Annotated in this window: 53 protein-coding genes (2 of these 53 running past the window's edge); 32 read left to right on the top strand and 21 right to left on the bottom strand. The window is 66.0% G+C overall.

The annotated features are described in order from the left end of the window. Together ACT53K_RS15615 and rsmI are read right to left on the bottom strand one after the other, a co-directional pair. On the bottom strand, positions 1–59 hold the 5' portion of the coding sequence (locus ACT53K_RS15615; RefSeq protein ID WP_476229634.1) for a YraN family protein. It extends 295 nt beyond the left edge of the window; the window shows 59 of its 354 coding nt (coding positions 1–59); its start codon is at positions 57–59; its stop codon lies off the left edge, out of view. Further along, positions 56–889, bottom strand: a complete 834-nt coding sequence (gene rsmI, locus ACT53K_RS15610; protein WP_476229633.1) for a 16S rRNA (cytidine(1402)-2'-O)-methyltransferase — start codon at positions 887–889, stop codon at positions 56–58. The genes ACT53K_RS15615 and rsmI overlap by 4 nt, the downstream gene beginning before the upstream one ends. Positions 890–900: 11 nt before the next feature. On the opposite strand from rsmI, the gene ACT53K_RS15605 reads away from it, so the two are divergent. After that, positions 901–2,103 carry a penicillin-binding protein activator gene (locus ACT53K_RS15605; protein ID WP_476229632.1) on the top strand — a complete coding sequence of 401 codons (1,203 nt, stop codon included), beginning with the start codon at positions 901–903 and terminating at the stop codon, positions 2,101–2,103. A 6-nt stretch (positions 2,104–2,109) separates the two neighbouring features. Here the strand turns inward: ACT53K_RS15605 and hemW are convergent, their stop codons facing one another. Both hemW and ACT53K_RS15595 read right to left on the bottom strand, forming a co-directional pair. Beyond that, a complete protein-coding gene (gene hemW, locus ACT53K_RS15600; protein ID WP_476229631.1) occupies positions 2,110–3,249 on the bottom strand; it encodes a radical SAM family heme chaperone HemW in 1,140 nt (379 codons plus the stop codon). A gap of 68 nt (positions 3,250–3,317) precedes the next feature. Further along, positions 3,318–4,187, bottom strand: coding sequence for a glycosyltransferase family 2 protein (locus ACT53K_RS15595; protein WP_476229630.1), 870 nt, complete (start codon positions 4,185–4,187; stop codon positions 3,318–3,320). A 520-nt stretch (positions 4,188–4,707) separates the two neighbouring features. Here ACT53K_RS15595 and ACT53K_RS15590 point away from each other — a divergent pair. From ACT53K_RS15590 to ACT53K_RS15565, 6 genes are all read left to right on the top strand, one after another. Next, positions 4,708–5,631, top strand: coding sequence for an endonuclease/exonuclease/phosphatase family protein (locus ACT53K_RS15590; protein WP_476229629.1), 924 nt, complete (start codon positions 4,708–4,710; stop codon positions 5,629–5,631). 67 nt (positions 5,632–5,698) lie between these two features. Beyond that, a complete protein-coding gene (locus tag ACT53K_RS15585) occupies positions 5,699–6,274 on the top strand; it encodes a polysaccharide biosynthesis/export family protein (RefSeq protein ID WP_476229628.1) in 576 nt (191 codons plus the stop codon). Between the two features lie 62 nt (positions 6,275–6,336). Then, positions 6,337–6,828 (top strand): hypothetical protein, encoded by a 492-nt coding sequence (locus tag ACT53K_RS15580; protein WP_476229627.1) that lies wholly within the window; start codon positions 6,337–6,339, stop codon positions 6,826–6,828. Between the two features lie 36 nt (positions 6,829–6,864). After that, the gene (locus tag ACT53K_RS15575) at positions 6,865–8,163 is read left to right on the top strand and encodes an outer membrane beta-barrel protein (RefSeq protein ID WP_476229626.1); all 1,299 of its coding nucleotides are present in this window, start codon (positions 6,865–6,867) and stop codon (positions 8,161–8,163) included. A 25-nt stretch (positions 8,164–8,188) separates the two neighbouring features. Next, entirely contained in the window at positions 8,189–10,369 is a 2,181-nt protein-coding gene (locus tag ACT53K_RS15570; RefSeq protein ID WP_476229698.1) for a GumC family protein, read from the top strand. After that, on the top strand, positions 10,347–11,006 hold the full coding sequence (locus tag ACT53K_RS15565) for a hypothetical protein (RefSeq protein ID WP_476229625.1): 660 nt from the start codon (positions 10,347–10,349) through the stop codon (positions 11,004–11,006). The genes ACT53K_RS15570 and ACT53K_RS15565 overlap by 23 nt, the downstream gene beginning before the upstream one ends. A gap of 33 nt (positions 11,007–11,039) precedes the next feature. Here the strand turns inward: ACT53K_RS15565 and ACT53K_RS15560 are convergent, their stop codons facing one another. The 5 genes from ACT53K_RS15560 to ACT53K_RS15540 form a co-directional block, all read right to left on the bottom strand. Beyond that, positions 11,040–12,410: an O-antigen ligase family protein gene (locus tag ACT53K_RS15560; RefSeq protein ID WP_476229624.1), complete on the bottom strand. Its 1,371-nt coding sequence runs from the start codon at positions 12,408–12,410 to the stop codon at positions 11,040–11,042. 64 nt (positions 12,411–12,474) lie between these two features. Continuing rightward, a complete protein-coding gene (locus ACT53K_RS15555; protein WP_476229623.1) occupies positions 12,475–13,608 on the bottom strand; it encodes a glycosyltransferase in 1,134 nt (377 codons plus the stop codon). A 323-nt stretch (positions 13,609–13,931) separates the two neighbouring features. Continuing rightward, positions 13,932–14,906, bottom strand: coding sequence for a cell wall hydrolase (locus ACT53K_RS15550; RefSeq protein ID WP_476229622.1), 975 nt, complete (start codon positions 14,904–14,906; stop codon positions 13,932–13,934). 124 nt (positions 14,907–15,030) lie between these two features. Next, positions 15,031–15,918 carry a transglutaminase-like cysteine peptidase gene (locus tag ACT53K_RS15545; RefSeq protein ID WP_476229621.1) on the bottom strand — a complete coding sequence of 296 codons (888 nt, stop codon included), beginning with the start codon at positions 15,916–15,918 and terminating at the stop codon, positions 15,031–15,033. Between the two features lie 219 nt (positions 15,919–16,137). After that, on the bottom strand, positions 16,138–16,353 hold the full coding sequence (locus tag ACT53K_RS15540) for a hypothetical protein (RefSeq protein ID WP_476229620.1): 216 nt from the start codon (positions 16,351–16,353) through the stop codon (positions 16,138–16,140). A gap of 407 nt (positions 16,354–16,760) precedes the next feature. Between ACT53K_RS15540 and ACT53K_RS15535 the strand changes: the two genes are divergently transcribed. The 6 genes from ACT53K_RS15535 to ACT53K_RS15510 all read left to right on the top strand — a co-directional run bounded on the left by ACT53K_RS15535 (position 16,761) and on the right by ACT53K_RS15510 (position 23,153). Then, positions 16,761–17,357 (top strand): sugar transferase, encoded by a 597-nt coding sequence (locus tag ACT53K_RS15535; protein WP_476229697.1) that lies wholly within the window; start codon positions 16,761–16,763, stop codon positions 17,355–17,357. A gap of 126 nt (positions 17,358–17,483) precedes the next feature. Next, on the top strand, positions 17,484–18,908 hold the full coding sequence (locus ACT53K_RS15530) for a hypothetical protein (protein WP_476229619.1): 1,425 nt from the start codon (positions 17,484–17,486) through the stop codon (positions 18,906–18,908). A gap of 1 nt (position 18,909) precedes the next feature. Then, the gene (locus ACT53K_RS15525) at positions 18,910–20,004 is read left to right on the top strand and encodes a glycosyltransferase family 4 protein (RefSeq protein WP_476229618.1); all 1,095 of its coding nucleotides are present in this window, start codon (positions 18,910–18,912) and stop codon (positions 20,002–20,004) included. An 81-nt stretch (positions 20,005–20,085) separates the two neighbouring features. Beyond that, complete coding sequence (locus ACT53K_RS15520; RefSeq protein WP_476229617.1) at positions 20,086–20,976, top strand: glycosyltransferase family 2 protein; 891 nt, start codon at positions 20,086–20,088, stop codon at positions 20,974–20,976. A 225-nt stretch (positions 20,977–21,201) separates the two neighbouring features. Further along, positions 21,202–22,221 carry an MlaA family lipoprotein gene (locus ACT53K_RS15515; RefSeq protein WP_476229616.1) on the top strand — a complete coding sequence of 340 codons (1,020 nt, stop codon included), beginning with the start codon at positions 21,202–21,204 and terminating at the stop codon, positions 22,219–22,221. 107 nt (positions 22,222–22,328) lie between these two features. After that, positions 22,329–23,153 carry a glutaminyl-peptide cyclotransferase gene (locus ACT53K_RS15510; RefSeq protein WP_476229615.1) on the top strand — a complete coding sequence of 275 codons (825 nt, stop codon included), beginning with the start codon at positions 22,329–22,331 and terminating at the stop codon, positions 23,151–23,153. A gap of 3 nt (positions 23,154–23,156) precedes the next feature. On the opposite strand, the gene ACT53K_RS15505 is transcribed toward ACT53K_RS15510, so the two are convergent. Continuing rightward, positions 23,157–23,939 carry a response regulator gene (locus ACT53K_RS15505; protein ID WP_476229614.1) on the bottom strand — a complete coding sequence of 261 codons (783 nt, stop codon included), beginning with the start codon at positions 23,937–23,939 and terminating at the stop codon, positions 23,157–23,159. Next, positions 23,936–27,889 (bottom strand): GAF domain-containing protein, encoded by a 3,954-nt coding sequence (locus ACT53K_RS15500; protein ID WP_476229613.1) that lies wholly within the window; start codon positions 27,887–27,889, stop codon positions 23,936–23,938. The genes ACT53K_RS15505 and ACT53K_RS15500 overlap by 4 nt, the downstream gene beginning before the upstream one ends. 177 nt (positions 27,890–28,066) lie before the next feature. Here ACT53K_RS15500 and ACT53K_RS15495 point away from each other — a divergent pair, with 177 nt between their 5' ends. Then, the gene (locus ACT53K_RS15495; RefSeq protein ID WP_476229612.1) at positions 28,067–28,714 is read left to right on the top strand and encodes a LysR substrate-binding domain-containing protein; all 648 of its coding nucleotides are present in this window, start codon (positions 28,067–28,069) and stop codon (positions 28,712–28,714) included. A 7-nt stretch (positions 28,715–28,721) separates the two neighbouring features. Here the strand turns inward: ACT53K_RS15495 and ACT53K_RS15490 are convergent, their stop codons facing one another. From ACT53K_RS15490 to ACT53K_RS15480, 3 genes are all read right to left on the bottom strand, one after another. Further along, positions 28,722–29,219, bottom strand: a complete 498-nt coding sequence (locus ACT53K_RS15490; RefSeq protein WP_476229611.1) for a retropepsin-like aspartic protease family protein — start codon at positions 29,217–29,219, stop codon at positions 28,722–28,724. A 134-nt stretch (positions 29,220–29,353) separates the two neighbouring features. Beyond that, complete coding sequence (locus ACT53K_RS15485) at positions 29,354–30,289, bottom strand: hypothetical protein (RefSeq protein ID WP_476229610.1); 936 nt, start codon at positions 30,287–30,289, stop codon at positions 29,354–29,356. After that, positions 30,286–31,113: a PEP-CTERM sorting domain-containing protein gene (locus ACT53K_RS15480; protein ID WP_476229609.1), complete on the bottom strand. Its 828-nt coding sequence runs from the start codon at positions 31,111–31,113 to the stop codon at positions 30,286–30,288. The genes ACT53K_RS15485 and ACT53K_RS15480 overlap by 4 nt, the downstream gene beginning before the upstream one ends. Positions 31,114–31,318: 205 nt before the next feature. On the opposite strand from ACT53K_RS15480, the gene ACT53K_RS15475 reads away from it, so the two are divergent. Genes ACT53K_RS15475 through ACT53K_RS15465 form a run of 3 tightly spaced genes read left to right on the top strand, consistent with a single transcriptional unit; the run spans position 31,319 to position 34,106 of the window. Further along, positions 31,319–32,761 (top strand): amino acid permease, encoded by a 1,443-nt coding sequence (locus tag ACT53K_RS15475; RefSeq protein ID WP_476229608.1) that lies wholly within the window; start codon positions 31,319–31,321, stop codon positions 32,759–32,761. After that, positions 32,758–33,624, top strand: coding sequence for an S-methyl-5'-thioadenosine phosphorylase (locus ACT53K_RS15470; RefSeq protein WP_476229607.1), 867 nt, complete (start codon positions 32,758–32,760; stop codon positions 33,622–33,624). The genes ACT53K_RS15475 and ACT53K_RS15470 overlap by 4 nt, the downstream gene beginning before the upstream one ends. Then, entirely contained in the window at positions 33,624–34,106 is a 483-nt protein-coding gene (locus ACT53K_RS15465; protein ID WP_476229606.1) for an FKBP-type peptidyl-prolyl cis-trans isomerase, read from the top strand. The genes ACT53K_RS15470 and ACT53K_RS15465 overlap by 1 nt, the downstream gene beginning before the upstream one ends. Before the next feature lie 238 nt (positions 34,107–34,344). On the opposite strand, the gene acnA is transcribed toward ACT53K_RS15465, so the two are convergent. After that, on the bottom strand, positions 34,345–37,020 hold the full coding sequence (gene acnA, locus ACT53K_RS15460; protein WP_476229605.1) for an aconitate hydratase AcnA: 2,676 nt from the start codon (positions 37,018–37,020) through the stop codon (positions 34,345–34,347). Positions 37,021–37,336: 316 nt separating this feature from the next. Between acnA and ACT53K_RS15455 the strand changes: the two genes are divergently transcribed. After that, entirely contained in the window at positions 37,337–38,128 is a 792-nt protein-coding gene (locus tag ACT53K_RS15455) for a hypothetical protein (protein WP_476229604.1), read from the top strand. 76 nt (positions 38,129–38,204) lie between these two features. Here ACT53K_RS15455 and ACT53K_RS15450 read toward each other — a convergent pair whose 3' ends face one another. Then, a complete protein-coding gene (locus tag ACT53K_RS15450) occupies positions 38,205–38,828 on the bottom strand; it encodes a PEPxxWA-CTERM sorting domain-containing protein (RefSeq protein ID WP_476229603.1) in 624 nt (207 codons plus the stop codon). Positions 38,829–39,245: 417 nt separating this feature from the next. Between ACT53K_RS15450 and ACT53K_RS15445 the strand changes: the two genes are divergently transcribed. Both ACT53K_RS15445 and ACT53K_RS15440 read left to right on the top strand, forming a co-directional pair. Beyond that, positions 39,246–39,782: a superoxide dismutase family protein gene (locus tag ACT53K_RS15445; RefSeq protein ID WP_476229602.1), complete on the top strand. Its 537-nt coding sequence runs from the start codon at positions 39,246–39,248 to the stop codon at positions 39,780–39,782. Positions 39,783–39,847: 65 nt separating this feature from the next. Further along, positions 39,848–40,312, top strand: a complete 465-nt coding sequence (locus tag ACT53K_RS15440; RefSeq protein WP_476229601.1) for a low molecular weight protein-tyrosine-phosphatase — start codon at positions 39,848–39,850, stop codon at positions 40,310–40,312. A gap of 43 nt (positions 40,313–40,355) precedes the next feature. Here ACT53K_RS15440 and ACT53K_RS15435 read toward each other — a convergent pair whose 3' ends face one another. After that, the gene (locus ACT53K_RS15435) at positions 40,356–40,829 is read right to left on the bottom strand and encodes a monooxygenase family protein (protein WP_476229600.1); all 474 of its coding nucleotides are present in this window, start codon (positions 40,827–40,829) and stop codon (positions 40,356–40,358) included. Between the two features lie 56 nt (positions 40,830–40,885). On the opposite strand from ACT53K_RS15435, the gene ACT53K_RS15430 reads away from it, so the two are divergent. Further along, positions 40,886–41,452: a TetR/AcrR family transcriptional regulator gene (locus ACT53K_RS15430; RefSeq protein ID WP_476229599.1), complete on the top strand. Its 567-nt coding sequence runs from the start codon at positions 40,886–40,888 to the stop codon at positions 41,450–41,452. Here the strand turns inward: ACT53K_RS15430 and thpR are convergent. Beyond that, positions 41,434–41,970: an RNA 2',3'-cyclic phosphodiesterase gene (thpR, locus tag ACT53K_RS15425; RefSeq protein WP_476229598.1), complete on the bottom strand. Its 537-nt coding sequence runs from the start codon at positions 41,968–41,970 to the stop codon at positions 41,434–41,436. The two genes, ACT53K_RS15430 and thpR, sit on opposite strands and share 19 nt — an antisense overlap. Before the next feature lie 167 nt (positions 41,971–42,137). Between thpR and ACT53K_RS15420 the strand changes: the two genes are divergently transcribed. The 11 genes from ACT53K_RS15420 (at position 42,138) to ACT53K_RS15370 (ending at position 52,993) form a co-directional block, all read left to right on the top strand. Then, the gene (locus ACT53K_RS15420; protein WP_476229597.1) at positions 42,138–42,905 is read left to right on the top strand and encodes a Bax inhibitor-1/YccA family protein; all 768 of its coding nucleotides are present in this window, start codon (positions 42,138–42,140) and stop codon (positions 42,903–42,905) included. A gap of 135 nt (positions 42,906–43,040) precedes the next feature. Further along, positions 43,041–43,388 carry a hypothetical protein gene (locus ACT53K_RS15415; protein ID WP_476229596.1) on the top strand — a complete coding sequence of 116 codons (348 nt, stop codon included), beginning with the start codon at positions 43,041–43,043 and terminating at the stop codon, positions 43,386–43,388. Positions 43,389–43,399: 11 nt separating this feature from the next. Further along, on the top strand, positions 43,400–44,353 hold the full coding sequence (locus tag ACT53K_RS15410) for a cation diffusion facilitator family transporter (protein WP_476229595.1): 954 nt from the start codon (positions 43,400–43,402) through the stop codon (positions 44,351–44,353). A 318-nt stretch (positions 44,354–44,671) separates the two neighbouring features. Then, on the top strand, positions 44,672–44,875 hold the full coding sequence (locus ACT53K_RS15405; RefSeq protein WP_476229594.1) for a hypothetical protein: 204 nt from the start codon (positions 44,672–44,674) through the stop codon (positions 44,873–44,875). A 79-nt stretch (positions 44,876–44,954) separates the two neighbouring features. Next, entirely contained in the window at positions 44,955–45,818 is an 864-nt protein-coding gene (locus ACT53K_RS15400; protein ID WP_476229593.1) for a phytanoyl-CoA dioxygenase family protein, read from the top strand. 74 nt (positions 45,819–45,892) lie between these two features. Further along, positions 45,893–46,510 (top strand): CerR family C-terminal domain-containing protein, encoded by a 618-nt coding sequence (locus ACT53K_RS15395; RefSeq protein ID WP_476229592.1) that lies wholly within the window; start codon positions 45,893–45,895, stop codon positions 46,508–46,510. Then, a complete protein-coding gene (locus ACT53K_RS15390; protein ID WP_476229591.1) occupies positions 46,510–47,514 on the top strand; it encodes an HlyD family secretion protein in 1,005 nt (334 codons plus the stop codon). The genes ACT53K_RS15395 and ACT53K_RS15390 overlap by 1 nt, the downstream gene beginning before the upstream one ends. Before the next feature lie 133 nt (positions 47,515–47,647). Further along, positions 47,648–49,354: an ATP-binding cassette domain-containing protein gene (locus ACT53K_RS15385; RefSeq protein ID WP_476229590.1), complete on the top strand. Its 1,707-nt coding sequence runs from the start codon at positions 47,648–47,650 to the stop codon at positions 49,352–49,354. Then, positions 49,351–50,484, top strand: a complete 1,134-nt coding sequence (locus tag ACT53K_RS15380) for an ABC transporter permease (RefSeq protein WP_476229589.1) — start codon at positions 49,351–49,353, stop codon at positions 50,482–50,484. The genes ACT53K_RS15385 and ACT53K_RS15380 overlap by 4 nt, the downstream gene beginning before the upstream one ends. Continuing rightward, on the top strand, positions 50,484–51,587 hold the full coding sequence (locus ACT53K_RS15375; RefSeq protein ID WP_476229588.1) for an ABC transporter permease: 1,104 nt from the start codon (positions 50,484–50,486) through the stop codon (positions 51,585–51,587). Before ACT53K_RS15380 ends, ACT53K_RS15375 begins: the two co-directional genes overlap by 1 nt. Positions 51,588–51,589: 2 nt before the next feature. Continuing rightward, entirely contained in the window at positions 51,590–52,993 is a 1,404-nt protein-coding gene (locus ACT53K_RS15370) for an efflux transporter outer membrane subunit (RefSeq protein WP_476229587.1), read from the top strand. Between the two features lie 192 nt (positions 52,994–53,185). Here the strand turns inward: ACT53K_RS15370 and ACT53K_RS15365 are convergent, their stop codons facing one another. The 3 genes from ACT53K_RS15365 to ACT53K_RS15355 form a co-directional block, all read right to left on the bottom strand. Next, a complete protein-coding gene (locus ACT53K_RS15365; protein ID WP_476229586.1) occupies positions 53,186–54,217 on the bottom strand; it encodes an aldo/keto reductase in 1,032 nt (343 codons plus the stop codon). Between the two features lie 78 nt (positions 54,218–54,295). Continuing rightward, positions 54,296–54,676: a response regulator gene (locus tag ACT53K_RS15360; protein WP_476229585.1), complete on the bottom strand. Its 381-nt coding sequence runs from the start codon at positions 54,674–54,676 to the stop codon at positions 54,296–54,298. Positions 54,677–54,758: 82 nt separating this feature from the next. After that, positions 54,759–54,984, bottom strand: the 3' portion of a protein-coding gene (locus ACT53K_RS15355; protein WP_476229584.1) for a response regulator transcription factor. It continues 404 nt past the right edge of the window; 226 of the gene's 630 nt are visible here — the last part of the coding sequence; its start codon lies beyond the right edge, outside the window — the gene reads right to left on this strand; the stop codon is at positions 54,759–54,761.

Here is a 54,984-nt window from a genome sequence, read left to right as displayed (position 1 = left end):
CAGGCGGCGCGGCGCTCGCCGTCGCGGCCGCGTGCTTCGGCGGCGCGGCGGTCCCTCACCCCTTCATCTCCATCGCCCGGGCGTAGAGCGCCTTGCGGTCGAGCCCCAGCCGCTTCGCCACTTCACCCGCCGCCTTGGACGCGGGCAGGCGGGTGAGCGCTTCGGCCAGCGCGGCATCGGCGTCCTCGGCCGTGGCGGGTGCGGCCTCGCCGGGCGGGCCGACGACGATGACGATCTCGCCCTTGGGCGGCGCCTCTGCATAGCGCGCGGCGAGGGTGGAGAGCGTGCCGGTCACGCATTCCTCGAACTTCTTGGTGATCTCGCGGGCGACGCCCGCCTCACGGTCGCCCAGCCCTTCGGCAAGTGCAGTCAGGCAGGCGGCAAGGCGCGGACCTGATTCGTACAGAATTAGCGTCGCCTTGATCGCTGCCACTTCGGCGATTGCCTCGGCCCGGGCATGGGCCTTGCTCGGCAGGAAGCCCAGGAAAAAGAACCGGTCCGTGGGCAATCCCGCCAGCGTCAGCGCGGCGATGGCGGCACAGGGGCCGGGAATCGTCACCACCGCATGGCCGGCGGCGCGCGCGTCGCGCACCAGCTTGTAACCGGGATCGGAGATCAGCGGCGTGCCCGCGTCAGAGACCAGCGCCACCGCCTCGCTGCCCATCCGCGCGATCAGGCCGGGTCGCACGGCATCGGCATTATGGTCGTGATAAGGGAGCATCGGCCGCTTCACGCCGATGTGCCGGAGCAGCCCCGCAGTCACACGGCTGTCTTCGACTGCAACCACATCGGCGCGTGAGAGTATCATGCTGGCGCGCGGCGACAGGTCACCGAGATTGCCGATCGGAGTGGCCACGATATAGAGGCCGGGCGCGAGAACAGGTTCCATCGGGGAGAGTCATGGCAGAGGCCAAAGGGAAATCGCAACCGGGGCTGTTCGCCCGGCTTCGCTGGGCAGTGCTCGGCGCCACTTTATTCGCGGCGGCCTGTTCGGGCGGCCCGCGCATCATTCCCGAGGCGGAAAAGCCCGCGCCGGTGGAAAAACCGGTCGAACGGCCGCGGCCGGTGATCCAGCCCGGCCTGCCGCAGGATGTCGAACGGCATCGCATTGCGCTGCTCGTGCCGCTGACCGGGCCCAACGCCGGCGTCGGCAAGTCGCTGCAGAATGCGACCCAACTCGCGATTCTCGACACCGGCACCGATGCGATTCGCATCACCAGCTATGACACGACCGGTGCCGGCGGTGCGGTCGGTGCGGCCGAGCGTGCGATTGCCGATGGCGCCAAGCTGATCCTGGGTCCGCTGCTGGCGGAGGACGCCCGCGCCGTGGCGCCGGTCGCGCGCCGCGCGCATGTGCCGGTGCTCAGCTTTTCCAACGATTCGAGCGCGGCCGGCGGCGGCGTCTATCTGCTGGGCTATTCCCCGTCGCAGTCGATCGAGCGCGTGGTCGATTATGCCAAGGCGAACGGCATCACCAGTTTTGCCGGGCTGATCCCGGCCGGCGTCTATGGCCAGCGTGCCTCGACCGCGTTTCTGCGTGCGGTGGAAGATGCCGGCGGCAAGGTGCTGGCGATGGAAACCTATGACGGTCGCCCGGGCTCGATGGCTGCGGCGATCGGCAAGCTCGGCGCGGCGCCCTATCAGGCGGTGCTGATCGCCGGCAGCGCCGGCGGCGCGACGGTGGCGGTGCCGGTGATTCGCCGGTCGGCCAGCGGCAAGGCGGCGCGGGTGCTGGGCACCGAGCTGTGGAACACCGATTCGGCCGCAGCCAGCCGCCCCGTGCTGAACGGCGCCTGGTTCGCCAGCGTGCCCAACGGCGTCTATCGCCAATATGCCGTGAAATATCGGGCGCGCTTTGGTGCGGCGCCCTATCGGCTGTCAGCGCTGGGGTATGATTCGGTGCTGCTGACGGTGCGGATCGCGCGCGACTGGCGCCCGGGCACCGACTTCCCGGCCGCCGAACTGGTTGACCATGACTTTGGCGGCGTCGACGGCGCGTTCCGCTTTAGCCGCGACGGCATCGCCCGACGCGCGCTGGAGGTGCAGGAGGTGCGCGGCGGCGCGATCGTCACGGTATCGCCGGCGCCGAACAAGGCGGAGTAAGGGGGCTTACGCCACCAGCTCGCGCAGGATTGCCTCCAGCACCGGCACCCCGGCTTCGGTAACGCGGAGCCGGTCGCCGGTCTGTTCGGCCAGTCCCTGCGCCTGCAGCCGGGCGAGCGCCGGAAGCGAAATGGGGGCGGTGCCGCCCGACAGGCTGGCGACACGTGCCAGATCCACGCCCTCGTTCAGCCGCAACCCCATCAGCAGCGCCTCGGTGCCGCGGTCGACGGGTGTGAGCGGGTCTTCGCTGGCCAGTCCATGGCCGTTGCGTGCGATGGCTGCCAGCCAGTTTTCCGGCTTTTTGTGGCGAAGCGTGGCGAGGCCGCCGCGTCGGCCATGGGCGCCCGGGCCGACCCCGGCATAATCGCCGTAACGCCAATAGGTCAGGTTATGCCGGCTTTCGGCGCCGGGCCGGGCATGGTTGGAGATTTCATAGGCCGGCAGCCCTGCCGCAGCCGTACGGGCGCGGGTCGCCTCGAACAGATCGGCGCCGGTGTCGCCATCGGGAATCGCCAGCTCGCCCTTCGCGGCCAGCGTCGCGAACCGCGTGCCGGGCTCGATGGTGAGCTGGTAGAGCGAGAGATGCTCAGTGCCGAAGCCGATCGCGCGGTCGAGTTCGGTTTCCCAATCGGCGAGCGATTGGCCGGGCCGGGCATAGATCAGGTCGAAACTGACACGGGCGAAGCTGCGCTGCGCCGTTTCCAGCGCCGCCAGCCCTTCGGTCACGTCGTGCGCACGGCCCAGAAATCGCAGCGCGGCATCGTCGAGTGCCTGCAGCCCCAGCGACACGCGGTTGACGCCCGCTGCCGCAATATCGGCGAAGCGCGCCGCCTCGACCGACGAGGGATTGGCCTCCAGCGTTATTTCGATGTTTGGTGCGAACGGCCAGGCGCTTTCCGCCGCCGCGATGATCGCCGCCACGGTTTCCGGCGGCATCAGCGACGGCGTGCCCCCGCCAAAAAAGATGGAGCCGAGCGTGCGGCCGGGCAGCAAGGCCGCTTCATGGGCAAGATCCGCAAGCAGCGCCGCGCGCCACTGCGCCTGATCCACACTTTCGCGGACGTGGCTGTTGAAGTCGCAATAGGGGCATTTCGACACGCAGAACGGCCAATGCACATAGAGCGCCAGGGGAGCGGCTGCAGTCATGGGAGCGGGGCGGTGGCAGCGGAAATGGGAACGGGCCTTTCGTCGCCCCGTAAGGCAGTGACCGCCCCTTACAAGTCCAGAATGCGCTCCGGCGCAAGTCGCCCCGCGAGCAGATCGCGAAAAGCCAGCCAATTCCCTTTTACCCGGCCCAGGCGATCTACCCAGGGTTCAGGGAAGGCTGCGCGGGCATGGTTCTTCAAGATGTTCCTGAGCATATGACGGCGAGCGACATCTGCCGCCAGCGTGCCCTTCTGGCTAAGGTACAGCGGGTTGGCGATCTGCGAATAGCCCAGGCGAATGCCCGATGTGCGCCCGCGCTTGGTGCCCTGATGTACGCCTGCAAAGGCGTTGGTCTTCACGATCCGACCCTTGCTGGCGAAGCCACTCGAGAAATCGAGGTCTTCGAGCCACGCATAGAGTGGAAGCCGTTCGTCGAATCGGCGATCGCCGATGGCGGAGCGACGAAACACCATGTTGCAGCCATAGGTGCCGCTGATGGGGGAGATATGGGTGGAGCCGGGGAGGGACTGATCGAACTGCTCGACAAGGGCGATCGCCTCTGAATAGTCGATCCCGCTCGTGTTGATGCCGTCGCGCAGGACGAGTCCTGTTGCGGCGGCGATGTCTGGATTTTCCCGGAAAAGCCATGACATGCCCTCCAGGCTGTAGCGCGAGGGCACGAAATCGTCGTCGTAAAAGGCCACGAGGTCCGTGTCCTTCGCAAGATGCGCAAGGCCCGTGTTGCGCTGGGCCGGCAGGCCCTTTGGACCGCGCACGACCTGAACGCCATCGGCTTCAAATTGCGGCGGGAGATCCTGGTCAGCCGAAATCGCGAAGATGATCTGCGCGGGCGGCTGTGTTTGCCGCTTCGCATGCTCCACCCAGCGCGCGAGTTCCGTGGGACGCCCAGAACTGGCGATGATGAGGGAAATCATCATTATATCAACGCTCACGCAAACTGGAGAGAATAGAGGACTGCGGGGGTGTACGCACAAGTCATGTTGGATTGGTTAAATGCGCTAAGGTAAAAGGAGCGATTGACACTGCTTTTGCATCTGCATTGCATGGGGGTATCGCGCATTGGGGGTGGCGGGCTCTCCGCAGTTCGGCGCGGAATGACTAACGCGCAGCGCGGGAGCCAATTACGGGGCTCGTCGCAGCCTGGTAAGCTGCGCGGCGGGCCGATGCAGTATATCGCATCAAATTTTCTCGAATCTCCGCACTGGCGTTTAATTTGGTTGCGGATGTGCTAACCAGGATTAATTTCCTTCACCATAAGGTGTCATAGAAACTGGTGCAACATAATTGATATTCAGTCATGATATTGTCATGCATCTTCGCGCAATAGGCGCAGTGCGCTGGATTGAATGATCGTGAGCAAGTGCATCTCTGGCGCTGCAATGCCATGTTGTTCTCCCGCAGGGGCTATGACCGGGTGATGCCTTTGCTATGATATTTTTGCTGGCGCTCGATGCGGTCATGCTGGCGGGGTGTCTCGCTCCGCAATGGCCGGCGGCGGATGTTCTGAACATGGCTGCACCGGCTTTGGCGCTATTGGCAGCAGTCGCGATTCTGCTTCAGTGTCGTCGGCGCCCTTTCCTGTGCTTCGGCTCGCTTGCAGTGCTGGTGTTCTATGTCGGTCTGACGATCGTGCCGGGTTGGCTCGGCGCGAGTGTCCAGCGTCCGGCGCAGCAGGGCGTGCGCATCGTCCAGTACAATGCGTGGCTGGACAATCCGGCACCCGAGCGAAGTGCGCGATGGATCCTTGCCCAAAATCCCGACCTGGTGCTGCTGGCCGAGGTGCCGCCGCAGAGCAGGCTGCTGGCGATGCTCGCGCCGCATTTCGGCTTTCGGATGAATTGTACGCAAGGCGGTATCTGCTCCACCTGGCTCTTGTCGCGACTTCCGGTGCGCGCCGCACGCGGATTGGCCCGAGGCGATTCGGAGAACCGCCAGACGCTATCGGCGGTGTGGGCGCGGATTGTAACCGGCTGCGGCGACATCGACCTTGTATCGCTGCATCTCGCGCGCCCCTGGCCTTTTGCGGGGCAGCGCCGCGATCTGGCGCAATTGCAGCGCGAAATTGCTCCGTTGCCGCGGGGGGCGCTGGTGATCGCCGGGGATTTCAACTTGCCGCCCTGGGTGCGGGAAATGCGCCGGGTCGATACGCAACTGGCGCCGCTGCAGCGCGCGAGAGGAATGTGGCCGACCTGGCCCGTGCGGTTCGGTCAGGTTCCCATGGTTCCCCTGTTGCCGCTCGACCATCTGTTTCTGGGGCCGACGCTTGCCGTTGTCGAAAGAAAAGTCGGGCCCGATCTGGGGGCTGACCATTTGCCGATAGTTACGCGCGTTAAAAAGTTAACCGGTTGCAAAAGTGCATAATATCAAAGGGTGCCGGATTGCAAAAAATCAGGTTAAAGGATATTAGAAAGGCGAGGAGATTTTATCCGTGAAGTATATCCTCTGCTGGGTCTTTCTCTTAGTCGGTTTTCTGGCGTTTACGCCGGCATCTGCGCAGGCGCCGTCGTCTGCGGCAGAGGTTGCGGCACCACAATCCGTCGGCGATCAGGATTATCATCTGGGTGTCGCCGATAAGATTCGCGTGCTTGTCTATGATGAGCCAACCCTTTCGGGCGAGTTTCTCGTTAACGCCAATGGCTCGATATCGATGACGCTGATCGGCGATGTTCGCGCCCAGGGGCGCACTGCCGGTGAAGTCGCCGAGGAGATTCGCACGCGTTTGGCAGACGGCTATCTCCGTCAGCCGCGCGTCAGCATCGATGTGCTTACCTTCCGACCTTTCTACATTCTGGGTGAAGTTAAGAAGCCGGGCCAATATCCCTATTCGAGCGGGCTGACCGTGTTCAATGCAGTCGCGACGGCGGAAGGGTTTACGTATCGCGCTGACCGTAAAGTCGTATTCATCAAGCGGGCTGGGCAGGAAAAGGAAGAAAAACTGAAGCTTGGCGTGAATATACGTGTCTATCCCGGGGATACGATCCGCATCGGAGAGCGATTCTTCTAAGCTTGGTAATCATTTAGATTACCATAGATTGTATGCGTATTCCCGTAATTAATGGAAATTAATTGATTATTGCGTTGCGGCATGGCATAGCGATTCTCGTATTGCTTAGGGAGTATTGGGCTGTGCGGTCTGTCTGTGCCCTTTTCGCCATGCTGATTCTGTCTACTTCGAATGTCGCGTTGGCGCAGGATCAGAATGCAGCCTCGACGCAGAATGCGGAGCAGGAGGCGGCCAAGGTGGATTCCCTCACCAAGGCTATCCGCGACATCATTGCCTCCAACGGCAAGGCACGCCCGGCGGATCTGGAAGGCAAGATCGCATTTGCGCTTTCCCAGTCCGGCTCCGGCTGCGGTGCATCCACCAAGGCGCTCGGGGCTGTCCTGCAGGGGCAGCAATCGGGGTCGGCGCAGGCTGCGCTCCAGAATCTGATGAAGACGGTGTCGCGTTGCCAAAATATCGGCACGGGCGCGACGGGTGCTGGTGCGACCCAGACGGCCGACCAGGGGCCGTCCGTCGGGCTCGGCGGCGGAACGTCCAATTATCGGACGCCGTAGGGCGCGACACAGCATTCGCTAAACGGGGGTATTGGCGTGCGTAACTTGACATCCAGCGCGGTAGCCGCGCTGTCCCTTTTCTATGCTCTGGATGCCCGGGCACAGAATGTCGGCCAGAGCCTTGTCTCGCCCGATCTGCCGCTGCAGTTCGATCGCGGCCGGAACGAAGGCGTACTGGATCGGGAACGGCCTGAATATGAAGCACTTGGCGTGCGGGTCGGTGGCTTCACGCTGTTTCCCGGTTTCGATTCCGAAATCGGCGCATCGGACAATGTCTATGCAGTGAGTGCACCGAAGACGGGCGACGGCTATGTCCGCTTTTCGCCGCGCGCGACCTTGTCGAGCAATGCAAGCACTTACTCGCTTAGCGTCAATGGCAGCTATTCCGGCGTTCGCTACTTCCACGAAACGAAGCGTAACCAGGACAATTGGTCGGCCGGGTTGAACGGCCGGTTCGACGCTACCTCCAGCGTTTCGCTCAGCGGACGTGCCAGCACGTCCCAGTCCACGGAGTCGCCGACCTCGGGCGCGACGCCGCTCAACGCGGCGCAGGCCGTGCAGTATCGCCAGAACCAGGTAGGCGCGACTGCGACCTTCACCGGCGGCAAGCTGCGCGGGCAGCTGGGGGTCAACTATAACGGTATCACCTTTTCGAACGTGCTGACGCTCTCGGGTACGGTGCTCGACCAGGGCAACCGCAACCGCGACGTCTATAGCGGCAGCGGTCGCGTCGAATATTCGCTGTCGCCGGACACCTCGCTGTTCGTGCAGCTTGGGTATGAAGACAGTGGCTATCGCCAGCTCCTGTCACCAGGCGTGGCAAATCGCGACTCCCAGCAGGTCCGCGCGCTTGGCGGCGCCAGCTTCGACCTCACCTCGCTGGTGCGCGGCGCCCTCGCACTCGGCTATGTCAGCCGTTCCTATCGTTCGCCCTTGTACAAGGACATTTCCGGCTGGGCCGCAGAGGGGCGGGTCGAATATTTTCCCAGCCCGCTGACCACGATCACGCTGGCGCTGCGCCGGACGGTGGAAGACGCCTCGTTCCAGAACAGCAGCGGCTATTTCGCGACATCGGCCAGCCTGCGCGCCGATCATGAATTGCTGCGCAACCTGCTACTCTACGTGCAGGGCGGGTACGAACGCGATTCCTATCAGCCGAGCAGCGCCGCGATCCCGGCGGTGAAGGTGGTCCGGCTCGGCGCGGGCGCGCGCTATTTCATCAATCGCACGGTCGGGCTGGGACTGTCGCTGTCGCACGACAATCGCAGCGCCAACGGCACGGTCGGATCCTACACGGAAAACCGCGGACTGTTGTCGATCGTGTTCCAGCGCTGAGGCTGGCCTAGTAGAATTGGACGTGATGAATAGCGTAAATCCCGGCTCGCTTGTTCGCATCGAAAGTCGCTTCGACCAGACACGACATTTCGGCCGAAAGCCCGTAACGCTGACGAGCATCGGCGATGCGCTGCGGCGACGTTTTCCGTTGCTGATCGGCGTGGTCCTGTTGTCGGTGCTCGCCGCAGCGATGCTCTCGGCAGTGCTTACGCCCAGCTATTCGTCGACGACCCGGCTGCGGATCGTCCCGCGGGGCGCCTCGCCGCTCGACTTTGAAGAGCGCACCGATACGCCGCTCGACCAGTCGATCATCGAAACTGAAGTGGCCACGATCCTCTCGCGGGACATCGCACGGTCGGTGGTGAAGCAGTTCGGGCTGCAGAACGATCCGGAATTTGTCGCACCCGACTGGAAGAATAAGCAGTTGAAGGCCGGCGCCGGCGGGGACGCGCCGGTCGTCGAACATGCTACCAGCGCCGTGCTCGGGCACCTGACCGCTGCCCGCGAGGGCAAGAGCTATGTCGTCGCGATCACCTTCAGTTCGCGCGATCCCGTCAAGGCGGCGCGGATCGCCAATGCCTTCGCATCTGCCTATATCGCGCACGGTGTCGAGACGCTGGTGGAAACTGCGTCGCAGCAATCCGCTTCGCTGGGCCAGCGCCTGAATGAGCTGGGCTCCGAGGTTCGCGACGCTGAAAGCAAGGTCGCGCAATATCGTGCCCAGACCGGCATCGTCGAAGGCGGCAACAGCGGCACGATCAGCGACCAGCAGGTTGCGCCGCTTGCCGGCCAGCTTGCGACCGCCGAAGCGCAGGCGGCAAGCGCCCGGTCCGACCTGGCCGTTGCCGAGCGCCAGACAAGTGGCGGCAGCGGCGACGCGGTCGGTGCCGTTCTGGGGTCCTCGGTGATCGCGGATCTGCGCCGGCAGCGTACCGAGGCGGAAAAGGATCGTGCGGCCGCCAATACGCGATATGGTCCCAAGCACCCGCTGGTGATCGCGGCGGGAGAGCGGGTCCAGTCGCTCGATGAGCAAATCCGCCAGGAACAGGTGCGGATCGTGGAAGGCCTGCGTGCCGCCTCGCGCGCCGCCGACGCGCGTGTCGCCAGCCTGCGGTCGCAACTCGGGGCGCTGCGTAAGGAAATCTCGCAGAACAACCGTGCGTCGGTGCAGGCCGAGAGCCTCGAACGCGAAGCCGCCGCCAAGCGTGCGGCCTATGAGCGGATGTCGCAGGCCAACCAGCAATCGAACCAGGCAAAGCAGAGCGGCGACGCTCAGGCCCAGGCGCGCGTGATCGAGCGTGCAACTGTTCAGGGTGCGCCCAGCTTCCCGAACAAGCGGGCGATGCTCGCTGCCGGTTTGCTCGGCGGCCTCGTGCTCGGTTTCAGTGCGGTTTTCATCGTCGAGGGGACCCAGTCGCGGGTGCGTACGCCCGAAGACGTCGAGCTGCTGCTCGGCCTTTCGTTCATCGCCTCGATTCCTGACGTCCGGCGCCGTCGATGGGGCCTGGTCGGCAAGCGCATATCGCCATCGCGCCTGCTGCTCGACAAGCCAGTGTCGGTCTATTCGGAAAGCTTCCGCGCTATCCGCCGCGCCTTGCAGGTGCAGGCAAAGGCGGGACCGAAGGTTGTCGCCATCACGTCGACCGTTCCCGCTGAGGGCAAGACCACGGCAGCCTTGTCGTTGGCACGGGTGATGGCGATGAGCGGCGATCGCGTCCTGCTGGTCGATTGCGACGTACGCCGCGCGAGCCTGGCGGCCACGCTGGAGGTGCGGCCGGGAGCAGGACTGGTCGAACTGCTCGAAGGGGGCGCGGCTCTTGACGAGGTGATGATCGACGATCTCGTGTCGGGTCTGCAAATCTTGCCGGTAGCGCGGCCCTGCTTCACGCCTGTCGACCTGTTCCACGGCGCCGGTATGGCCGCGTTGCTCGAACGGGTGCGGCAGGAATATGATTATATCCTGCTCGACACGCCGCCGCTGCTAGGCGTGGCCGACGCACGCACGCTAGTCTCGCTGGCCGACACGTCCGTCCTGCTGGTCAAGTGGAACCAGACCCCGATTGCAGCGATCGATGCTTGCCTCGCTGCGGTGGAGCATGATGGGACCGCGGTCGCCGGCGTTGTGTTGTCGATGGTCGATCAACGGGCTGAGGCGATGGGCGCGGTATATTACTCGGCGCAATATGGCAGCTACTATCACGGTTGACGCATCCGGCAGGACGCGGCGGCGGCAGGGCTGGCGCCCGTTCCGGGTAGGGGCCGTGGTTGCGATCGGCGCACTGCTGATCGCCGGGATCGCGAACGCTACCGAGGAATGGGCGGTCGACGCGGCGGCGCGGGCGGTGCGCGGTAGTACCGGTGATGCCGATGCGCTCGCTGCCGGCTATCCGGACCCCTCGGTTCGCCAACCGCCCCGACTGGCCCTGGCGCTGGCTGCCGCATTTGCCCGTTCCGGCGCTGCCTCCAGGGATAATGGCTATCGGGCCGCGGCATGGCGCACGGCCCGGCGCTATCTCGACCAGATCGACGATGCCCGGCCCATATGGCCGGCGCGCGATGTTGTCGCGGCCTATCTGGAGTCCTTGCACGGGCGCGATGCCGCCGCGGTTGCGGCGCTTTCGCAAAGCTATCGCGGCGGCGGTTTCCTGCCGGTCGAGGCTCCGTGGCGGATCGGCTATGCGAGTGACCATTGGATGGCGCTCACGCCGGAGACACGCTCGCAGGTCATCGACGAAGCAATCTGGCTGATCCATGTCGATGGCGGCAACCGGCCCAGGGTCGAGCGCCTGCTGGCGCGGTCCGCCGCGATCATACCCTTCCTGCTTCGCGACCGCGAGCCCTGACGGCGACACCGCGCCCCGCCGGCACGGCAGTGTTCAGGCAGTGCGACGGATCGCCTGGCCCCAGCATAGTCCGAGCAGTGCCGCCGCAAGGGCGGCGATCGCTGGTACGTTGAGCGCGATGTCGAGCATCGAGGCGCCGAACGCGAGAGCAACTGCCAGCATCGATGCGGAAAAATTCAGGTCCGGCCCACCGCGCCACAGCGCTCGCACGACCGGCCATAGAATCAGGCAGAGTGCCAAGGCGGTAAGGGCAACGCACGGCCAGCCGCCTTCCAGCGCCAGCTGAAGCACTACATTATGCGCCGCCTGCAGCATCCAATAGCCATCGGCATTAGCGGCCGTAAGCTGCATCAGGTTCCAGTCGGCGAAGCTGCCCAGCCCATGGCCCCAGAGCGCCGCCGGCAGACTGGCGGCCCCATAATGTGCCAGCAGCGCCATTCGGCTGTTCCAATCGTCGGCAGCCGCAGCGACGCGACCGAAAATCGCTGGGCCCGAAAGCAACGCAAGCAGCAGAAAAAAGCCGAAGCACGCAGCGATGATCACGATCCGCGCGGCGCTGGTCCGGAATTGCCGGGCGTTGCGGGAGCCCAGCTGAACCAGCAGGATCAGCAGGCCAACCAGCATCAGCGCAGTAGCGAAGCGCGATTGGGTCTGCGCGCATAAGGCGGCACTGCTCAGCGCAACCAGACCCGCACCGGCAAGCGTATAGACCGTCCGCGCGTCGCTGCGCCCGAGCCAAACCGCCTCAAGCCGGTGCATCGCAAACCCCGCGCCCAGCAAGGCGATCATGCCCAGCGCCGCGCCCGCAGCATTCCAGTTGCCGATCGTCGCCGTAAACCGTGCCTGGCCTTCGGTCGCGTCGAAGCCGAGATCCCGCAACAAACCGGCCTGCCGGAGCACCACCAGTACGAACAGATAGGCACCCGCAAACAGGATGATCCAGCCAATCGTTTCGCGTTGTGCGCCTCGGCGATAGCCAAGTGCCGCCGCTGCCATTAGCAATGTGGTGTTGGACAGGAAGCTGAGCGCGGCACTTTCGTACAAATCCGGCGCCACCGGCATGGGTATATGGAGCAGTGCGCGCGCGGTGGGCAGCATCGGGATCGCTGTCCAGGCCACGGCGCCGACCAGACACAGCAAGGGCGGCGCTATTCCGCGCCAATAGGGCTTGTCGATCCGGCCGAAACCAAAGGCGAGCAGCGCGAAACAAAGATTGGCGCAGGCGGCGATCGCCGCATAGGCGCCGTTGTTCGCCCCCTGAAAGCCAAGCGCGCCGATGAGTAGCGCCGCGAGCAGGGCTCCGGCTGCCCGCCGCCGCCAGCCAAGCCTGACGGGCGCGCCGCGGTCGGGTCCGGACAGATACCGCAGGCGGCCCGCAGTGCGTGGCGGTACAGCACGCACCATCAGATGCACTCCGAAAACACAGCGAAAGGGTGTCGCAGCACGGTGCTGCACGGTGCTGGACCGGTCATGCGTCGATCGCGGAGGGTTCGCGTTCCGGCAAGGCGGCGCGATCGAGCCGTCGGCGCGCATCCTCAACGGCTTTCAGAAAACCGGCACGGAAGTTTTCGACGCTGAACCGCTTTGCCTGCGCAATTGCGTCCGCAGGGTTGAATTGTGGCAACCAGGCTTCGAACGAAGCGATCGCGGCCTCGAGTGCGGCTGCGCTCTGCGTGCGATAGAAAAGCCCGGTCTTGCCTTCGACAACCGTTTCAAGCGCGCCACCGCGGCCATAAGCCAGCACCGGCCGCCCGCTTGCCTGCACTTCTACCGGAATCAGGCCGAAATCCTCTTCAGCCGTGAATACCAGGGCGCGGGCGCTGGCATAGGCAGCGCGGAGGGCGTCGAACGACATGCGATCGGTAAAGCGGATATTGGGCGGGGCGTTCCGCGCCAGCGCAGCGCGCATCGGGCCGTCGCCGATCACATGCAGCGGCAGGCCGTTGCGGGCAAAGGCTTCGACAGCGATGTCCGGGCGCTTGTACGGCACCAGCTGACTGACCCAGAGATATTCGGACCCGGCGACGCCCGGCGAGAAAAGGTCGGGGGCGATCGGCGGATAGACGACGCTGGCCTCGCGCCCCCAGAATTTGGCGATCCGTTTGCGGACGAAATGGCTGTTCGCCATGATCGCGTCGCTGCGGCTGGCGCTCGCCATGTCCCAGCGTCGCAAGCCGGGGGCGAATAGCGGCATGGTGAGACGCGCCAGTGCGCCGGCGGTCGCACGATATTCGTGATACTGGTCCCAGATATAGCGCATCGGCGAGTGACAATAGGTGACATGCACCGCGTCCGGCCGCGTGATCACGCCCTTGGCCGGACCGGCCTCGCAACTGATCACCAGATCATAGGCGCTGAGATCGAGTTGCTCGAGCGCATGCGGCATCAGCGGCAGATATTTCTGATATTGGCGGGTCGCAAACGGCAGGCGGGCGATAAAGGTCGTACGCACTTCGCGAGCGCGAATTTTTTCAGACATCCGCTCTGGCAAATAGGCATGCGTGAACAGATCGGCATCGGGATACAGATCCAGTATCTGTTCCAGTACGCGCTCGCCTCCGCGCATGGCGACGAGCCAGTAATGAATGATCGCGACGCGCATTGCCGGTGCTCAGAATGACAGAATGGGCGCGCATGCGCCGTTGCTGCAAGGTTCCAAGGAACGGCTGTCCGGAAATCCGCCTGCAAGGCGCTTATTATAGTTATTCAAAGTTTTACCCATAATGCAGCGCCAAATCCGAAGACGTACGGCGAACTTGTAATATTCCATAACGGTTCGCCTGTATTCATATTGTTTAATGGAGTGATTGTATATGGCGTATGCGGCGTGAATTTCGCCGGGCGCGCGGATAGCGGCCGCGCCGAAACAAGCCCCGATCGTGACTGCTGAATGATCGCCCCGCGCGGGCCGCCGGCAACGAAGCTTCAGTCGCGGCCGGGCAGTGGCAGGTGGCGGTTGGGCCTGGGGGTGGCGAAAGTCGCCCGGGGAGAGGGGCTTGGCACCGGCGTGGGTTGCGCAGCCGGTTGCACCGGCGCGGCGGTGTGATTTGGTGCCGGGACCGCTGGCCCTGTCACGAGTATCGTCTCGCCACCTGCCGGGAGTCCCGGCGTTGGAAGGGCAAAGGGTGCTGAGGGAGTCGGGCTCGGCGTGGGCGAGGGGGTCGGCGCGGCCATCGTGAAAGGATAGGCGCCATAGCCCATGGGCGGTGCATAGAAGATATGCGCACCCACCGCTGCGACCTTGCGCATCTCCGGAGCCCAGCGCGCGACGACATAATTGGCGTGATAATGCGTTGCCTGGCCGGCGGCGAGCGAGACGGCGCCGTGCAGCGCGTCGTTGGCGATAGCTTTGGCGACCAGCCATTTCTGCGGAACCGGCGTGCGCGCGAGCGATCCGTCGCAGGCAAAGGTGAACTGGCACCCCAGATGCCGCTCGGCGCCCTGATAGACGACTGCGCAAATCTGTTTCGGGAAGCGCGGATGGCGAAGCCGGTTCAACACCACCTGTGCGACCGCGCGTTGCCCGACGACGCTTTCGCTGGCCGCTTCGTAATAAACGGCTGCAGTGAGGCATTCGAGCGATTTGTCAAAGTCTGCCGGGCTCAGCCATTCGGCCACAAACGGAGGTGCGGCCGGATTGGGTCGGCGGTCGAACGGCATTGCGAGGTTGCGCCGCCGGGCGTCGTCGGCGCTCAGGTCGAGCTTCTGCTCGGGCAGGAAGGTCTCGATGGCCGTGTCGTTCTGTTGTGCGGCCGCGCGTTTGGAGGCGTCGCTGCCGCCGACCGGGAACTGCGGATCGAACGCCTCCCACGGCGTTGCCCAAAGCAGGAGGGCTGCCGCCGTGACGATTCCGGCGAACAAAAACAGGGCCAGAGTCGAGCGGCGTGCATGCGAGATCATGCGGCTCGGCCTCGCCAGGCAGGAATTTCCATCGCGGCCATGACGACACCGCCCTTATGCGGCGCGCCGGGGCCAGTCCAGCCCGGCCGGCGAGCAGGGGCGGCGTCGCCCAGCGCCGCAACGGTCAGCCTGTGACGGCCCGCCAGTCGCTCACCGCACCTGGGGACTGAACGCTGATCCAGCTATACGCCACCTGATGCCAGGGGCGGATATAGGGCGAGCGGCTGTCGAGCACGACGTCGCCGTCGGGGGTCCGCGCGACCAGCACTGTGTGCAGGCCGAGATCGCGGCGGTAGACCACAGCGAAAAACAGGCGATCGGGGGGGAAGCCTGCCTCGATCAGTTCCATGCGCTTTTCAATGGCCAGGTCTTCGCAGTCGCCGCTCGCGCCGTTTCCGGTGCCGGGGCGCGTCCAGAATTCTGCCCGGCCATAATGCGCGAGGTCAGAGCGCTGGCGGACGCGGTCATTGACGTAGCGATTGACCTTGGTCAGCAACGCCAGAGGAAGCGGACGCGCAGTCGCTTGTGCGGTCGGGACCGCCACCTGCACCGGCGCGGGCGCGCGCGGCGGCAAGCCGCAGCCGGAACTGTCCTCTGACATGCGGCCTTCCGGCCATACGGCCAGCGCAGACACCGGCATCAGGCCTTGCATGAGCGCGGTGGGGCCACGTCCGGGACGGGACAGCACCGTGTCGGCCAGGTTGCACGGCTCAGGCTCTTCCGAGCCAAGCGCCCCGGTGGCAAGGGCAGTGCCGCTAGCGGGAGCCGGCTCGGCTGCGGCCAGGCTGGCGCCCGGATTGCCCGAAGTCGCAGCCCGCGCTTCGCCATGTGCGGGCTTGCCGCCCAGCGTGGCGCACAGCGTGGTTTCGTTTTGGCAGAGTTCGACAAATCCAAAGGGCGCATCGACCGTGCCGCCCGTGGGAATAAATGCGGCCTCGCGATCAGAAGCTGCGGCGGGGGCTGCCCATAACAATAATCCCGCTGCCCCCACAGCGCTCCATCTCTTGCTCATCACGTCCTACTCCGATGACGAGCAGCACGACTATGCGCGGGGGGACTTCAGTGTGGTTGAGCGAAATGGTTGATCCGCGATTCAGCACGTTTGCCGGGGGCTCGGCTGCGGACCGCGCGAAGGGCTGCAGGTCATTTTGGTGGCCGCGTAAGAGCGAAATGAGCGCGGTTGGCCGCTACCGCCCAAGGGATAAAATGCGCGACCCTGGGCAGGGTTCTGTCACAGCAGTTTTTTCCAGAGCAGCGCCAGCAGTGCCCAGCCGACGAGCGTGCCGAGGATCAGTATCGCCAGCCGAGTCGCGCCCGGCCAACGCGCCTCTTCGGTGCGGGAATCGCGATTCTGTGGGTCCGCCGGTGTTTTGCAGGATGCAATCCTTGGATCGTCGACGGAATCTTCCTGTCCCAAATTGGCCTTTCGGGGCGTGCGGTTCGACATGTCCATAGTTCTGAGGCCGCCATTATACTTAATCAAGTTAAATTATAAATAACGTTTTTGGGCGGAAAAATTCCAAGCAATCCAGGTGGAAAGCAGAAGGGATTGTGGGCATTTCCGGCGCAGTTTTATCATAAAAATGAGTTCCCGCTGCCGGAATATAACGATTGTTTTGTTGTAAGAAGATTTAGGCAGATTTTGTCAGATTGTTTAGCTACGTTAACAAGTTGAAAACCATCCTATTCGTGAAAATATTCTGGTGAATATTTCAATATATTACACAACCGGATATATGGTGCGGTGCACCACGGAGTCGCACGCGGGGGCGTGTAAAGGGGGGGAGCGTGTACGCAGTACGTTCATCGGAATGGCAGGGTGTAGTTCCTGCGCGATCGCCGAGAGAATCGGCGATTCGGGTTGTTGATATTCTCCTCGGCTCGATCGGACTGGCGATTCTATTTCCCCTGCTGTTGATCATTGGGCTTCTTGTCGGCTTGACCGATCCGGGCCCTATCCTGTTCGCGCATCGCCGGATCGGGCAGGGCGGCCGGCATTTCCATTGCTACAAGTTCCGGACGATGGTGGTCGATGCGGACGTGCGGCTGCAGCGGCTGTTGCAGACGGACGCGAATGCGCGCGCCTATTGGGAACTGCACCACAAGCTGCGTCATGATCCCCGCATCACGCCTCTGGGCCGCTTCCTGCGCAAGAGCGGCCTCGACGAGCTGCCGCAACTGCTGAATGTGCTGCGGGGGGATATGAGCCTGGTCGGTCCGCGTCCGATCGTCGCGGCGGAAATTCCGCGCTATGGGCGCTGGTTCGCTGAATATTGCCGGGTACGGCCCGGCATCACCGGCATGTGGCAGGTCAGCCGTCGCAGCCGCATCAGCTATCGGCGGCGAGTGGCGATGGACATACTCTATGCGCGGCGTCGGAGCCTGCCGCTGAACCTGGCGATCATCGCGATGACAGTGCCGGCACTGATTCGGGCGGACGGCGCATATTGAAGCGGCGACGCGCTCGCCGTTGCAGGAAGGCACGGCGGGCGCTTCGGGGGCTGCGAGTCGCGAAGGGAACGGTGGTTCCGTCGGCGCGGCGCGTGGTTCGAAATTTTCTTGCCTGGAGCAGCCGGGATGGTCGTACTCATAGCGTATTGGGCGCTCTACGCCGCGCTTATATTTCTCCCGCTGCGCTATTGCGTCTGGGCGTTCTTCATTTCCCTTTCCTTCCCGGCGCTGGCGGTCATTCCGGTCGCCATTACCGGAGGGCTTTCGATCGTCGCCAGCTCCATGATGGCGCCATTGCTGGTCCTGAAGATTCTATTTCGGGGTACCGACACCAGGGATCTTCAAGACGCGCTGCTGAATCCGGCGCAGCTTGGCCTGCTGAGCGCATATCTGTTGGTCGCGCTGATCGTGACGGCAGTCGCACCTGCCGCTTTTGCAGGCGTGCCGGTGGTCAATCTGAGCGATAGCAGCCTGTCCGGCCTGGGTTATCGACCGTCGCATCTGGCCCAGTCGCTATATCTGGTCGCTTCCTTTGCGCTTTGCGTGGCATTCTTCTGCCTGCTCCTGCGCGAAAATGGGCGCAAGATGGTTGCGCAGGGCCTTGTTCTGGGCGGCGCCATGGCGGTCTTTTCCGGGCTGCTTGACATCGTGCTTGGTGGCAGCAACGCGGTTTTCGAACCGTTCCGGACGGCCAACTACGCATTCCTCACCGAGGTCTCCGTGGGATCGACCCGAAGAACGGTGGGATTTTGTCCTGAAGCGTCGTCGTTCGGCGGGCTTGTGGTCTTCTTTCTCGCGACCATCTATTTCCTGCGTCCGGCTGCGTTCCTGCCGCGCTGGACCCGCCCGATCGAAGCGCTGCTCATTCTCGCCCTGATCGGCTTTACCTATCTCTCGACATCCTCGTCGGCGCTCGCCGGACTTGTCCTGTTCGTTGCGATTGCTGCGGCGGACTATGTGCAGAAATGGAGTCTGGGGCCGGTAATCGACCGTTCGGAACTGATCTGGCAGGGACTGGTCGCATTTGCCCTGTGTTCGGCGGCATTGCTGATCTTCCTGACCAATGAGCCGCTTCGTCACGCGATGTCGGAGGTCATCGACCAGATGGTCTTCAAGAAAACACAGAGCGATTCCTATGAGGAGCGGACCGGCTGGAGCGCGGCAAGCCTGCATGCGCTTGCGGAAAGCTATGGCTTTGGCGTGGGGCTGGGCGGCACGCGCGCCTCGAACTGGCTGGTGGCCTGTTTTGCGAGCGCCGGTATCGCCGGCGGTGCGTTGCTGGTCGCGTTCCTCGTCAGCCGGTGGCTCTTGTCCTATCCGGCTGATGGTTCGCCGGAATGGCTGATGGCGCGGGGCGCCAAAAGGGCCGGGCTGGTGGTTCTGGTGCCGGCGCTGCTGGCGGGCACGACACCGGATTTCGGGGTCGGCAACGCGCTGCTATATGCGATAGCCTCCGCACTGCCGCTGGTATTGTGGCAGCGCCGATATGCGCAGGGATCTCCGGGGGGCCGTATTCAGGTTCCGGTGCCTCGCCTGCGCCCGGTCGCATGACATGTCCAAGGCGCGGGCAATGAAGGAAGGCTGCCTGTTCGACGTGGATTTTTCCCTCGCGATTCACAATCGCACGGGGAAGTATTTTATTGGCCGCGATATATTGGAGGATCAGCGGGCGCTGGTCGGGACCGTGTATTACGGGCGTCTTCCTGCACGCAGGGTTCCAGCCTACCTGCCAGGTCGAATCGTCGGCCGGCTGTTATACTGGGAGTTGCGCAGGCGAGCGAAGCGGCAATGGGCATTGCCCCGCATCCGGCCGAAAAATCCGGTACTGCATCTCGATCCGCTTACGGTACTTCCTTACTGCCTGGAGCCGCGCGACCTCGTGCTGGTACACGATCTCGGACCGCTTACGCACCCGCATCTGTTCGCGCCTGGCACTTCAGCCCTCTATCAAAGCGCCTATGCCGACATTGCGTCTGCGCGCCCCCGGCTCGTGTTCGTCAGCCGCGCCTCGATGAACGTCTATACATCCCTGTTCGGTGCGGATCATCGTGGCGTCGTCATTCCGCCGCCGCTGCGCGCAGACGCCATGGATGGCCCCATGGAGCCTGTTACCGGTGTTTCGGCGCCGTTTCTGCTGACCGTCGGCAGTATCGGTACGCGGAAGAACCAGTTGCGGTCGATCGAGGCATTTGCACGCTCCGGTCTTGCGGCGCGCGGCTATTCCTATGTGATTTGCGGCGGACCCGAGCCCGGATTTGAGGCTGTGGCTGCAGCTGCAGACCGCACGCCCGGCGTCGTTCGTCTGGGCTATGCACCCGATGCGCAATTGCGGTGGCTATACGGGACTGCCGCGGGCTTCGTTCTTGTCAGCGAGCTGGAAGGCTTCGGAATGCCGGTTGCTGAAGCGATCGGCAGGGGATTGGTCCCGCTCGTGTCCGCGGACTCGGTTCTTGAGGAAGTCGCCGGGCCGGATGCCTTGGTCGCGGACCCTCTGGACGTGGAGAGTATAGCTTCCGGAATGCGTCAGTTGGCGGAAATGCCAACACAGGAGGCAGCGGAGCGTCGACGTTCGATGATGGCCTGGGTGGCCCAGTTCAGCCGTGAACGGTTTCGGCGGGGCTGGGCGGAAGTGATGGGAAGCGATTGAAGATAGCGCTCGATCGAGGCGGATGTTCGAGCCGAGCCTTTTCGATTCAGATTGAACCCGGTTTTCTGCATTGGAGCGTGTGTGCAGGCGTTTCTGACTATCGCAATCTGTACCCATTCGCGACCGGGCGATCTGGAGTGCTGCCTGTCGGCGCTTGCGCCACAAATGCAGCAAGCTGACGTCAATTTGATCGTCGTCGACAGCGCCTCCGATGCCGTGTCGGCCGGGCAGGTTCGGGTGTTGGCAAACCGCTTTGGTGCAACCCTGATTCGCAGCGAAGAGCCGGGCCTCTCTCTCGCGCGAAACCTGGCCGTACAAAATGCGGATAGTGAATGGGTCGCGTATCTGGATGACGATGCAGTGCCGCATCCGAACTGGGCCCGCGACTTGATTGCCTCTCTGTCGGAGCAGGAGCCTGGGGTCGCCGTGGTAGGCGGTAAGATAGTGCCGCTATGGCCCGAAGGCGTTTCCAACGTCCATGTCACGGCTCTTTGGTTGCTATTGCTGTCGTGCGTCGAGCGGGAAGGGACAGGGCGGGTCGCGCAAGGCTATGATGTCTGTGGCGCCAATCTGGCGGTACGACGTGCGGCACTTGCCGGCGTGGGTGGTTTCCCCTTGTCGCTCGGCCGGGTGGGAACGCATCTTATTAGCGGCGAAGAATCCTGGCTGCTGGCCCGACTGGATCAGGAAGGCTGGGATTGTCGATATGATGATCGCTTTTCCGTCCAACACCGCATCCACCGAGAACGGCTTGATGTGCGCTGGGTCGCGCGGCGCGCCTATTGGGAGGGGGTGACAAGAGTCATTCTTCTCAGACATCTCGGCGCTGAACTGGGTTTCGCGCTGAACCCGTTCAAACTAGCGATATCGATCCCGGCCCTGTGGCTGTGGCGGCTTTGGAAGGATGATGCGGACGCGGTGATCCGTCTGGCAATGGCGATGGGATCGCTACGGGCCCGCCTCAGGTCTTGAAATGCCCCCTCCTCGGCAGCGGGAAACCCCTTGGCCCCCGCCGTCGATCAGCGTCCTTTCGCACAGCAGCAAATTTCCTTCGCCTGACCTGTGAGGATCAGCCGCGCTGACACCGTCTTTATTGCTGAAGCGTTAATGCATGGGGCCCGTCTTGTTTCCGTTTGTTTTCCCGTTCCGCTACGCGAGCGATGCTCTCGCCTATGGCCTGCGTTGCGGGAAATCGCAGTGATCGGGTCTGCGGTCGGGGCATTGCTGTTCGTGTCGCCGGCCGGTCCCGCGCAGGCGGCGGTTTCGCTTGCGGCGCAGTCGCAGCAGGCGCCGGCGCCGCTGGCAGAGGCGGTCCCGCTTGCCACCGCTGCCGCCGTTCCCGCCGCCAATGCCGCGCTCCCGGCCGAGGGCGAAGAGGTGCAGACGGTCGAGGTGACCGCCCGGCGGCATCATCCGCACGAGGATCCGCTGGAGGGCGTGAACAAACTCTCCTTCTCGCTCACCCAGCATTTCGATGACGCCATCACTGCGCCGGCCACCAGCGCCTATACCCATGTGGTGCCGAAGCCGGTGCGTTCGGGGTTGCGCAATTTCTTCCGCAATCTGCGCGAGCCGGTGGTGTTCCTGAACTTCATGCTCCAGCTCAAGCCCGGCAAGGCGATCGAAACGGTCGGCCGCTTTGCGATCAACACGACGCTGGGGCTGGGCGGCGTGATCGATGTGGCGAAGCGCTGCCCGTTCAACCTGCCGCTCCGCCAGAACCGCTTTTCCGACACGCTGGGCTTTTACGGGGTGAGGCCGGGGCCGTTCCTCTATGTCCCGCTGGCCGGGCCCACCACGGTGCGCGACGTGGCCGGCGGGCTGGTCGATTTCATTGCCTCGCCCTTCATGCTGGGCGGGGTGTTCCGCTCCAAGGCCTATGTCATCAGCTCGGCGGCGATCCGGGTGGTCGACCGGCGCGACCAGAAGGAAGACATGCTGCGCAGCGTGCGCGACAGCGAAGACCCCTATGCGACGCGCCGCAACATCTATCTCCATCGCCAGCAGGAGCGGATCGACGCGCTGCACGGCCTGGAACCGGAACAGGCACAGCCGCAGCCGCAGCGCTGCCGTCGCACCCCGGCGCCCGAACCGGCGCCGGCCTCGCCTCCAACCGCGCCGGTACCGGCAGCGCCGCCGCCGCTGACTGCGCCGGAACCGGTCGCGCCAGCGCCGCCGACCGCATCCGAAGCGGCAGTGCAGCCGGCACAGAGATAAGCCGGTTCGACGAGACGCCGTCGCCCGTCCCCCGCGCTTTGGGGGTTTACATGCGCTGCCGGCTGGGCTTGGTGGCGGGCCTGAACCCCCGGTTCCAAGGGCATGAGATGAAGCGCATTCTGTTGGCAGTTCTCGCGGCAATCGTCCTGATCGGCGGGGGCTATATCGTTTATTCGCGGCTCCAGCCGGGCGGCATTCCGGTCTATCGCGCTGCGCCGGTGGCGACACTGCCGCACGATAGCAGCGCCTTTACCGAAGGGCTCTTCTTCCAGAACGGCGCGCTCTACGAGAGTACCGGCGAAGTCGGCGAATCGACGATCCGCAAGGTGAAGCCCGAAACCGGCCAGGTGCTGCAACAACAGGATCTTCCCGCGCCCTATTTCGGCGAGGGCATCGTCGCCTGGCACGACAAGCTGTTCCAGCTCACCTGGCAGAACCAGACGGGCTTCGTGTACAATCTCCCGGATTTCGCGCCGCAGGGCAGCTTTGCCTATACCGGCGAGGGCTGGGGCCTGACCCATGACGACAAGTCGCTCATCATGAGCGACGGCACGCCGGTACTGCGCTTCCTCGATCCCGAGACGATGCAGACCCGCTCGACGCTCCGCGTCACGGCCAATGGCTGCCCGGTCGCCAATCTCAACGAGCTCGAATGGGTCGATGGCGAGATTTATGCCAATATCTGGGAGACCAACCTGATCGCCCGGATCGATCCGAAGACCGGCGCCGTCCGCAGCTTCCTCGATGTCAGCGCGCTGGGGCCGCAGGGCCGCAACCAGGACGATGTCGCCAACGGCATCGCCTATGACGCCAAGAGCAAAAGGCTGTTCCTGACCGGCAAGCGCTGGCCGCAGCTTTATCAGGTGCGTCAGGGCGATCGGGTTGCCCAGTCGGCCGAGGCCGACCGGCTGACGAGCTGCAACAAGCAGTAATCGCTATCGCTGCAGTCGCTCGCGCACGCTGCTCCAGTGGCGCGGGCCGACGCGGACCACGGCACCCGACTTCAGCACCAGCGCCATGTGGCGGCCGATCGCGTTGATCTGGTGGACGGCTTCCGGCCGGACGAACGCCGAGCGGTGGACGCGCATCATCTGCGCCGGGTCCAGCCCCTCTTCCAGCGCGGCCATGGTGATGCGGATCATGTGGCTGCGCTCCGGCGTGTGGAGCAGGGCATAGTCCTTGGCAGCCTCGATCCATTCGATCGTTTCGACCGGCACGCGAATCTGCCCGCGCGACGTGGGAATCCAGAATTCGCGCTGATAGGCGCTGCTGGCAGGTACCGGGGCTGCCGGCGAAGGCTGGGGGGGCGTCGCTTCGACGGCGGGCGCCCGGGCGGCATCGGCGCCGATCCGGCGGAGCACGGAGCGGATCCGGGCCAGCAGCTCGCGCGGCTCGAACGGCTTCATGATGTAATCGTCGGCGCCCAGCTCAAGCCCTACGACCCGGTCGATCACGTCGCGCCGCGCCGTCAGCATCACGATGCCGATCGCGCCATAGGCAGCGCGCAGGCGGCGGGCGATGGAGAAGCCGTCTTCCACCGGCATCGTCACGTCGAGCACCACCAGTGCCGGAACGCGCCGCGCGAGAAGCGCGTCCAGCGCAGCCCCGCCATTCGCCTCCTCGACGTCCAGGCCTTGGTCGCGCAGATAGGCGGCGACGGGTTCGCGCAGATCCTCCTCGTCGTCGACCACCACGATATGCGCAGCGGGTGTCGTCATGCGAGATCCATTTCCTGCAGGAAGCGATGCACGGCATCGGGGACAAACGGTTTTTCGAGCACGGGGCGGCGCACCTCGCTCAGGAACCGCGCCGCTGAGGCGCCCAGCGTATCGCCGGTCGAGAAGCCGACACGATCGAGCAGTTCGGGCCGCTCGGCGGCGATCCAGGCATGCAGCTGCGGACCGTCGACATCCGGCATGCGCAGGTCGCTGATGACAAGGTCGTAGCTGCCATCGGCCAGCCGATGCTTGGCGGCTGCCCCGCCCACCGCGATGTCGCAGTCGAACCCTTCGAGCGAGAGGAAGTCGGCGAGCGATTCGGCGATTTCCTGTTCGTCATCGACCACCAGCGCCCGGCGCTGGCGTGGCTCGGCGACGATCGGTTCCGGCGCGCTCGCCGGTACCACGACATGTTCGTCGATCGGCAGGGTCAGGCGGAAACAGGCCCCCCGTTCGCTGGAGGCCAGTTCCAGACGGCCACCATGGGCCTCGACCAGCCCTTGCGAGAAAGACAGGCCCATGCCGGTGCCATGGCCCTGCGGCTTGGTGGTGAAGAAGGGCTCGAAGATGCGGCGGCGCGCCTCTTCGGGAATGCCAGGGCCGGAATCTGCGACTTCGAGGATCACCGTGTCGCGGCTGGGGCCGCGCGCCGTGCGGATCGTCAGCGTGCGGTCGCCCGGGGGCACTTCGGCCATGGCGTGCTGGGCGTTGACGATCAGGTTGACGAGCACCTGATGCAGCTGATCGGAATCCGCCGCGATCGGCGGCAGCGCCTCGGTGAGCGCCCAGCGGGTGGCGATATTGTCGGTGCGCAGGCTGTAATCGGTCAGCTCGTGCGCGGCCCGGGCGACTTCGTTCAGATCGACGGCGGCGCGTTCGGGGCGTTTCTGCCGCGCCATCGCCAGGAAGGTCTGGACGATGCGCGCGCAGCGATCGGCCGCCTTGCAGATTTTCTGGGCGCGCTCGGCCAGTTCGGTGCCGCGCGCCTGACGCTCCATCATCACCGCCTGGGCGACGACGATCGACAGCGGGTTGTTCAGTTCATGGCTGACGCCGGCAAGCAGCGAGCCGAGCGCACTCAGCTTTTCCGACTGGTACAGCGCCTCGCGTGAGCGGGCGAGGGCGGCTTCGGCGCGCTTGCGTTCGGTCAGGTCGATGGTGAAGCCGGCAGTGCGGCTGCTGCTCGATGCGCCCTGGATCGGGAACAGGATCGCCAGCGCAGAGGCGTACTGCTCGCCCAGGTCGAGGTCGAGTTCGGTGCTGGCCACCGCACCGGTGCGCGCCTGCGCCTCGATCGCCATCAGCGCCTCGGCAATCGGGGCGGGGAACAGGTCGCGCGGATGGGCGCCGGTGATTTCGCTCATCGGCCGGCCGATGGCGCGGGCGAATTCGGGGTTCACCCGGACATAGCGGCCCTGCGCATCCTGGATGTGCATCACCAGCGGCGCATTTTCCAGGAAGGCGGCCAGCTGCGCTTCGCTTTCCGCCAGCCGCTCCTCGGAACGCGCCCGTTCCAGCGTCGCCCAGGTCCGTTCCGCCACGTCGCGCAGCAGCTGGATTTCGCTGTCCCGCCAGCGGCGCGGCTGATCATGCTGGATCGAAAGCGCAGACCGTGTCCGACCGTCCCGCACCAGCGGAATGGTAACGAAGGCGGCAATGTCGGCTTCGCGGTAGCGTTCGCGCGTCTCGGGCTGCAGCCGCGCGTCAGCCGCCACATCATCGTAGCGGACCAGCGCGCCGTGCATCCATTCCTGCGTCACTTCGCGGCCGATCGCGTCGACCGCGAAGTCGCGGCCCATCAGCGAAGCGACGCGATCGGCGCGCGACTCGCCCTCGATGCGGAAACAGCTACCGTCCGCTTCCGCAAAGGTGACGCGGGTGACGCCCAGTTGCGCCGCGAGTGAATCGAGCGTCAGCGCGATGATGCGGTCCGGCGAGGTTTCAACGCGCAGTCGGTCGCTCCACGCGATCAGGAATTGCTGGTTGCGTTCGCGTTCCTGCAACGCCGCCTGGGCGCGGGCGCGTTCGATCGTCACCCAGGCGCGCTCGGCAATGTCGCGCATCAGCTGCTTCTCGCCGTCGCGCCACCGGCGGGTGTTGCAATCCTGTACCGAAATGATCGACCGGGCGACGCCTTCGCGCAGCAGCGGCACGCTCATGAAGGCGGCGATCTGGGTCGAGCGATAGCGTTCCAGCGCGGCGGGCGTAACCTGCGGATCGCGGCGGACATCGTCATAGACGACGAGTGCCCCGCTGATCCATTCGCGGTCGACCGACTCGCCATAGGTGCCCAGCGTCACGACATTGCCCAGATTGCTGACGACGCTATCGATGCGCCATTCGGCACGGACGGTGAAGATCCGCCCTTCCGCATCGCTTTCCGAATAGGTGACGCGGCTGACGCCCATCTCCTCGCCAAGGCAGCGCAGCGTGTCTTCGATGATCGCTTCGGGATCGGTCTCGCTGCGGGTCCGGTCGCTCCACGCGATCAGCAGCGCCTGGTTGCGCTCACGCTCGCGCAGTTCCGCCTCGGCACGGGTGCGCGACACAGTCGCCCATAGCCGTTCGGCAATCTCCTCGCAGAGCGCCACTTCGTCCTGCGTCCATTGTCGCGGCACGTCGTGCAGAACCGCCAGAAGGGCAACCAGCCGCCCTTCCTTGGTGATCGGCGCGGCGATGCTCGTGACGACGCCCAGCCGGCGGGCGGCCGCCGCAAGCGGGTGGTCGGCGGGAAGATCGGACAGATGGATGTGCGTGGCGGACCGGTCGCCGCTGCACGCCTCGGGCGCAGACAGGCTTCGGAACGCCGGGATGAGTATGTCTGCCACCGTTTCCGGATCGGTTGGCACGCCGCCCGCCGTCCGGAAAATCTCGAGCGCGTCCTCGCGCCCCTCGCGCGCTTCGCACCACAGAATCTGGCTCGCACCGAAATGCGCGGTCAGCATGTCGACGACTTCGGTGAGCACCGCTTCGGGATCGGGCAGGCCGCGCGTGCGGTCGTGAAAGGCGCGCAGCAGCGCCTGGCGCTGGTCCTGCAGATGCCGCTCGGTCAGGTCGATCTGCACGCCGCACCAGCGCACCACGCTGCCGGTCGCGTCGCGGATAGCCACTGCCTTGCTCAGATAGGGGCGATAGATGCCGTCCTTGTCGCGCATGCGCAGGTGGATTTCGGCATATTCCTGGCCCGCGCGCATTGCCTTCCAGGCCGCTGCGGCAAGCGGCATGTCGTCGGGATGGACGATTTCCGAAGGGTCGCCGCGCTCGCCGGCGGTGCCGTCGAACAGGGCGTGCCAGCGGCTGTTGGCCCAGCGCACCGCTTCGCCGTCCCATACCCAGCACAGGCCGGGCAAATGCTCGGCAAGCAGGCGGAACTGCTCCTCGCTTTCGCGCAGCTGCTCGGTCAGGCGCAGATGCTCAATCGCCCCCCAGATTCGCACCGCGGTGTCTTCCACCAGCAGCACCTCGTCGCGCGACCAACGCCGCGGCTGCGCGTTCACCGCCGCGAACAGCGCCACCGGGCGCCCCTCGTGCAGCACCGGCGCGGCAACAATGGCGGCGACTCGCGCGCCTCGCAGCACTTCGATTTCGGCGGGCAGCAGCCCGGCTGCCTCGATGTCGTCGATCACGGCGGTGCGCCCGGCGCGATAGGCGGCGGTCAGCGGGGATTCGGGGGAAAGGGGAATGCGCGGCAGCGGCACGCTGCGCCCGCTGGGGCTCCACGCGCTGGCGAACTGAACCGATTCGATCGCCGCATCGATTTCGCCATAGGCGGCTGCCCGCGCGTCGAGGAACCGGCCGACGGCGGCGGTTGCCACCCGCACGATTCGCGCAGGATCGGTTTCGCCCAGAAACTGCTCCGACAGCCACAGCCGAATCGACTCGATCGAGTCGAAATCAGGGACGATGATGCCCCCGGAATTTGCCAGCGCTTCCACCGTTTCCCCGTTCATTTCGGCAGAGTAGCAATTTTTACGGCCTTTGCGCAGGGGTTTGCGCGGGGCGGGCCGCATCGTCGTCTCGCCCACCGTCGGGTTCGTCGCACCTTCGTCGCATTGGTCGCGGCTTGTGTCGCCCCGCGCCATAGGTTCAGCCACATTGTGGCGATGACGATCCATACTGAGGTCTTGATGGACGCAACGGCCGCGGGCCAATCGGCTGGGCGAGACCTTGCTGTCGGCTGCTTCGCGTCGATCGGGCGGCGGCGCCTGGGCGAGGCGATGCTGGAATTCGCTACGCGCTTTCCGGAAATCGGGCTGGGCGTGCACGAAATGACGCGCACCCAGCTGTTGCCGGCGATGGCGAAGGACGAACTGGCGCTGGCGCTGGTGCCGGGCGAGATACGTGCCGATTTCCCGTCGCTGCGGCTGTGGCGCGACCGGGTGATGGTGGCGATGTCGGCCGAACACCGGCTGGCGGGTCGTGACAGCATCACGCCGGAGGAACTGCGCAGCGAACTGCTGCTCCTCTCACGCCAGGAACATGGTGGCGAGGTGCACCGGTTCCTGTCACGCTGCGTCGTGCCGGAAGGGCCCGCCATGGGCGGGCTGTTGCTCGATGTCGCGCCGACCGTGCTGATGGAGGGGGTCGCCCGCGGTCAGGGCGTGGCGCTGGTCTGCGCGAGCCAGAGCGACATGATCGGGCCGGAAGTGACGCTGCGGCCGATCGACGCGCCGGGCGCCAGCTTCTTCGTGCATGGCTATTGGAAGCGCAGCAAGCCCGACTGGCCGCTCGCCACCCTGATCGGCCTGTTGCGCGAAACCGGGCAGAGCGCCTGACCGCTGCCTAGCGGAGGATCAGCCGGTCCTTTGCAATTGCGACGCCGTCGAACCGGCGCAGCAGATCCTGCCCGATCAGCGACGTGCCCAGCCGGTCGTCGGCAACGCCGACCCGTATGTCGCGGAAAACATGGCCGCCAATTTCCAGCCGCGACACCGCGACCTCGCCGATCGGCAAGGTTCCCGCCAGTGTGCGGACCTGGCGGCGAGGCGCGTCCGTCAGCGGGGCGGCACCCAGCCGCGCGGCATCGGTGCGCGTGAGGATGGTGCCCGACGCCCCGGTGTCGACCAGCAGGCGTACCGGCGCGGACCCGGCATTCCCCTCCAGATAGAACATGCCGTCGGCGGCGCGGGCGATGCTCTGGCTGGCGGTGGCGGGTGCCGGCTGTTCGGCCTCAAGCCGGGCTTCGAGGCGGTTGGCGGCATTGTGCAGCCAATGATCGACCTGGCCGCCCACCAGGGTGAATGCCTGCAACGCGACCAGCCCCGAAAGCATCAGGTTCATCGAAGACAGTACGGGCGCACTGGTGAACACGAAGACCGGAATAGCCCCGCGGGGCTTATCGCCGCGTTAAATTTTGGTTGTGAACCGACAATGCAAGCAAAATTCGAAGTAAATTTTGCCTTTACGCGGTGCCGTCACGGCTGGGGTGCCGCAGTGCCCGAACGGCGGCGCATTCTGCGCACCCGCAGCCGCTGGGCGACCCAGAACAGCAGCGCGATGGCGGTGCAGGCAAGCAATTGCATGCTGACCGCCAGATAGCGCAACCGCGCCGAAAGCGCGCTGCGGTACAGGCAATAATAGGGATCGGTAACGCCGGCGCCATTGCGGTTGAGGAAGGCAATGGTCGTGCCCGGCAGACCGTTGCGCACCAGCACGCCCAGCCGGGGCCGCGTGGTGTCGAAGCCGGAGAGATCGGCAAGATCGGCATCGTCGATCTCGGCAAATACCGTCAGCCGCTGCCCATTGGCGAGCCTCGCCTCGGTCTGCGCGAAACCGGCGTGGACGAGTTCGCCCGGCCAGCGCATGCGGAACAGGATGCCGCGCCGGGGCGCATCGCGCAGGTCCAGCCGGGTCGGGCCTTCGTGCACGTCCGCACCATTGGCGGCGGCAGCGAGCAACTGGATCTTGCCGCCGTCGCCGGGCACGCGGACGACGGCGACGCCAAAGGCGATCAGCGTGGCGCCGGCGAGCACCAGCACGAACAGCAACAGCCGCCTCGAGAGCTGCTCCGCCATCGCCAGTGCGGCGGCGAACTCGTCGACGACGACAGGCTCGGCTGCGCCTGTGCGCCGCCGCTGTCGCCATTCCACCAGCTTGACGATCAGCAACGGCAGCCCGCCGAACACCAGGCTCAGCGCGACCGTGTCGGTGACCGGCACATACCAGTCGAACCGCGTCTGCTCCCATTCGGCAAGGACCGCGTAGAGCCCGCGATACCAGAAGGCTTCCCAGCAGAAATAGCCAAAGGCGAGCGCCAGCCACAGCCAGGCGGCGGCCTTTGCGCGGGCGAGCCAGCGTCGGCGGGTTGCCGCTGTCTGCCCCGCCGCGTTCGGCGCGGGGGTGTCGGTCATGCTTGCCGGCGTGCCGCCAGCAGCGTGTCACGACGCCAGCGCAGCAGCGCGCCGCCCAGCCCCAGCCCGGCGATCAGCAATGCCCAGCCGCCCGGCTCCGGCACGGGCGATACGGGCGTGGTCGGTACGGTCGGCGTGGTTGGGCTCGTCTGGGGCGTGGGGGTGGAGACGGGCACCGTTGGGCCGGTCGGCTGCGTCGCGGGCACCGTGGCGGTGGGGGGCGGCGTCGGAATCACGACCGGCGGCGTGGCCGGCGCTGTGGGCGTTACGACCGGGCTGGTCGGCGTCGGGCTTGGGGTGGGATCGGTGCTGGGGGTCGGGCTGGTCGCGGGCGTTCCGGGGCTGTTCGACGCGGGGGCAATGCCGCCCGGGCCGGAGACCGGCGGGCTTTGCAGCAGCAGGTCGCCGGGCGAGGGCGGCGTGCCCGAACCGCCCATGCCGCTGCGAGCATCGGGCCGGGCGGCGTCGGCAGTTTCCACCGTCGCCGGCGTGACGGGCGTGAACAGATCGGCGGCGGGGCGCGAAGGCGCGGCGCTTTCCGGCACTGCATTGGCTTCGGGGCGCGACGCATAGTCGTTATGGGCGCTCTCTAGTAGGCGGGCGACCGGACCGCGCGAGGCAGCGCTGCCGCCGCTGCCCGTCACCTTGCCGGCAGCAGCACGCGCGCGCTGGTTGAGTGCGGCAAAGGCGTTGTTCGCCTTGGCTTCGTCGACTGCAAACAGCGACCGGCCATTTAACTGCAGCGTGGCTGCCAGCGCCATGCACACGGCAAGGCCGGTTATGGTGAGACGATTTCGCAACGCCTCCTGCGACACAATACGCATGATAAGCCCACCCCCGAGCAGCGGCCGATAGCAGTCGCCGTCTTGCAAAGCTTAGCAAGTCATCGATTAACTTTCAACGCGAGCCGCATCGGAGACTTGTCGCCTGTCGCCCTGTTCTGCGCGGATTCGGGACGGTTGGGACAAAGCGGGCGCCGGCTTGCCCCGCCGCTCCGCGGCGCTACACCATGGCGCGCAGGGAGAGTGTATGGCCAGTCTGTTCCGTCTGAAATCGATCGTCGCCGCCGAGGACCGCCCGCACGAGCACCGGCTCGCACGGACGCTGGGCTGGCATCATCTGGTGGCGCTCGGCGTCGGCGCGATCGTCGGCACCGGCATCCTGACGCTGATCGGCGTGGGTGCCGACCGGGCGGGGCCGGGGGTGATCCTCTCCTTCGCCATTGCCGGGGCGATCTGCGCCTGCGCCGCGCTCGCCTATGCCGAACTGGCGACGATGATTCCCGCCTCGGGCAGCGCTTACACCTATAGCTATGCGACGCTGGGCGAGATTGTCGCCTGGGTGGTCGGGTGGAGCCTGCTTGCCGAATATACGCTGGTGGTCGCCACGGTCGCGGTCGGCTGGTCCGGCTATACGGTCGGTTTTCTCCACGATCTGGGGCTGGCATTGCCCGATTGGCTGAGCCACGGTCCCAAGGTCGGCGGTGCGCTGTTCCACGGCTGGCACGTGGTCAGCTGGGGCATCAACCTGCCGGCGATGTTCATCGTTGCGGTGGTGGCCGGCATGCTGGTGTTCGGCACGCGGGAGAGCGCCACGATCAACGCCATGCTGGTGGTGATCAAGATGCTGGCGCTGACCATCTTCGTGCTGATCGCGCTGCCCTATTTCAAATCGGCCAATCTCCATCCCTTCATGCCGTTCGGCTTTGCCAAGACCATCGGCCCGGATGGCGTCGAACGCGGCGTGATGGCGGCGGCCGCGATCATGTTCTTCGCCTTTTACGGCTTCGATGCGATTTCGACGGCAGCGGAAGAGGCGAAAAATCCCTGCCGCGATCTGGCGATCGGCATCGTCGGGTCGATGCTGGTCTGCGTGCTGATCTACATGGTCGTGGCGGTGGCGGCGGTGGGCGCGCTGCCCTTCACCCGTTTTGCCGACAGCCCCGAGCCGCTGGCGCTGATCCTGCGCCAGATCGACCAGCCGGCGATTGCCACCTTCCTTGCCGCCTCGGCCGTGATCGCGCTGCCGACGGTGATCCTCGCCTTCCTGTTCGGCCAGAGCCGCATCTTCTTCGTGATGGCGCGCGACCGGATGCTGCCGCCCAGCCTGGCGCGGGTGTCGAAGCGCGGAACGCCGGTGCGGATCACTATCTTCACGGCGGTGGTGGTCACCTTCTTCGCCGCCTTTTTCCCGATCGACCAGATCGCCGCGCTGGCCAATGCCGGCACGCTCACGGCCTTTGCCGCAGTAGGCCTGTGCCTGCTGGTGATGCGCCGCCGCGCGCCCAACATGGCCCGGCCGTTCCGCGCACCGGCCGCCTGGGTGGTCGGGTTGGGCGCAATCTTCGGCTGCCTCTATCTGTTCCTCAGCCTGCCGCACCAGACGCAGATTGCGTTCGGCATCTGGAACCTCTTGGGTCTGGTCGTCTATTTCGCCTATGCCCGCCGCAACGCAGCAAAGGGTGACGCATGAGCGGTTGGACGATCGGGATCATCGGCGGTTCGGGCCTGTACGATGTCGAGGGCATAGAAGGCGGCAAGTGGGTGGAAGTGGCGAGCCCCTGGGGCCGTCCTTCGGACGAATGTTTTGTCGGCCATGTCGGCCATGTGAAAGTGGTGTTCCTGCCGCGCCACGGCCGGGGACATCGCATCAGCCCGTCGGACCTCAACGTCCGCGCCAATATCGATGTGCTGAAGCGGCTGGGCGTCACCGACGTGCTGGCAGTGTCGTCGGTCGGCTCGCTCGCCGAGGAACGCGCGCCGGGCACCTTCACCATTGCCGACCAGTTTATCGACCGGACCAAGGGCCGGCCGTCGTCCTTCTTCGGCGCCGGCATGGTCGCGCATGTCTCGATGGCCGATCCGGTCTGCCCGCGCCTTTCCGCGCTGGCGGCGGAGGCGGCGCAGGCGGCGGGTGCCACCACCCATGTTGGTGGCACCTATCTGGCGATGGAAGGCCCGCAATTCTCCACCCGCGCCGAGAGCAACCTCTATCGCAGCTGGGGCTGTGACATCATCGGCATGACGGCGATGCCCGAGGCCAAGCTCGCCCGCGAGGCGGAGCTGCCCTATGCGCTGGTCGGCATGGTCACCGATTATGATTGCTGGCGCGAAGGCGAGGAGGCGGTCGATGTCGCGCAGGTGATCGCCCAGCTTTCGAACAATGCCGAAAAGGCGCGAAAGATGGTGATGCACCTGCTCCGCAACCTGCCCGAAGAACGCGCGCCGAGCCCGATCGACACCTGCCTCGATTATGCACTGATCACCGCGCCGCAGGTGCGCGATCCCGAGCTGCTGGCGAAGCTCGATGCCGTCGCGGGCCGGGTGCTCGGCTGATGCGCGCGCGGTGGATGGCGGCGGGCCTGCTCGCGCTCGCCACGCCTGCTTTCGCGCAGGACGCGGCGGCGCCCGATCCGGCGCAGAGCCCCGCCTGGCTCAACGCCCAGTCGCTGGCGCTCGCCAGCCGCAGCGGTGCGCAAGGCTGGCGCGTGCTGGAAGGCGGGCTGCGCTGGCGCCGGGTGAAGGGCGACGGTAGCGGGCAGCATCCCAAGGTGACCGACATGGTGACGCTGCATTATGCTGGCAGCTTCGTCGATGGCACCGAGTTCGACAGCTCCTATGGCGGCCCGCCCGCCAGCTTCCCGCTCGACCGGCTGATCCGCGCCTGGCAGATCGCCGTGCCGCTGATGGGCGTGGGCGATACGATCGAGATCGCGGTGCCGGCGGAGCTGGGCTATGGCCTGCGCGGCAAGGGGCCGATCCCTGGCGGCGCGACCTTGCTGTTCAAGATCGAGCTGCTGGGTATCGGCGGGAATTGAAGCCGGGGATTCCGTGACAATATGCGCTCCCCTCCCGCTTGCGGGAGGGGTCGGGGGAGGGGAGTGCGATCGCGGGTGATCGCGTTCGGGAAAGAGCCTCCACATCAGCCCCTCCCCTGACCCCTCCCGCAAGCGGGAGGGGAAAGCACGCAGAAACAAAAACGGCCGGAGCACCCTGTGCCCCGGCCGCTTCCATATCCAAACCCCCTCCCGTCACCGGGAGGGGTATCGCCTCGCCTCAGGCGGCGAGCTTGCGCAGCACGTAGTGCAGGATGCCGCCGTTCAGGAAATATTCCAGCTCGTTGACGGTATCGATCCGGCAACGGGTGAGGAAGGTTTCCGACGAGCCATCGGCGCGGGTCAGCTTCACTTCGACATCCTGGCGCGGGCGCAGGTCCGCGACGCCGGTGATGGTGAAGGTCTCGGTGCCGTCCAGCTTCAGCGTCTCGCGGGTCACGCCGTCGGCGAACTGCAGCGGCAGCACGCCCATGCCGACCAGGTTCGAGCGGTGGATACGCTCGAAGCTCTCGGTGATGACCGCACGCACGCCGAGCAGGTTGGTGCCCTTCGCCGCCCAGTCGCGCGACGAGCCGGTGCCATATTCCTTGCCCGCGACGATGACGAGCGCGGTGCCGTCCGCCTTGTGACGCATCGCTGCGTCATAGATCGGCATGACCTCGCCATTATACTTGGTCATGCCGCCTTCGACGCCCGGCACCATCTCGTTCTTGATGCGGATGTTGGCGAAGGTGCCGCGCACCATGACTTCGTCGTTGCCGCGGCGCGCGCCGTAGCTGTTGAAGTCCTTCTTCGCGACCTGGCGTTCCTGCAGGAACACGCCGGCGGGCGAGTCCGCCTTGATGCTGCCTGCGGGCGAGATGTGGTCGGTGGTGATCGAATCGCCCAGGATCGCCAGCGGCTTGGCATCGACAATGTCCTGCACCGGGGCCGGGGTCATCGTCATGCCCTCGAAATAGGGCGGGTTGTGGATGTAGGTCGAGGCGGTCGGCCAGCTATAGGTGTCCGAACCGGTGACGGTGATCGCCTGCCAGTGGCTGTCGCCCAGATAGACATTGCCATAGCGCGAGCGGAACATCTCGTCGTCGATGTTCGCCGTGATCAGACCCTGGATCTCCTCGTTCGAGGGCCAGATGTCCTTCAGGAACACCGGATTGCCGTCCGAACCGGTGCCGATCGGCGTTTCGTACATGTCCTCGGTCACCGTGCCCTTCAGCGCATAGGCGACGACCAGCGGCGGCGAGGCGAGGAAGTTGGCGCGCACGTCGGGCGACACGCGGCCCTCGAAGTTGCGGTTGCCCGACAGGACCGAGGCGGCGACGATGTCGTTGCCGTTGATCGCGGCCGAGATCGGCTCGGCGAGCGGACCCGAGTTGCCGATGCAGGTGGTGCAGCCATAGCCGACCAGGTTGAAGCCGATCGCGTCGAGATCCTCGGTGAGGCCGGCCTTGTTCAGATAGTCGGTCACGACCTGCGAGCCCGGGGCAAGCGAGGTTTTCACCCACGGCTTGCGGGTCAGGCCCTTTTCACGCGCCTTGCGGGCGACGAGGCCGGCGGCGATCAGCACCGACGGGTTCGAGGTGTTGGTGCAGCTGGTGATCGCGGCGATCACGACGTCGCCGTCGCCGATGTCATGGTCGCGGCCTTCGACGCTCACGCGCGCCGGCTGCTCCTTCTTGTACACCTTGGTCAGGTCGCCGTTGAACACTTCGTCGACGCTGTCGAGGCTGACGCGGTCCTGCGGACGCTTCGGGCCGGCGAGCGACGGACGGACGGTCGACATGTCGAGCTCAAGCGTGTCGGTGAAGATCGGCTCCACCGCATCCGCGCCGTGCCACATGCCCTGCGCCTTGGCATAGGCCTCGACCAGCGCGACATTCTCTTCGCTGCGGCCGGTGAGGCGCATGTAATCGAGCGTCTTGTCGTCGATCGGGAAGAAGCCGCAGGTCGCGCCATATTCCGGCGCCATGTTGGCGATGGTCGCGCGGTCCGCCAGCGTCATCGAGTGCAGGCCCGGGCCGTAGAATTCGACGAAGCGGCCGACGACGCCCTTGGCGCGCAGCATCTGGGTGACGGTGAGCACCAGGTCGGTCGCGGTGATGCCTTCCGGCAGCTTGCCGGTCAGCTTGAAGCCGACGACTTCGGGGATCAGCATCGACACCGGCTGGCCGAGCATCGCCGCTTCCGCCTCGATGCCGCCCACGCCCCAGCCGAGCACGCCGAGGCCGTTGACCATGGTGGTGTGGCTGTCGGTGCCGACCAGCGTGTCCGGATAGGCGATCGTCGCGCCATCGGGCGCCTGCGACGACCAGATCGACTGGGCGATATATTCCAGGTTCACCTGGTGGCAGATGCCGGTGCCCGGCGGGACCACCGAGAAGTTGTTGAGCGCCTTGGAGCCCCACTTCAGGAACTCGTAGCGCTCGGCATTGCGCTCATATTCGAGCTTCACATTGTCTTCGAAGGCCTGCGGCGTGCCGAACTCGTCGACCATCACCGAGTGATCGATCACGAGATGCACCGGCACCAGCGGGTTGATCTTGGCCGCATCGCCGCCGAGCTTCGTGATCGCGTCGCGCATGGCGGCCAGGTCGACCACGCAGGGCACGCCGGTGAAGTCCTGCATCAGCACGCGCGCGGGGCGATACTGGATCTCGCGGCTGGGTGCCTTGGGGTTCTTCTGCCAGTCGACGATTGCCTGGGCATCCTCCGGCGTGACGGTCACGCCGTCGTCGAAACGGAGCATGTTCTCCAGCAGCACCTTCATCGAGAAGGGCAGGCGGCTGACGTCGCCGAGCTTCGCCGCCGCCTTGGGAAGCGAGTAGAAGCTGTAGGTCTTGCCGGAGACGGTGAGCGTGTCACGCGTGCCGAGCGTATCGTTGCCGATGGCGGTCATGAGGCGCGGGGTCCTTTCCCTGTCTGGTCCGCCGGGCGCTCGGGGGACGCAGCCATCATAGAGGGCTGCGCGGGCGCACCGTCGGGGTGCTGCGAATGCGAAGATTCGCGGTCGCCTTAGCGCCACTTCCGGGGGAGGGAAAGGGGACCATCGTAGGGGATGGAGCCATGATAGCGCTAACGCCCATTTCCCGCGTGGCGAGGCGGGCTGACATGGTTTTGCCGCACTCTTCCCCTAGCGCCAGTCGGTGCGGGGGAGTGGCTGACAGGTCGGGGGTTTTCCGGCCTGTTTTGGGGTGTCCGGGTTTCTCCTTTCGATGCTGTCGACAACATCCGCTTCGCCGAAGGCCAGGCTGCGCGTTTCGTTGCGCGGCCGCAGCATTTCGTTCCTGCTGGCGCTGGCGATCGAAATTCTCATCGCGCTGTTGTTGCTGTGGATGGCGCCGCACGTCACGCCCAAGGAAAAGCCGCGTCCGGTCGTGTTCGGACTGGACTCAAACACCGGCCAAGACGAGCCCGCGGCCAAAGCCGAGCCCAAGGCCGAGAAGGCGCACAAGCGCGCCGGCCAAAAGGCGGAGCAGCAGACCCAGCCGCAGCAGCAGGCCGCCGAGACGCCACCGCCGCCCGTCACCACGACCCAGACCAACGGGCCGCGCAGCTTCATTCTGATGAGCCGGCGCGACTATGCTGCCGCTGATATTTCCACCCTCGCACCCGCCAAGCAGGGCGATTCGGGCGACACGGCAGAGACCGAAGGCGGTGGCAGCGCGGATAGCGAGCGCGCCGGCACCGGCCCGCATGGACAAGTCCTGTATGCCGCCGACTGGTATCGCCACCCCACCGACGCACAGCTTTCCCCTTACGTCTCCGAACGCGCTCTCGGCCGCGAGGGTTGGGGTGAAATCGCCTGTCGCACCATTTCGCGCTATCAGGTCACCGATTGCCAGGAACTGGGCGAATATCCGGTCGGCTCGGGCTATGCCGGGGCGGTGCGCCAGGCCGCTTTCCAGTTCCTCGTCAAGCCGCCGCAAGTGAACGGCAAGGTGATGGTCGGCACCTGGGTGCGCATCCGCATCACCTATACGCGGCGAGGCGGTCGCGGCGAATGAGCCATGGACCAACCGAAAAGGGCGCCGCCTGCAAAACAGGCGACGCCCCTTGCGTGCATCGAAGGATGCCGCGCGATCAGGCCGCGTAGGCGACCTTCAGCGAGCGACGGCGCAGCGCCGCACCGGCGAGCGCGAAGCCACCGATCAGCATGCCCCAGGCCGCCGGTTCGGGCACGCCCGAGGTGCCGGCGTAATAGAAGTTGCCGAACGCGAAGTTCTGGTCCGTGGTCGAAATGGTGAAGCTCGAGACGCCGCCGCCGTTCCAGCCGAAGAATTTCGCGCCCGCATTGCCGGTCACGAGCTGCTGCACGCTGCCGCCGCCGGTGAGGGTGAGCTTGATCAGGAACGAACTGAAGCTGTCCGGTTCGGCAAAGAAACCGAAATCGGTGGTGGTCGGCGCAATGTTGACCGAGATGTTGTTACCGCCGGCGATCAGAACCTGGCCGGTATAGCCGCCCGACCAGGTGCCCCAGCTGGAGCCGACCGTCGCGACGGTCGTCGGCGCGTTGAAGCTGATGGTCGGCCCGCCCTGCAGCGCGACCGAGGAAACGGCGCTGCCGTCTGCCCCATAGCTCGTGTCGTTGAAATAGCTGCCCGCAACCGCCTGCCAGGTGGCAAGATCGGTGGTGAGGGTCTGGGCGAAAGCGGGCGACGCTACTGCCGAACTGGCGAGCAACACCGCGCAAAGCGTCTTCTTCATAATCAAATCTCCCCATGCGCCTGAACAATGCCGCAGGGCGGACCTCGCATATTCTCCGCAGCGACCGCGAAAGTAAACAGAACGTTAATGGAGTCAATGATTATAAACGACTGGTGGAAGGAATTTAGGGCTTCGTACCAGCTTGGGACGGTCGCAATTTCTTGTTTTTATTGGGAACAAAATCAAGATTCGCGATTGGGCGTTGCGCGGGTGGGATGCGTTGCTCTCATTAATTGACTGAAACAAGAGCGTTATTCCCATGCCCCGGGGCGGCGAGCTGCCACGTGGCAGCTTGCGCGATGCGCCCGGCCGACGGGGCTGCAGGTCAGCCGGTGCCGCTAACCTCTTGGAACTGGCGGCAGGAACGACCATTACGTGTGCAGAAGGAAGTCGAGAGACGTCGAGGGAGTCGTGGCGATGAAGACATGGGCATGGGGCGCGGCCATTGCCGGCGCTGCACTGGCGCTGGGCGGTTGCGCTTCGCCGGCGAAGAATGCGCGGTACATGGCCGGGCATTATCGCGCCGAGGCGGAACTGCACGACGCCTCGGGCAAGCAGGTGGGTACGGCGATCGCCGAGGAGATCGACGGCACGATCCGGGTGATCGTGGAAGCGCACGGCCTGCCCGAAGGCGTGCACGGCACGCACATCCATACCATCGGCAAGTGCGATGCGCCCGACTTCACCAGCGCCGGCGGCCACTGGAATCCCACCGCGCACAAGCATGGCAAGGAAAACCCGATGGGGCCCCATGCCGGCGACATGCCCAATCTGAAGATCGGTCCCAAGGGCAGCGACCGGACGATCTTCAAGCTGACCGGCGGCACCTTCGCCGAGCTGATGGATGCCGATGGCGCCTCGATCGTCATCCATTCCGGTGAGGACGACTACAAGACCGATCCGTCGGGCAACAGCGGCACGCGCATCGCCTGTGGGGTGTTCCAGAGCGTCTGAGGTACTTGAGGGCGAAGGCATCGTGCGGCTAGGAACATCTGTCCTTGCCTGAAAAAGTCTTTGCCGTGCCTGTGCCGTCGTTCCTGTTTGTCTGTCTCGGCAATATCTGCCGTTCGCCGCTGGCCGAAGCTGCCTTGCGGGCAGCGGCCGATTCAGCCGGCATCGCGGTGGAAGTCGATTCGGCCGGCACCGGCGGCTGGCATGCCGGCGAGGCGCCCGATCGCCGCTCCGTCGCGGTCGCCGCGAAATACGGGATCGACATTTCCGGCCAGCGCGCGCGGCAGGTGCGGCGCGAGGACTTTACCCGCTTCGACCATATCCTCGCGCTCGACGCGCAGAATCTGGCAGACCTCCGCAAGATCGCCCCGGCCGATGGCACAGCGCGGCTGCGGTTGCTGCTCGATGTCGTGCCGGGCTGGCAAGGGCGGGGCGTCGCCGATCCCTTTTATGGCGGCCCGGCGGGGTTCGAGCGCACCTGGTCGGAAGTATCCCGCGCGGCAGCCGAGCTGGTGGCGGCGCTAGAGCGTTGAACAAAGTGACTAGGGCGACAAGAGGCGCGGCAGTCCTCTGACTTTACGCTGCCTCGCGCCCGGCATGTGCTGCCAGTCGCTGGCGAGTGGAGAGCCTCGGGCCGACCGGCTGGGTCATCGGGGCGAACTGGCCCAGGCCGATGCGGATGTCGGGCAGGTTGAGATACACTGCCTCGATGCCGCGGGCGCTATAGGCTTCGTGCCAGAAGCCGGCGCCTTGCGGATCGCGCGTGAAGTCGCGCCACCAGTCGCTGTGCGGTGCGCTGCGGGTGAAGCGTTCCAGGCTTTCGAGATCGCGCCAATATTGGCGGAAGCCGATATGGTTCCAGCCGAACAGCATCTGGTCCTCGGCCAACAGTCCGTCGGGTGGATTGCGGCTGATGGCGCCCAGGCCGCGGCCGATGCGCAGCATCGCCCGCAGCGCACGCAGGCGGCGAAGGCGAAAGCCGAGAATGACGACGACCAGATCGGGATAGGCAGCGAGATCCACCGTCTCGCGGACCGTTGTGGCTTGCATGGCGGGACTCCGTGTTTACACTGTACACGTTAGAAGTTGTTTACGGTGTAAACAAGATGGAAAATGCAAAGGCCGCCGAGCCGCTGCGTGCGCGGCTGGTCGAGGCGGCGATCGATCTGCTCGATCGGGAAGGCGAGGCGGCGGTCACGCTGCGGGCGCTGGCCCAGGCGACCGGCGTTTCGGCGATGGCGCCCTATCGCCACTTTGCCGACAAGGCCGGTCTGCTGGGGGCGGTGGCGGAGGCGGGCTTCGCCGCGCTGGCGGCGGTGCTGGTCGAGGCGGACCGCGCCGCCAGTCCACGCGCTGCGCTGATCGCGCAGGGCCTGGCCTATTTCCGCTTTGCCCAGGCCCGCCCGGCGCTGTTCCGCCTGATGTTCGGCGGCCGGCCGGTGTGCGACATGCCGCCAGGCGACTATGGCGAAGCCTTCTTCATCCTCTCGCGTCGGGTCGAGAGCCTTGCGCAGGGCGATGCGCAGGCAGCCACGCTGGCGGCATGGAGCGTGGTGCACGGGCTGTCGACGCTTGCGCTCGACGGCAAACTGTCGCCGCTTGAGGCGCCGGTCGCAGCCGCGCTGGCGCTGGTGGCGGATGGGATCGCCGGCGCTCAGCCGGTGAGGGGATAGCGCCCGATCGCCTCATATACCGATCCTTCGCGGCCGAGATGGCTTTCGTAGAGCAGGAAGGAATCGATCGTGAAGGGCGGGCTGGCCAGCCCGGCATGGTCGCGCAGAAAGCCGTCATTGGCGCCGGCCTGCGCGTTCATCCGGGCAAGCGTGATGTGCGGCAGATAGGCGCGGCGCTCGGGCAACAGGCCCAGCCGGACCAGCGCCTGGTCGATCTTGTGGTGCAACTGGGTGATCGGCTCGTGCGGGCGCAGGCCGACCCACAGTGCATTGGGGCGGCCGCCCTTGTCGAACTCGCCCACGCCCGCAAGCGTCAGCTCCAGCGGCGGAAAGCGGATATTGCCGAGCGCAATGGCGACATCCTCTGCCACACGCCGGTCGACCTCGCCGATATAGCGCAGCGTGCAATGGAGCTGGCCCTCGTCCTGCCAGCGCGCGCCGGGCACGCCACCGGCCAGCGCGAGCAGGCGCGCGCGGATCGCGGCGGGCGGGCGAAGGCCGACGAACAGGCGGTGCATGGCGGGGCTTTTAGCTGCGGCGCACGCGCTTTCCAACGGCTTGTCGCCGATCAAGGCGAGGATCGAAACTGTATCGAAACATTGCTAGCGCCGGATTCGCTTGAAAAGGCCGCCGGCAAGACCGATATTTGCGGTATCCGGCGATGCGCCGGGCAAAGGAGTTTTACATGGCTAACTGGTCGGATCCCCGTTCGAGCGCCACGCCCTTCGCTGCCGCCGGTGCGCGCGCCGAGGCGTATGACGCGGGGCTCAGGTCGTACATGCTGTCGGTCTACAACTACATGCTTTCGGGCGTGCTGCTGACCGGCATTATCGCGCTCGCCTTCGCCAAGGTGCCGGCGCTGCAGGCACTGCTGTTCCAGGTGCAGGAAACGTCGCGCGGCCCCGCCATCGGCCCGACGCTGCTGGGCTGGGTGGTGATGCTGTCGCCGCTCGCCATCGTCTTCGCGATGAGCTTCGGTCAGGCGCGGATGCAGGAAGGCACGCTGAAGACGCTGTTCTTCGCTTATGCCGGCCTGCTCGGCGCGTCGCTGTCGACGATCTTCTTCACCTATACCGACATGTCGATCGCGCAGGTGTTCTTCGGCACCGCCGCCGGCTTCGCCGCGCTGAGCTTCTACGGCTACACCACCAAGAAGGATCTGTCGGCCTTCGGCACCTTCCTGATCATCGGTCTGGTGGGTCTGGTCGTGGCGATGATCGTCAACATCTTCCTGCAGTCGAGCATGATGAGCCTGGTGATCAGCGTCGTCGGCGTGCTGATCTTCGCTGGCCTCACCGCCTATGACACGCAGAAGATCAAGAGCATCTATGCCTATGTCGCGGGCACGCGCGAAGAGGGCAAGGTCGCGATCATGGGGGCGCTGAACCTCTATCTCGACTTCATCAACATGTTCCTGTTCCTGCTGCGTCTGTTCGGCAACCAGCGGAACTGATCTTTCCGGACTTCCGGGAAAAAGGCCCGGCGGGGCGATCCGCCGGGCCTTTTCTTTTCCGCATCTTGTCCGCGCTCACGGAACGCGACTCCCCGACCGTCCGTTTTACACCGGCAACGCGCAGGAGAGTTTTCGATGAGCAACAATCCGATCGACCCCGCGATGGACCGCATGTCGGTCGCGCCGGATCCCGAAGCGGACAAGGACGAGAAGGCGCCGGTGCATTCGGCCGATGCCGGCACCGATCCTTCGATCGAGGAGCGGCTGGCCCGCAATCCGCAAAGCCATGATGCGCGGCTGGACCGGGCGCTCGACGAATCGATGGATGCATCCGATCCGCCCGCCTCGGTGCAGCCGATCCACAATCACGGCATCCCCGACAGCTCGGGCTATGATGCCGAAGCCGAGGCGAAGCGCGCGCAGGACAAGCATGAAGACAAGGGCCTGATCGACAAGGCATTGTCGAAGCTCGGCCTGGACTGAGGCGCGCATCGGTGGCGGCGTCCCCCGCGTCGGGCTGGCGCGCCAATATCGTCCTTTATGCGGCGCTCGCCGCCAATGTCGGGATCGCCGTCGCGAAATTTATCGCGGCGGCGATTACTGCTTCGTCCTCGATGCTTACCGAAGGCGTGCACAGCCTGGTCGACAGCCTGAACCAGTTGCTGCTGCTCCACGGCCAGCGCCGGGCCGAGCGCGCGCCGGATGCCGAGCATCCGTTCGGCTATGGCCGCGAGCTGTATTTCTGGGCATTCGTGGTGGCGATCCTGATCTTCGGGCTGGGCGCCGGCGTGTCGGTCTATGAAGGCTGGCAGCATATCGTCGAACCCGAACCGCTACGCGACCCGCTGATCAATTATGTCGTGCTGGGCGTCGCGGCGGCGCTGGAGGGGACGAGCTGGATCATCGCCATGCGCGAATTTGCGCAGGCCAAGGGCGACGCGGGCTGGTGGCAGGCCATCCGGGAATCGAAGGATCCGGCGGGTTTCATCGTGCTGTTCGAGGATAGCGCGGCGCTCGCCGGCTTGCTGGTTGCTGCCATTGGGGTCTGGGCCAGCCATTATTGGGGAGACCCGCGGATCGACGGCATGGCTTCCATAGCGATCGGTGCTATTCTGGCGGCGGTGGCGACGCTGCTCGCGCGCGAGGCCAAGGGGCTGCTGATCGGCGAGCGCGCCAACCCCGCGCTGATCCGGCAGGTCCGCGCCCTGCTCGAGGCGCAGCCGGCGATTACGCACGTCAATCATGTCCGCACCATCCATACCGCGCCCGACCGCGTCTTCGTCGCCATCAGCGCTGACTTCGAGGACACGCTGGCCATGGGCGAGGCGGAGACGCTGATCGAACGGATCGAGGCGGCGCTGAAGGCACAGCTACCCCAGCTCAGTTCCATCTATATCCGTCCCGAAAAGCGCGAGGACGCCGAACCTCCTCTGGTGCCTTATACCTAGTTGCGTTGATAAGAACCCATCGCTGCTTCACGAAGCGTCACCCCCGGCGAAAGCCGGGGGCCATTGGGGCTTCGCTCTCGGCTCTTGCTGAGAACGAAAGGCGAATGGATCCCGGCTTCCGCCGGGATGACGGAGGGAAGCGGGATGAGTCTCCACCCACGCACCTTGGTATTAGCTGCACCGCAGCATCCTTTCGTCGCACTGCACAAGGCATTCGTCGAACCTGAACGGGAGCGACGGAGCCGAACCCCGGCGCCATGCTTTGTGGCGGCGTGTCGCTGCGCAGTGCGGCGGCGATGCGGGTAAGGGGTTATGGCGATGCGGTATGGATGGGCAGCGGCGATACTATTCGCGGCGGCGGCACCGGCGGCGGCCGGAACCATGCAGGTACATGCGCAGGGGCAGGATGGGGCCGGCGGCATGGCTTCTGCGGCAATGGGCATGCTGATCGGCGGTGCGGGCCTTGGCGGCGCCGTGCTCCGCCGTCACCGCGCAGATGGGCGGCGCCGTTCGCGCCCATAACCACAGATTATCTGCCGGCGCGCGCACGCTATGGGAAGTGGCGTCGCGGACGTCCTATGATGCCATCGAGGAGTAAACGATGGCGTTGGCGATCCACGAGCAGCAGCCGGGCGGTGCGCCCGACTATGTCGCAGCCTATCGGCGCGACGGCTATGCGGTGATCCGCGGCCTGTTTTCCCCGGACGAAGTGGCGGCGATCGGCGCGGCGATGGATCAGGTCCATGCCGAGGGCGTGGCGCACGGCCGCAGCTTCCGCCACGGCAATCTGTTCTACAAGGTGCTGCCCGGGCCGGACGGCGTGCCGATCGTGCCGATGGTGCAGTGGATGGCCTATCACCAGCCGGTGCTGAACGCGGTGCGCACCGACCGGCGGATTGCCGCCGTGCTGGCGCCGCTGATCGGCGGCGACCTCAAGCAGATCATCAACCAGCTCCACTGGAAGACGCCGGGCAGCAAGGGCGATTTCGCCTGGCACCAGGATTCGCGCTTCCGCAAGCCAGACCATGCCTATCGCAACCTGGGCAGCGCCTATGTGCAGACCGGACTGGCGATCGACCCGCATGGTCCCGAAAGCGGCGGCATGCGCTTCCTGCCGGGCAGCCACCGGCACGGCCCCTTGCCACTGGACGTGTCCGGCGAAGTGCTGGGTACGGCCTTGCAGGACCGGATGCTGGAGGAAGCGGGGCTCGATCCGGCGGGCGTCATCGATCTGGTGTTGCAGCCGGGCGATTTCGCGCTGTGGAACCCGTATCTGGTGCATGGCTCGGGCGAGAACCGGTCAAGCCATCTCCGCCGACTTTACATCAACGGCTATGTCCGCGCCAATGATTGCGATCGCGGCGAATGGGCGTTCCGCGGCGGGGAGCCGGTGCCGTTCGGGCCCGAGCCGGCGCTGGTCCATTACGAGCAACTGCGCGAGCGCGGCGAACCCCATTACGTCTGAAAACCGACCAGGCGCTTGACCCTGGCGGGCTGTATCGGGCATTTGTTCGGTCGAACGAACAAGACTCGGGGGCCATGGTTTCGCAAACGCTCATCGATGTGGCGATCGACCAGTTCGGCCGGCTGGGCTTTGAAGGCGCCAGTACGCGCGACATTGCCCGCGCTTCGGGCACGGCGATGTCGTCGATCACCTATCATTTCGGCGGCAAGCAGGGCCTGTACCTAGCCGCGGCGGACCATATCGCCGAGCGGGTGAAGGCGATGCAGCTCGCCGTCGCCCAGGCGGCACTGGCAGCGGGACAGGACTCGCCGGTGGCGGCAGTGGCGGCGATGCAGCACCTGCTCGACAGTATCGCCCGGATGATGCTCAGCCCGGAAACCGAGAACTGGGCGCGTTTCGTGGTGCGCGAGCAGCAGCAACCGACCGAGGCATTCGACCGGCTGTTCGCCGGCGCAATGCGGCCGATCCTCGATGTGTTCGTGGCATTGATCGCGCGGGCCCGACCTGATCTGGACCTCGCCGACCGGCAGGCGACCAGCGTGCTGCTGTTCGGCCAGGCGATGGTGCTGCGCGCCGGCCGGGCCGCAATAACCCGTATTTTCGCGGTCGAGCAGATCGACGAAGCCACCGCCCTGCGCCTGCGCGCCCGCCTGAAAGCCCATGTCCACGCCATCCTGACGGAGACGCCGTGATGAAACGCCGCCTGATCCCGATCCTGCTTTTGGTCGCGTTGGTGGTCGCGGGTGTGGCCACCAAGGGGTTCGGGGTACTGGCCAGCCCCAATACCGGCGCGCTGGTGCTGAACGGCAATGTCGACATCCGCGAAGTCAATTTGGCCTTCCGCGTCGGCGGGCGCATCGCGGCGATTGCGGTCGACGAGGGCGACAAGGTGGCGGGGGGCCAGAAGCTGGCGGTGCTCGATACAGCGACGATCGACGCGCGGGTGGCGCAGGCGGATGCGCAGCTTGCCCAGGCGGAGGCGCAACTGGCCAAGGCGGTGAACGGCAGCCGCGCGCAGGATGTGGCGCAGGGCCGCGCCCGGGTGGCGGCGGCGCGCGCCGCGCTCGACAATGCCGAACAGGCCTATGCCCGCCGCCAGCCGCTGGTCGGCCCCGGTGCGATCAGCAAGGCGCTGTGGGATCAGACGATCGCCGATCGCGACCGCGCCCGTGCCCAGCTTGCCGAAGCGCAGCAGGCCCTGTCGTTGCTCCAGGCGGGCAGCCGGGCCGAGGATGTGGCGGCCGCCCGCGCCAATGTCGAAGCGGCACGCGCGGCGCGGCAGAGTGCTGCGACCGACCGCGGCGACACGGCCCTCGCTGCGCCCATGGACGCGACCGTCGTCACTCGGGCACGCGAGCCGGGCGCGATCGTCCAGCCGGGCGAAACCGTCTTCACGCTGGCGATCCAGCGGCCGATGCGCGTGCGCGCCTATGTCGCCGAAACCGATCTCAGCCGGATCAGCCCGGGGATGAAGGTGCTCGTCCATGCCGACGGCAACCCGAAGAGCTACCATGGCAGCATCGGCTATATTGCGCCGCGCGCCGAGTTCACCCCCAAGACGGTGGAGACGGAGAATCTGCGGACCGACCTCGTTTATCAGTTGCGGGTGATCGTCGACGATCCCGACGACGCGCTGCGTCAGGGCCAGCCGGTAACGGTAGAGGTGCCGGGTGCCCGACCGAAGGTGGGGAAGTGAGGGGCTTCCCATCCGCCTCCGTTCCCCTCCCGCTTGCGGGAGGGGCTAGGGGAGGGGCTGAAACGTCGCAGCGCTTCTTCCACGTCGATCCCTCCCCCATCCCCTCCCGCAAGCGGGAGGGGAGAGAGGCGCGATGACCACCCCCCTCGCCGCGACCCAGGGACTGGTGAAGCAGTTCGGCGCCCTCACCGCGCTGGACGGCGTCGATATGCAGATCCTGCCGGGGCAGGTGACGGGGCTGGTCGGGCCGGACGGCGCAGGCAAGACGACGCTGATCCGCATTCTCGCCGGGCTGATGGCGCCGGGCGGCGGGCAAGTGACGGTGCTCGGCGACGCGCCCGGGGCGCGACTGGACGCGCTCGGATATATGCCGCAGCGCTTCGGCCTCTATGAAGACCTGAGCGTCCTCGAAAACCTCACCCTTTATGCCGAAGTACGCGGCCTTCCGCGCGCCGAGCGGGCCGAGAGCTTCACGCGGCTGTTCGAGTTCACCGATCTCGCCCGCTTTCAGGACCGGCTCGCTGGCAAGCTTTCCGGCGGCATGAAGCAGAAGCTGGGCCTCGCCTGCGCGCTGGTGCGCACGCCCCGCGTGCTGCTGCTCGACGAGCCCGGCGTGGGCGTCGACCCCATTTCGCGGCGCGAGCTGTGGGCCATGGTCGGTGAACTGACGGGGCAGGGGATCGGCGTGCTCTGGTCCACCGCCTATCTCGACGAGGCGGAGAAGTGCGACACCGTCTATCTGCTCAACGAAGGCCGCGTGCTGTTCGACGGTCCGCCCGGCGACCTGACCGGGGCAGTGGCGGACCGGGTGTTCCGCATAACCGGCTTTCGTGAGCGGCGGCGGCAATATCTGACGCGCGCGCTCGACCGGCCCGATGTGGTCGACGGTACGATTCAGGGCCGGTCGGTACGGCTGTTGCTGCGGCCCGGCGCGGCGCTGGCGGCGGATGACGGCACGGTCTCGCCCGCGCCGCCGCGCTTCGAAGACGGGTTTATCGAGCGGCTGGGCGGTGGCCCCAAGGGCACCAGCCGGCTGGCCGAAGCCTATCGCACCATTCCGGCGAGCGACGCTCCGGCAATCGAGGCAAAGGGGCTGACCAAGCGCTTCGGCGATTTCACCGCTGCGCGCGACATGGTGTTCGAAATTCCGCGCGGCCAGATTTTCGGGCTGCTCGGCCCCAATGGGGCTGGCAAGTCGACCACCTTCAAGATGCTGTGCGGGCTGCTCACCCCCAGCAGCGGGACCGGCTCGGTCGCCGGGCACGACCTGCGCCGGGCGCGCGCCGATGCGCGTGCGTCGCTGGGGTATATGGCGCAGAAATTCTCGCTTTATGGCGATCTCAGCGTCCGCCAGAATCTCGATTTCTTTGCCGGCGCCTATGATCTCGACCGGCCGCGCGCCCGCCGCGCGATTGCGGCGATGATCGAGATTTTCGAACTGGGCGGCAAGCTCGACGTCAACGCGGGCACGCTCCCGCTCGGCTTCAAGCAGCGCCTCGCCCTGGCCTGCGCAGTGATGCACGAGCCGCCGGTACTGTTCCTCGACGAGCCGACTTCGGGTGTCGACCCCGTCACCCGGCGCGAATTCTGGATGCACATCAACGGGCTCGTCGAAAAGGGAGTCACCGTGCTGGTGACGACGCACTTCATGGACGAAGCCGAATATTGCGACCGCGCGACGTTGATCTACCGTGCCGAACAGATCGCCACCGGCACGCCGGATGAGCTGAAGGCCCGCGCGGCGGACCTGTCTGGCCATGACGATCCGACGATGGAAGACGCCTTCATTGCGCTGATCGAGGCGTTCGACCGCGAGCGCGAAGGCAAGGCGGCGGCATGAGCGGCATTCGCTTCTCGCCCCGCCGGCTGGCGGCGCTGGTCGCCAAGGAAACGCGGCAGATTTTGCGCGATCCCTCGACCTTCCTGATCGCCTTCGTGCTGCCGATGATCCTGCTCTTTCTGTTCGGCTATGCGATTTCGCTCGATACCAGCCGCACGCGGGTGGCGGTGGTGCTGGAGGATTCGAGCGCGCCGGCGTTGCGGCTGGCGCAGGCCTTCCAGCGATCGGCCTTGTTCGACGTGACGATGGCGCGGACGATGGCGCCGGTGCGCGACCGTATCGTCGACGGCAGCGTCCGCGCGATCATCGTCATCCCCGCCGATTTCGGCGGCCGCTTTGCGCAAGGCCGGGTGGAGCCAATCCAGATCATCGCCGACGGATCGCAGCCCAACACCGCCAATTTCGTCGCCGCCTATGCCGAAGGGGTGCGCGCAAGCTGGGCAGCCGCCGAAGGGCTGGAGCGCAACCCCGCCGGGGCAGGCGCGCCGATCACGCTTTCCTCGCGCTTCTGGTACAATCCCGAACTCAAGAGCCGCTATTTCCTGGTGCCGGGCTCGATCGCCAATGTGATGACGATGATCGGCACGCTGCTTACCGCGCTGGTCGTCGCCCGCGAATGGGAACGCGGCACGATGGAAGCGATGATGGCCACGCCGATCAGCATGGCCGAATTCATCGCCAGCAAGCTGCTGCCCTATTTCGTGCTGGCGATCGCTTCGATGGTGCTGTGCACGGTGATTGCCATCTTTCTGTTCGGCGTGCCCTTCCGCGGATCGCTGTTCGCGCTGTTCGCGATTGCCGCAGCGTTCCTGATGCCGGCGCTGGGGCTGGGGCTGTTCATTTCGGCGGCGACCAAGAATCAGTTCGTCGCCAGCCAGATCGCGCTGCTCACCGCCTTCCTGCCCACCATGTTGCTGTCGGGCTTCGTGTTCGAGATCAGTTCGATGCCGCTGCCGATCCGGCTGCTGACCTATGCGGTGCCCGCCCGTTACCTGATCCCCAGTCTCGAGACGGTGTTTCTGGCGGGCGACCAATGGGAACTCATCCTGCCCAATATCGGCATGATGCTCGGCTTCGGCGCGCTGTTCTTCACGCTCGCCTTCCGCACCACGCGGCGGAGCCTCGACTGATGCGGCGGCTGCTCGCGATGATCGCCAAGGAATGGTGGGCGATGCTGCGCGATCCCAAGGCGCGGCTGGTGCTGATCGCGCCGCCGCTGATGCAGCTGTTCATCTTCGCCTATGCCACCACGCTCGACGTGAAGCGCGTGGATATCGGCGTGCTCGACCGGAGCGGGGGCGTCCAGGCCAATGAGCTGGTCCGCCGCATCGCAGGCAGCCCCTGGTTCCGCCATGTCGTGCGCCTCGACAGCCCGCGCGCGCTGCGCGAGGCGGTCGACGGGCAGAAAGTGGTGGCCGCAGTGGTGATCGAGCAGGATTTCGATCGTGTCCTCGCCCGGGGCGACAGCGCGACCGTGGGCGTGGTGCTCGACGGCCGTCGCTCGAACGCCGCGCAGATCGTCAACGGCTATCTCGGCCAGATCGTCGCGGGCATGAACGCCACGCTCGCCCCGCCGCGCGTGGCGGCGGCAGCGGGCGGCAGCGTCATTACCAACTGGTTCAACCCCACGCTCTCCTATTTCTGGTTCACCCTGCCGTCGCTGGTGGCGCTGATCACGTCGGTCTCCGGGCTGGCGGTGACGTCGCAGACGGTGGCACGCGAGCGTGAACTGGGCACGTTCGACCAGTTGATGGTCTCGCCGCTGCGCGTCCATGAAATCCTGATCGGCAAGATGATGCCGCCGCTCGCGATCGGCATGGTCAACGGCTTGGCCTATTTGATCATCGCGCCGCTGGTGTTCGGCGTGCCGTTCACCGGATCGCTGCTGCTGTTCGTGCTGTCGCTGGCGGTCTATCTGCTCGCCGTGATCGGGCTGGGGCTGCTGATCTCCGTGATCGCGCAGACCCAGCAACAGGCGTTTCTCGGCATGTTTCTGGTGACCGTGCCGCTGATCCTGCTGTCGGGCTATGCCAGCCCGATCGACAATATGCCGGGCTGGCTGCAGACCGTCACTTACCTCGACCCCGCCCGCTATTTCCTCGCCATCGTCCAGGGGCTGTTCCTGAAGGCGATGCCGGCTTCCGCCGTGTTCCACCAGCTTTGGCCGCTGGCGCTGATCGGCTGTGCGACGCTGTCCGTGTCCGCCTGGCTGTTCCGCGCGCGCATGGAGTGACTATGCCTCGCCTGCCTGTCCTGCTGCTTCTGGGGTCCGCGCTTGCCGGCTGCACCGTCGGGCCGGATTATCACCGCCCGCTGCCGCCCGCTGCCGCGGCCGCGCCCTGGCTGGAACCGGCGGCGCCCGGCCCGGTCGACCTGCAATGGTGGCAGGCATTCGGCGACGCGCAACTGAGTGCGCTGATCGATCGTGCCATGGCCGGCACGCCCGATCTGTTGCAGGCCGAAGCGCGGATCGCCGAGGCGCGCGCCAACCGCGATGCCGTGGCGGGCGGGCGGCAGCCCAGCGTTTCCGCCACCGGATCGGCGACGCAGAACCGGCTGAGCGAGAACGGCCAGCTGCCGGTCGGCCGGCTGCCGGTGCTCAAGCGCGACCTGCACCTGTTCGACATCGGCTTCGACGCAAGCTGGGAGCTCGATCTCTGGGGCCGCCGCACCCGCCAGATCGAGGCTGCCGATGCAAGGGTGGAGGTGGCGACCTATGCCCGGCGCGACGTGATGCTGTCGCTGATTGCCGAAATCGCCCGCAGCTATTTCGAGCTGCGCGGGGCGCAGGCCGCAGCCGCATCGGCCCAGGCAGTGGCGGATGCCGACGCCGCGCTCGCCCGGCTGACCGGCCTGCGTCGTGTCGCGGGCGAGGCGAGCGCGGTTGAGGCCGAACGCGCCGACGCCGCCGCCCGCGCCAGCGCAGCGGCGGTACCCGGCCTGCAGGCGCAGGCTGCTGCTGCGGCTTATCGCATCGCCGGCCTGCTGGGCGTGTCGCCGGAGGAGGTGGTCCCGGCACTGCTGAAGCCCGCGCCGCTGCCTGCCAGCCCGGACACCATCCTCGCCGGCGTTCGTTCGGAGCTGCTCGAACGCAGGCCCGACATCCGCCAGGCCGAACGCCAGCTTGCCGCCGCCACGGGCGATATCGGCGTGGCAAAGGCAGACCTGTTTCCGCGCTTCAGGCTCGGCGCGGCGATCGGTCAGCAGGCGCAGGAGCCGGGCGATCTTGTTTCCGCCAGCAGCACCCGCTGGCAGATCGGCCCCAGCTTTTCCTGGCCTATCTTCAACGGCGGCACGATCCGCGCGCAGATCCGGGCCGCCGATGCCCGTGCGGATCAGGCGGCTGCGGCCTATGCCAAGGCAGTGGCGGGCGCGCTGTCCGACAGCGAGGCGGCGATCAACCGCTTCCTCCACGCCCGCACGGCGGAAGGCGATGCTGCCGCCGCGCTGATGCGTGAGCAGGCTGCCTTCGCGCTGGTCGAACAGCGCGTGGCGCGCGGCGAGGACGACCAGCTGGCGCTGGAGCGCGGCCGCGAGGCGGTGCTGGCGGCACAGCAGCGCGCCGACCAGGCAAGGACCAGCAAGGGCCAGGCAGCGGTGGCGCTCTACAAGGCGCTGGGCGGCGGCTGGCGCGAGTGAGGGGGGCGGATTAATTCCCCTCCCTGCATTGCAGGGAGGGGTTAGGGGTGGGTCCGCCGCCGTCAGGCGGCGGGAGTCGCTGTCGGTTTAGCGAAGGAATCTTTGAAGCGCGCAGACGCGCGCACCCACCCCAGCCCCCTCCCTTTCAGGGAGGGGAGTGCGACAGCTCCAAAACGCGAACGAAGCCCGCCCTTACCGCCGCGCGTCCGGGCCGCCGCGATAGCCGCCCTGGCGTTCGAGCATCCAGCCGGGATATTCCGCCGGCAGCGCGCTCACTGCGTCCAGCCGCGCCAGTTCGTCCCCCGTGAAGCTGACCTCCACCGCGCCCAGATTGTCGGTCAGCTGCTCGGGCCGCTTGGCGCCGACGATCACGCTCGATACCGCGCGCTGGTGGAGCAGCCAGCCCAGCGCCAGCTGTGCCACCGAGCGGTTCTTGGCCGCGGCCAGTTCGCGCAGCACGTCGATCACGTCATAGGCGCGATCCTTGTTCACGGGCGGGAAGTCGAAACCGGCACGGCGCCCTTCGCCTTCGCCCTCGCGGGTATATTTGCCGGAGAGGAAGCCGCCGGCCAGCGGGCTCCATACCATCAGTCCGACGCCTTCGGACTGGAGCATCGGGATCACTTCGCGCTCCAGGTCGCGCCCGGCAATGGTGTAATAGGCCTGCAGCGAGGCTATCGGCGCATAGTCGCGCGCCGCCGCAATGCCGACCGCCTTCATCACTTGCCACGCCGCCCAGTTGGACAGCCCGAAATAGCGGACCACGCCGCGCCGTACGAGGCTGTCGAGCGCATAGAGCGTCTCCTCGATCGGTGTCGCCGCGTCGAAACCGTGGATCTGGTACAGGTCGATATGGTCGGTCTGCAGCCGCTTCAGGCTCTCCTCCACCTGCGCGAGGATATGCCCGCGCGAGGCGCCGGCGCCGTTGGGGCCGGCGTGCATTCGCCCCATAACCTTGGTCGCCAACACCACTTCGTGCCGGTTGACGCCCAGGTTGCGCAGCGACTGTCCGAGGATCTCCTCCGAACGGCCCGCTGCATAGACATTGGCGGTGTCGATGAAATTGATGCCGGCATCCAGCGCCGTCTTGACCAGCGCGTCCGCCTCTTCCTGCCCAAGCTGACCGATCTGGCCCCACATTCCCTCGCTGCCGCCAAAGGTCATGGTGCCGAGGCAGAGTTCGGACACGATCAGGCCGCTGCGGCCGAGCTGATTATAGCGCATGGGGGATTCTCCGTGGAATGGACGGACCCGGCAGATGCGCATTGCTGGGCGGCACGGCAATGGCCGCAGGCGGCTTTTTCAGCCCTGCAGTGTGGCCAGTGCGCCGATCAGTTCGTGCTGCCGCAGCGGCTTTTCGAGCATCATCGCATAGCCGCTTTCGCGTGCGCGATCGTTCAGCCCCGGTATGGCATGGCCGGTCATCAGCACGGCCTGGCCGGTCCAACCCTTTTCATACAGCGCCTGGATCAGCGCGATGCCGTCCCCATCGGGCAGGCGATAGTCTGCCACCAGGAAGTCGGCGCGCGCCGCCTCCGGGTCGGCCAGCAGCGGACCCGCCGCGCTGTGCGAACGCACGTCATAGCCGCGGCCGTGCAGCAGCAGATGCGTGGCGCGCCGGACGCCATCATCATCTTCGACCAGCAGAACGCGCGGACGCAGGGAGGCAGGAGAATGGGTCATGCAACTCGAGTTAGAACGGTTCCGGGCGAACCTGCCGACCCGCGTCGCCAACGTCTCTACGCAATGTCCCTAGGGTCGGCGCTTACTCGGCGTCGGCATCGCCCTCCAGCCCGGCGGCAAAGGCGACGCGCAGCGCTTCCGAAAGGCTGCGGGCGCCCAGCTTGCTCATCGCATTGGCGCGGTGCACCTCCACCGTGCGCGGCGAGATGCCCAGATCATAGGCAATAGTCTTGTTGGGATGGCCGCGCACCAGCCCGCGCAGCACGTCCCGCTCGCGCGGGGTAAGCTGGGCGATGCGCAGTTCGGCT

The organism is Sphingomonas sp. DMC8 (assembly GCF_056314185.1).
The sequence above is the reverse complement of the archived record's forward strand: the minus strand, read 5'-3'. Positions and strand labels throughout refer to the sequence as shown.

What these genes read in the sequence shown, in the direction of transcription:
- rsmI (WP_476229633.1), bottom strand. Translation starts at nt 889, where the DNA reads ATGGAACCTGTTCTCGCGCCCGGCCTCTATATCGTGGCCACTCCGATC.
- ACT53K_RS15605 (WP_476229632.1), top strand. Translation starts at nt 901, where the DNA reads ATGGCAGAGGCCAAAGGGAAATCGCAACCGGGGCTGTTCGCCCGGCTT.
- hemW (WP_476229631.1), bottom strand. Translation starts at nt 3,249, where the DNA reads ATGACTGCAGCCGCTCCCCTGGCGCTCTATGTGCATTGGCCGTTCTGC.
- ACT53K_RS15595 (WP_476229630.1), bottom strand. Translation starts at nt 4,187, where the DNA reads ATGATGATTTCCCTCATCATCGCCAGTTCTGGGCGTCCCACGGAACTC.
- ACT53K_RS15570 (WP_476229698.1), top strand. Translation starts at nt 8,189, where the DNA reads ATGAATAGCGTAAATCCCGGCTCGCTTGTTCGCATCGAAAGTCGCTTC.
- ACT53K_RS15565 (WP_476229625.1), top strand. Translation starts at nt 10,347, where the DNA reads ATGGCAGCTACTATCACGGTTGACGCATCCGGCAGGACGCGGCGGCGG.
- ACT53K_RS15560 (WP_476229624.1), bottom strand. Translation starts at nt 12,410, where the DNA reads ATGGTGCGTGCTGTACCGCCACGCACTGCGGGCCGCCTGCGGTATCTG.
- ACT53K_RS15555 (WP_476229623.1), bottom strand. Translation starts at nt 13,608, where the DNA reads ATGCGCGTCGCGATCATTCATTACTGGCTCGTCGCCATGCGCGGAGGC.
- ACT53K_RS15550 (WP_476229622.1), bottom strand. Translation starts at nt 14,906, where the DNA reads ATGATCTCGCATGCACGCCGCTCGACTCTGGCCCTGTTTTTGTTCGCC.
- ACT53K_RS15545 (WP_476229621.1), bottom strand. Translation starts at nt 15,918, where the DNA reads ATGAGCAAGAGATGGAGCGCTGTGGGGGCAGCGGGATTATTGTTATGG.
- ACT53K_RS15540 (WP_476229620.1), bottom strand. Translation starts at nt 16,353, where the DNA reads ATGTCGAACCGCACGCCCCGAAAGGCCAATTTGGGACAGGAAGATTCC.
- ACT53K_RS15530 (WP_476229619.1), top strand. Translation starts at nt 17,484, where the DNA reads ATGGTCGTACTCATAGCGTATTGGGCGCTCTACGCCGCGCTTATATTT.
- ACT53K_RS15525 (WP_476229618.1), top strand. Translation starts at nt 18,910, where the DNA reads ATGTCCAAGGCGCGGGCAATGAAGGAAGGCTGCCTGTTCGACGTGGAT.
- ACT53K_RS15510 (WP_476229615.1), top strand. Translation starts at nt 22,329, where the DNA reads ATGAAGCGCATTCTGTTGGCAGTTCTCGCGGCAATCGTCCTGATCGGC.
- ACT53K_RS15505 (WP_476229614.1), bottom strand. Translation starts at nt 23,939, where the DNA reads ATGACGACACCCGCTGCGCATATCGTGGTGGTCGACGACGAGGAGGAT.
- ACT53K_RS15500 (WP_476229613.1), bottom strand. Translation starts at nt 27,889, where the DNA reads ATGAACGGGGAAACGGTGGAAGCGCTGGCAAATTCCGGGGGCATCATC.
- ACT53K_RS15495 (WP_476229612.1), top strand. Translation starts at nt 28,067, where the DNA reads ATGGACGCAACGGCCGCGGGCCAATCGGCTGGGCGAGACCTTGCTGTC.
- ACT53K_RS15490 (WP_476229611.1), bottom strand. Translation starts at nt 29,219, where the DNA reads ATGAACCTGATGCTTTCGGGGCTGGTCGCGTTGCAGGCATTCACCCTG.
- ACT53K_RS15485 (WP_476229610.1), bottom strand. Translation starts at nt 30,289, where the DNA reads ATGACCGACACCCCCGCGCCGAACGCGGCGGGGCAGACAGCGGCAACC.
- ACT53K_RS15480 (WP_476229609.1), bottom strand. Translation starts at nt 31,113, where the DNA reads ATGCGTATTGTGTCGCAGGAGGCGTTGCGAAATCGTCTCACCATAACC.
- ACT53K_RS15475 (WP_476229608.1), top strand. Translation starts at nt 31,319, where the DNA reads ATGGCCAGTCTGTTCCGTCTGAAATCGATCGTCGCCGCCGAGGACCGC.
- ACT53K_RS15470 (WP_476229607.1), top strand. Translation starts at nt 32,758, where the DNA reads ATGAGCGGTTGGACGATCGGGATCATCGGCGGTTCGGGCCTGTACGAT.
- ACT53K_RS15465 (WP_476229606.1), top strand. Translation starts at nt 33,624, where the DNA reads ATGCGCGCGCGGTGGATGGCGGCGGGCCTGCTCGCGCTCGCCACGCCT.
- acnA (WP_476229605.1), bottom strand. Translation starts at nt 37,020, where the DNA reads ATGACCGCCATCGGCAACGATACGCTCGGCACGCGTGACACGCTCACC.
- ACT53K_RS15455 (WP_476229604.1), top strand. Translation starts at nt 37,337, where the DNA reads ATGCTGTCGACAACATCCGCTTCGCCGAAGGCCAGGCTGCGCGTTTCG.
- ACT53K_RS15450 (WP_476229603.1), bottom strand. Translation starts at nt 38,828, where the DNA reads ATGAAGAAGACGCTTTGCGCGGTGTTGCTCGCCAGTTCGGCAGTAGCG.
- ACT53K_RS15445 (WP_476229602.1), top strand. Translation starts at nt 39,246, where the DNA reads ATGAAGACATGGGCATGGGGCGCGGCCATTGCCGGCGCTGCACTGGCG.
- ACT53K_RS15435 (WP_476229600.1), bottom strand. Translation starts at nt 40,829, where the DNA reads ATGCAAGCCACAACGGTCCGCGAGACGGTGGATCTCGCTGCCTATCCC.
- ACT53K_RS15430 (WP_476229599.1), top strand. Translation starts at nt 40,886, where the DNA reads ATGGAAAATGCAAAGGCCGCCGAGCCGCTGCGTGCGCGGCTGGTCGAG.
- thpR (WP_476229598.1), bottom strand. Translation starts at nt 41,970, where the DNA reads ATGCACCGCCTGTTCGTCGGCCTTCGCCCGCCCGCCGCGATCCGCGCG.
- ACT53K_RS15420 (WP_476229597.1), top strand. Translation starts at nt 42,138, where the DNA reads ATGGCTAACTGGTCGGATCCCCGTTCGAGCGCCACGCCCTTCGCTGCC.
- ACT53K_RS15415 (WP_476229596.1), top strand. Translation starts at nt 43,041, where the DNA reads ATGAGCAACAATCCGATCGACCCCGCGATGGACCGCATGTCGGTCGCG.
- ACT53K_RS15405 (WP_476229594.1), top strand. Translation starts at nt 44,672, where the DNA reads ATGCGGTATGGATGGGCAGCGGCGATACTATTCGCGGCGGCGGCACCG.
- ACT53K_RS15400 (WP_476229593.1), top strand. Translation starts at nt 44,955, where the DNA reads ATGGCGTTGGCGATCCACGAGCAGCAGCCGGGCGGTGCGCCCGACTAT.
- ACT53K_RS15395 (WP_476229592.1), top strand. Translation starts at nt 45,893, where the DNA reads ATGGTTTCGCAAACGCTCATCGATGTGGCGATCGACCAGTTCGGCCGG.
- ACT53K_RS15390 (WP_476229591.1), top strand. Translation starts at nt 46,510, where the DNA reads ATGAAACGCCGCCTGATCCCGATCCTGCTTTTGGTCGCGTTGGTGGTC.
- ACT53K_RS15385 (WP_476229590.1), top strand. Translation starts at nt 47,648, where the DNA reads ATGACCACCCCCCTCGCCGCGACCCAGGGACTGGTGAAGCAGTTCGGC.
- ACT53K_RS15380 (WP_476229589.1), top strand. Translation starts at nt 49,351, where the DNA reads ATGAGCGGCATTCGCTTCTCGCCCCGCCGGCTGGCGGCGCTGGTCGCC.
- ACT53K_RS15375 (WP_476229588.1), top strand. Translation starts at nt 50,484, where the DNA reads ATGCGGCGGCTGCTCGCGATGATCGCCAAGGAATGGTGGGCGATGCTG.
- ACT53K_RS15370 (WP_476229587.1), top strand. Translation starts at nt 51,590, where the DNA reads ATGCCTCGCCTGCCTGTCCTGCTGCTTCTGGGGTCCGCGCTTGCCGGC.
- ACT53K_RS15365 (WP_476229586.1), bottom strand. Translation starts at nt 54,217, where the DNA reads ATGCGCTATAATCAGCTCGGCCGCAGCGGCCTGATCGTGTCCGAACTC.
- ACT53K_RS15360 (WP_476229585.1), bottom strand. Translation starts at nt 54,676, where the DNA reads ATGACCCATTCTCCTGCCTCCCTGCGTCCGCGCGTTCTGCTGGTCGAA.